The 57671-nt window shown below is 51.8% G+C and carries 53 protein-coding genes, 1 pseudogene and 1 riboswitch (2 of these 55 only partly in view); of the genes and pseudogenes, 34 read left to right on the forward strand and 20 right to left on the reverse strand.

The features are described 5' to 3' along the window. From BN3772_RS12890 to BN3772_RS12930, 9 genes and pseudogenes are all read left to right on the forward strand, one after another. Positions 1–608: pseudogene (locus tag BN3772_RS12890) on the forward strand (stalk domain-containing protein); the annotation flags it as partial. Positions 609–1023: 415 nt separating this feature from the next. Next, positions 1024–2265 carry a sugar ABC transporter substrate-binding protein gene (locus BN3772_RS12895; protein WP_042199871.1) on the forward strand — a complete coding sequence of 414 codons (1242 nt, stop codon included), beginning with the start codon at positions 1024–1026 and terminating at the stop codon, positions 2263–2265. 116 nt (positions 2266–2381) lie between these two features. Next, positions 2382–3281 carry a carbohydrate ABC transporter permease gene (locus BN3772_RS12900; RefSeq protein ID WP_042199873.1) on the forward strand — a complete coding sequence of 300 codons (900 nt, stop codon included), beginning with the start codon at positions 2382–2384 and terminating at the stop codon, positions 3279–3281. Between the two features lie 41 nt (positions 3282–3322). After that, positions 3323–4147 carry a carbohydrate ABC transporter permease gene (locus tag BN3772_RS12905; RefSeq protein ID WP_042199874.1) on the forward strand — a complete coding sequence of 275 codons (825 nt, stop codon included), beginning with the start codon at positions 3323–3325 and terminating at the stop codon, positions 4145–4147. Between the two features lie 42 nt (positions 4148–4189). Beyond that, a complete protein-coding gene (locus BN3772_RS12910) occupies positions 4190–5182 on the forward strand; it encodes a LacI family DNA-binding transcriptional regulator (protein WP_042199875.1) in 993 nt (330 codons plus the stop codon). A 208-nt stretch (positions 5183–5390) separates the two neighbouring features. Next, the gene (gene bglX / locus BN3772_RS12915; RefSeq protein WP_042199877.1) at positions 5391–7559 is read left to right on the forward strand and encodes a beta-glucosidase BglX; all 2169 of its coding nucleotides are present in this window, start codon (positions 5391–5393) and stop codon (positions 7557–7559) included. A 54-nt stretch (positions 7560–7613) separates the two neighbouring features. After that, positions 7614–11000, forward strand: coding sequence for a GH36-type glycosyl hydrolase domain-containing protein (locus BN3772_RS12920; RefSeq protein WP_042199878.1), 3387 nt, complete (start codon positions 7614–7616; stop codon positions 10998–11000). Positions 11001–11432: 432 nt separating this feature from the next. Next, positions 11433–11523: riboswitch (cyclic di-GMP riboswitch) on the forward strand. A gap of 180 nt (positions 11524–11703) precedes the next feature. After that, positions 11704–12063, forward strand: a complete 360-nt coding sequence (locus tag BN3772_RS12925) for a hypothetical protein (RefSeq protein WP_052380488.1) — start codon at positions 11704–11706, stop codon at positions 12061–12063. Positions 12064–12140: 77 nt separating this feature from the next. After that, the gene (locus BN3772_RS12930; protein WP_042199879.1) at positions 12141–13139 is read left to right on the forward strand and encodes a ketoacyl-ACP synthase III; all 999 of its coding nucleotides are present in this window, start codon (positions 12141–12143) and stop codon (positions 13137–13139) included. A gap of 213 nt (positions 13140–13352) precedes the next feature. On the opposite strand, the gene BN3772_RS12935 is transcribed toward BN3772_RS12930, so the two are convergent. From BN3772_RS12935 to BN3772_RS12955, 5 genes are all read right to left on the reverse strand, one after another. Further along, positions 13353–14066 carry a L,D-transpeptidase family protein gene (locus BN3772_RS12935; protein WP_244444732.1) on the reverse strand — a complete coding sequence of 238 codons (714 nt, stop codon included), beginning with the start codon at positions 14064–14066 and terminating at the stop codon, positions 13353–13355. Between the two features lie 116 nt (positions 14067–14182). Further along, positions 14183–15322 carry a toxic anion resistance protein gene (locus BN3772_RS12940; RefSeq protein ID WP_042199880.1) on the reverse strand — a complete coding sequence of 380 codons (1140 nt, stop codon included), beginning with the start codon at positions 15320–15322 and terminating at the stop codon, positions 14183–14185. 29 nt (positions 15323–15351) lie between these two features. Further along, positions 15352–17040: a VWA domain-containing protein gene (locus BN3772_RS12945; protein WP_042199882.1), complete on the reverse strand. Its 1689-nt coding sequence runs from the start codon at positions 17038–17040 to the stop codon at positions 15352–15354. 15 nt (positions 17041–17055) lie between these two features. Beyond that, positions 17056–17778, reverse strand: coding sequence for a hypothetical protein (locus tag BN3772_RS12950; RefSeq protein WP_244444733.1), 723 nt, complete (start codon positions 17776–17778; stop codon positions 17056–17058). 267 nt (positions 17779–18045) lie between these two features. Next, positions 18046–18432, reverse strand: coding sequence for an alpha/beta fold hydrolase (locus BN3772_RS12955; protein WP_157643591.1), 387 nt, complete (start codon positions 18430–18432; stop codon positions 18046–18048). Positions 18433–18564: 132 nt separating this feature from the next. Between BN3772_RS12955 and BN3772_RS12960 the strand changes: the two genes are divergently transcribed. Further along, positions 18565–19548: a diaminopimelate dehydrogenase gene (locus BN3772_RS12960; RefSeq protein WP_042199885.1), complete on the forward strand. Its 984-nt coding sequence runs from the start codon at positions 18565–18567 to the stop codon at positions 19546–19548. Positions 19549–19924: 376 nt separating this feature from the next. Here the strand turns inward: BN3772_RS12960 and gdhA are convergent, their stop codons facing one another. Beyond that, entirely contained in the window at positions 19925–21298 is a 1374-nt protein-coding gene (gene gdhA / locus BN3772_RS12965) for an NADP-specific glutamate dehydrogenase (RefSeq protein WP_042199886.1), read from the reverse strand. A gap of 362 nt (positions 21299–21660) precedes the next feature. Further along, positions 21661–22836 (reverse strand): L-threonylcarbamoyladenylate synthase, encoded by a 1176-nt coding sequence (locus BN3772_RS12970; protein ID WP_042199887.1) that lies wholly within the window; start codon positions 22834–22836, stop codon positions 21661–21663. Between the two features lie 413 nt (positions 22837–23249). Between BN3772_RS12970 and BN3772_RS12975 the strand changes: the two genes are divergently transcribed. Beyond that, on the forward strand, positions 23250–24194 hold the full coding sequence (locus BN3772_RS12975; RefSeq protein WP_042200002.1) for an EamA family transporter: 945 nt from the start codon (positions 23250–23252) through the stop codon (positions 24192–24194). Positions 24195–24298: 104 nt separating this feature from the next. Here the strand turns inward: BN3772_RS12975 and BN3772_RS12980 are convergent, their stop codons facing one another. From BN3772_RS12980 to BN3772_RS12990, 3 genes are read right to left on the reverse strand one after another with little or no spacing between them, the layout of a single operon-like run. Beyond that, on the reverse strand, positions 24299–25054 hold the full coding sequence (locus BN3772_RS12980) for a class I SAM-dependent methyltransferase (RefSeq protein WP_042199888.1): 756 nt from the start codon (positions 25052–25054) through the stop codon (positions 24299–24301). Further along, entirely contained in the window at positions 25032–25415 is a 384-nt protein-coding gene (locus tag BN3772_RS12985; RefSeq protein WP_042199889.1) for a cupin domain-containing protein, read from the reverse strand. The genes BN3772_RS12980 and BN3772_RS12985 overlap by 23 nt, the downstream gene beginning before the upstream one ends. A gap of 18 nt (positions 25416–25433) precedes the next feature. Beyond that, the gene (locus tag BN3772_RS12990) at positions 25434–25772 is read right to left on the reverse strand and encodes a cupin domain-containing protein (protein WP_042199890.1); all 339 of its coding nucleotides are present in this window, start codon (positions 25770–25772) and stop codon (positions 25434–25436) included. Positions 25773–25909: 137 nt separating this feature from the next. On the opposite strand from BN3772_RS12990, the gene BN3772_RS12995 reads away from it, so the two are divergent. Continuing rightward, the gene (locus BN3772_RS12995; RefSeq protein ID WP_042199891.1) at positions 25910–26596 is read left to right on the forward strand and encodes a Crp/Fnr family transcriptional regulator; all 687 of its coding nucleotides are present in this window, start codon (positions 25910–25912) and stop codon (positions 26594–26596) included. Positions 26597–26645: 49 nt separating this feature from the next. Here BN3772_RS12995 and BN3772_RS13000 read toward each other — a convergent pair whose 3' ends face one another. After that, a complete protein-coding gene (locus BN3772_RS13000) occupies positions 26646–27614 on the reverse strand; it encodes an ABC transporter substrate-binding protein (RefSeq protein WP_042199892.1) in 969 nt (322 codons plus the stop codon). Between the two features lie 150 nt (positions 27615–27764). Between BN3772_RS13000 and BN3772_RS13005 the strand changes: the two genes are divergently transcribed. From BN3772_RS13005 to BN3772_RS13040, 8 genes are all read left to right on the forward strand, one after another. Continuing rightward, the gene (locus BN3772_RS13005; protein ID WP_052380491.1) at positions 27765–29543 is read left to right on the forward strand and encodes an AraC family transcriptional regulator; all 1779 of its coding nucleotides are present in this window, start codon (positions 27765–27767) and stop codon (positions 29541–29543) included. 89 nt (positions 29544–29632) lie between these two features. Continuing rightward, positions 29633–30571: a hypothetical protein gene (locus tag BN3772_RS13010; RefSeq protein ID WP_052380492.1), complete on the forward strand. Its 939-nt coding sequence runs from the start codon at positions 29633–29635 to the stop codon at positions 30569–30571. A gap of 187 nt (positions 30572–30758) precedes the next feature. Further along, on the forward strand, positions 30759–31262 hold the full coding sequence (locus tag BN3772_RS31255) for a hypothetical protein (RefSeq protein WP_042199893.1): 504 nt from the start codon (positions 30759–30761) through the stop codon (positions 31260–31262). 232 nt (positions 31263–31494) lie between these two features. Next, positions 31495–32409 (forward strand): class I SAM-dependent methyltransferase, encoded by a 915-nt coding sequence (locus BN3772_RS13020; RefSeq protein ID WP_042199894.1) that lies wholly within the window; start codon positions 31495–31497, stop codon positions 32407–32409. A gap of 144 nt (positions 32410–32553) precedes the next feature. Further along, positions 32554–33513 carry an ABC transporter substrate-binding protein gene (locus BN3772_RS13025; RefSeq protein WP_042199895.1) on the forward strand — a complete coding sequence of 320 codons (960 nt, stop codon included), beginning with the start codon at positions 32554–32556 and terminating at the stop codon, positions 33511–33513. 313 nt (positions 33514–33826) lie between these two features. Next, positions 33827–34594, forward strand: coding sequence for an SDR family NAD(P)-dependent oxidoreductase (locus BN3772_RS13030; protein WP_042199897.1), 768 nt, complete (start codon positions 33827–33829; stop codon positions 34592–34594). Between the two features lie 134 nt (positions 34595–34728). Continuing rightward, positions 34729–35088, forward strand: a complete 360-nt coding sequence (locus tag BN3772_RS13035; RefSeq protein ID WP_052380493.1) for a hypothetical protein — start codon at positions 34729–34731, stop codon at positions 35086–35088. Between the two features lie 184 nt (positions 35089–35272). Next, positions 35273–37657 (forward strand): polyprenyl synthetase family protein, encoded by a 2385-nt coding sequence (locus BN3772_RS13040; protein ID WP_086074557.1) that lies wholly within the window; start codon positions 35273–35275, stop codon positions 37655–37657. Between the two features lie 74 nt (positions 37658–37731). On the opposite strand, the gene BN3772_RS13045 is transcribed toward BN3772_RS13040, so the two are convergent. From BN3772_RS13045 to nikA, 6 genes are all read right to left on the reverse strand, one after another. Next, entirely contained in the window at positions 37732–38589 is an 858-nt protein-coding gene (locus BN3772_RS13045; RefSeq protein ID WP_052380494.1) for an alpha/beta fold hydrolase, read from the reverse strand. A 77-nt stretch (positions 38590–38666) separates the two neighbouring features. Continuing rightward, positions 38667–39434: an ABC transporter ATP-binding protein gene (locus tag BN3772_RS13050; RefSeq protein ID WP_042199901.1), complete on the reverse strand. Its 768-nt coding sequence runs from the start codon at positions 39432–39434 to the stop codon at positions 38667–38669. Then, entirely contained in the window at positions 39431–40222 is a 792-nt protein-coding gene (locus BN3772_RS13055) for an ATP-binding cassette domain-containing protein (RefSeq protein ID WP_042199902.1), read from the reverse strand. The genes BN3772_RS13050 and BN3772_RS13055 overlap by 4 nt, the downstream gene beginning before the upstream one ends. Then, entirely contained in the window at positions 40222–41070 is an 849-nt protein-coding gene (gene nikC / locus BN3772_RS13060) for a nickel transporter permease (RefSeq protein WP_086074558.1), read from the reverse strand. Before nikC ends, BN3772_RS13055 begins: the two co-directional genes overlap by 1 nt. Further along, positions 41067–42014 (reverse strand): nickel ABC transporter permease, encoded by a 948-nt coding sequence (nikB, locus tag BN3772_RS13065; RefSeq protein ID WP_042199903.1) that lies wholly within the window; start codon positions 42012–42014, stop codon positions 41067–41069. Before nikB ends, nikC begins: the two co-directional genes overlap by 4 nt. Further along, on the reverse strand, positions 42014–43522 hold the full coding sequence (gene nikA, locus BN3772_RS13070) for a nickel ABC transporter substrate-binding protein (protein WP_042200014.1): 1509 nt from the start codon (positions 43520–43522) through the stop codon (positions 42014–42016). The genes nikB and nikA overlap by 1 nt, the downstream gene beginning before the upstream one ends. Positions 43523–43764: 242 nt before the next feature. Between nikA and BN3772_RS13075 the strand changes: the two genes are divergently transcribed. The 6 genes from BN3772_RS13075 to BN3772_RS13095 all read left to right on the forward strand — a co-directional run bounded on the left by BN3772_RS13075 (position 43765) and on the right by BN3772_RS13095 (position 48313). Beyond that, entirely contained in the window at positions 43765–44145 is a 381-nt protein-coding gene (locus BN3772_RS13075) for a GntR family transcriptional regulator (RefSeq protein ID WP_042199905.1), read from the forward strand. Continuing rightward, positions 44145–44555, forward strand: coding sequence for an ATP-binding cassette domain-containing protein (locus BN3772_RS31635; protein WP_341872571.1), 411 nt, complete (start codon positions 44145–44147; stop codon positions 44553–44555). Before BN3772_RS13075 ends, BN3772_RS31635 begins: the two co-directional genes overlap by 1 nt. Continuing rightward, the gene (locus tag BN3772_RS31640; protein WP_341872572.1) at positions 44540–45004 is read left to right on the forward strand and encodes an ATP-binding cassette domain-containing protein; all 465 of its coding nucleotides are present in this window, start codon (positions 44540–44542) and stop codon (positions 45002–45004) included. Before BN3772_RS31635 ends, BN3772_RS31640 begins: the two co-directional genes overlap by 16 nt. Beyond that, positions 45005–45646 carry an ABC-2 transporter permease gene (locus BN3772_RS13085; protein ID WP_042199907.1) on the forward strand — a complete coding sequence of 214 codons (642 nt, stop codon included), beginning with the start codon at positions 45005–45007 and terminating at the stop codon, positions 45644–45646. It begins immediately after the preceding gene. A gap of 145 nt (positions 45647–45791) precedes the next feature. Next, positions 45792–46154 (forward strand): BlaI/MecI/CopY family transcriptional regulator, encoded by a 363-nt coding sequence (locus BN3772_RS13090; protein WP_042199908.1) that lies wholly within the window; start codon positions 45792–45794, stop codon positions 46152–46154. A 2-nt stretch (positions 46155–46156) separates the two neighbouring features. Then, on the forward strand, positions 46157–48313 hold the full coding sequence (locus BN3772_RS13095; protein WP_052380495.1) for a M56 family metallopeptidase: 2157 nt from the start codon (positions 46157–46159) through the stop codon (positions 48311–48313). A 13-nt stretch (positions 48314–48326) separates the two neighbouring features. Here BN3772_RS13095 and BN3772_RS13100 read toward each other — a convergent pair whose 3' ends face one another. Both BN3772_RS13100 and BN3772_RS13105 read right to left on the reverse strand, forming a co-directional pair. Continuing rightward, complete coding sequence (locus BN3772_RS13100; protein WP_042199909.1) at positions 48327–48695, reverse strand: hypothetical protein; 369 nt, start codon at positions 48693–48695, stop codon at positions 48327–48329. A gap of 90 nt (positions 48696–48785) precedes the next feature. Continuing rightward, positions 48786–49610 (reverse strand): AraC family transcriptional regulator, encoded by an 825-nt coding sequence (locus BN3772_RS13105; RefSeq protein ID WP_042199911.1) that lies wholly within the window; start codon positions 49608–49610, stop codon positions 48786–48788. 182 nt (positions 49611–49792) lie between these two features. Between BN3772_RS13105 and BN3772_RS13110 the strand changes: the two genes are divergently transcribed. Next, positions 49793–50722 carry a dihydrodipicolinate synthase family protein gene (locus BN3772_RS13110; RefSeq protein WP_244444735.1) on the forward strand — a complete coding sequence of 310 codons (930 nt, stop codon included), beginning with the start codon at positions 49793–49795 and terminating at the stop codon, positions 50720–50722. A 72-nt stretch (positions 50723–50794) separates the two neighbouring features. On the opposite strand, the gene BN3772_RS13115 is transcribed toward BN3772_RS13110, so the two are convergent. Further along, a complete protein-coding gene (locus BN3772_RS13115; protein WP_042199912.1) occupies positions 50795–51349 on the reverse strand; it encodes a DUF1697 domain-containing protein in 555 nt (184 codons plus the stop codon). A 191-nt stretch (positions 51350–51540) separates the two neighbouring features. Between BN3772_RS13115 and BN3772_RS13120 the strand changes: the two genes are divergently transcribed. Continuing rightward, positions 51541–52149 carry an adenine nucleotide alpha hydrolase family protein gene (locus tag BN3772_RS13120; RefSeq protein WP_042199914.1) on the forward strand — a complete coding sequence of 203 codons (609 nt, stop codon included), beginning with the start codon at positions 51541–51543 and terminating at the stop codon, positions 52147–52149. Between the two features lie 67 nt (positions 52150–52216). Beyond that, a complete protein-coding gene (locus BN3772_RS13125) occupies positions 52217–55087 on the forward strand; it encodes a Na+/H+ antiporter subunit A (protein WP_042199915.1) in 2871 nt (956 codons plus the stop codon). Beyond that, the gene (locus tag BN3772_RS13130) at positions 55087–55422 is read left to right on the forward strand and encodes a Na(+)/H(+) antiporter subunit C (RefSeq protein ID WP_042176267.1); all 336 of its coding nucleotides are present in this window, start codon (positions 55087–55089) and stop codon (positions 55420–55422) included. The genes BN3772_RS13125 and BN3772_RS13130 overlap by 1 nt, the downstream gene beginning before the upstream one ends. Next, positions 55419–56963 (forward strand): Na+/H+ antiporter subunit D, encoded by a 1545-nt coding sequence (locus BN3772_RS13135; RefSeq protein ID WP_086074560.1) that lies wholly within the window; start codon positions 55419–55421, stop codon positions 56961–56963. Before BN3772_RS13130 ends, BN3772_RS13135 begins: the two co-directional genes overlap by 4 nt. Further along, the gene (locus BN3772_RS13140) at positions 56905–57384 is read left to right on the forward strand and encodes a Na+/H+ antiporter subunit E (RefSeq protein ID WP_042199917.1); all 480 of its coding nucleotides are present in this window, start codon (positions 56905–56907) and stop codon (positions 57382–57384) included. Before BN3772_RS13135 ends, BN3772_RS13140 begins: the two co-directional genes overlap by 59 nt. Further along, positions 57381–57671, forward strand: partial view of a Na(+)/H(+) antiporter subunit F1 gene (locus BN3772_RS13145; RefSeq protein ID WP_042176271.1) — the 5' portion only. 3 nt of this gene lie beyond the right edge of the window; 291 of the gene's 294 nt are visible here — the first part of the coding sequence; the start codon lies at positions 57381–57383; its stop codon lies off the right edge, out of view. Before BN3772_RS13140 ends, BN3772_RS13145 begins: the two co-directional genes overlap by 4 nt. Continuing rightward, positions 57649–57671, forward strand: the beginning of a protein-coding gene (gene mnhG / locus BN3772_RS13150) for a monovalent cation/H(+) antiporter subunit G (RefSeq protein ID WP_042176273.1). The gene runs 358 nt beyond the window's last position; 23 of the gene's 381 nt are visible here — the first part of the coding sequence; the start codon lies at positions 57649–57651; its stop codon lies off the right edge, out of view. Before BN3772_RS13145 ends, mnhG begins: the two co-directional genes overlap by 26 nt.

Below are 57671 nucleotides of genomic sequence, written 5' to 3' on the forward strand. Positions count from 1 at the left end.
CTATAGATGGCGTAACGGTGTTTCCGGCAGCGCTGCTAAAGTCGGCGTTCGGAGCCGGGCTTGATTGGAATTCTTCTGTTCAGAGCATGACGATAACCTTCGGCAAGGCCGAAATGCAGGTACAGACGAAGCAAACCGCCCTTATCTATAAGAAAAAAGCACAGGGAAACCTGGTGAAGCTGATCGGCAAAAGCTACTGGGTCAACTTTTTTGATGTCAATTACCGGTTTCAAAAACTAACCATCGTTGATGTGCTTCCTGATTATAATGGAAGTTTCGTTCTTGCCATGAAGCTTGCTTCAGGAAAAGTACTGAAAACGTATGAGATGACCGGAGCGGAGATAATAAGTACGCTGGCTGATAAAGAAGAGTTTCTGACAGCTGATCCTTACAAAACCTATAAGTGGTCAAGTAAAGTATGGGAAGATATTAAGGCAGGATACGTGAGCATCGGTATGACTAAGCAGCAGGTCGAGTTAAGCTGGGGTACACCGTCCAGCAAGTCTGCTGCCGTAGGAGGCGGCATCCGCGTCGAGACCTGGCAGTATGCCAGCTATAATTACGTGACCTTCACCAACGGGGTAGTCTCGTTTATTTATACCAGCTGATTTAAATAGAATAAGGCCGGGAGCTGTTTCAATGCGCAATCCGCAGTTGAAGCAGCTTCCGGCTTTTTTTGTGTACGCTGATACGAATGGAATCCCGGAAAAGTTTTTTGTGTCAGGTACTTGAAATCGCTAACACATAGACTTATAATATGGTTATCGAAACGATTCGAGTAGATAAAGTAGAAATAACTTCTGTCTGGAAGCCTATAACGGAAAAATGTTGATGAAAGCGTTATTAATCTTGTTTCAACCGCCGGATTACAGGTTAATACTATCCTTGGCAGGTTATTGGGGTGGTGAACAAGATGCAGAAACTCGAATTTTTTTTCGAAATAAATCGAAACGTTTCGATGTAAGGGCTTTATTTCATAGCAAAAACAAGTTTGGCACACACTACAACAGGGGTGAAAGAACAATGACAAAGAAAAAAGGGTTAACAGCAGCAGCACTTTTACTGAGCTTCTCCATGGTTGCGGCAGGCTGCGGCAATTCAAACAATGCAGCTTCCGGAGATAACAAGACGCTGAAGGTCTGGTTCATGGGAACAGCGGATACGGTAGAGCCGATCGCAGATATGTATGAGGCTGCCAATCCCGGCATTACAGTAGATGTCCAAGCCATTCCCTGGGATACTGCACATGATAAGCTGCTGACTGCCGTAGCCTCCAAGAGCGGCCCGGACGTTGTACAGATGGGTACAACCTGGATTCCTGAATTTGCCGCTGCCGGAGCTCTAAAAGACTTGTCCCCGTATATTGAGCAGTATCCGAGCATGGCACCGGAGAATTTCTTCGACGGTGCTGTTGAAACCACTAAATATGAAGATACAACAGTAGGGATTCCATTCTATGTTGAGACCCGCGCAATGTTCTACCGGACGGATCTGCTAGGCGAGGTAGGCTACCCTGAAGGTCCCAAGACATGGGATGAGCTGAAGGATGCCAGCCGCAAGCTGGTTGAGAAAGGCGGCGCCGGCCATTACGCCCTGCCGATTGAAGGTAAAGACTCGATCTATCCTGTTATCTTTGCCTGGCAGAACGGCAGTGACATCATTGACGCAGACCGTCAGCCGCAGTTCAATCAGCCCGCCTATGTCGAAACGGTTGACTTCCTGAAAAGCTTCTACGATGAAGGGCTGTCGCCAAAAGGTACCGATCTTGATACGGTAGCAGCATTTAAAGAAGGCACAATGGCGATGTTCATCAGCGGGCCTTGGATGATCCAGACTGTAAAAGACAAAGCGCCGGAGATTGACGGTAAGTGGGCGGTAACTACCCTGCCGGCCAAAGTAACGAACACCTCCTCAATCGGCGGTGCGGATCTGTCGATTTTTAATTACAGCAAGAACCCTGATGAAGCGGCCAAGTTCATCGCTTTTATGGCGGAGCAGGAAGCACAGCTGAAATACTATGAAACTTCGAATTCCATGCCTGCAGTGAAGGCAGTCTGGTCCAATGAGGCGCTGAGCGATCCGATGATTGCCGCTTTCGGTAAGCAGCTGGAGAATTCCCGTCCTGCGCCGACTGTCAGAGAATATGAAGAGATTGCCAAGGCCGCTATGGCAGCCTTCGAACAGATCACAATCGGCGGAGCTGATACGCAGACTGAGCTGGACAAGCTGAACGATAAAGCGAATCAGCTGCTTGGCAATAAATAAATAAGACTTCACCTTCAGGCGGGCTGCCGGGATCTCTCTAGAGGCTGAGTTTCCGGCAGTCAGCTTGTTTCTCTTCCGCACGGAAGAGGGGGAAGAAAGGAAAGGGTGTGTGGCAAGTGAGCTCATTTGTAAAGCAGCTGAACAAGCATAAGGTGCCATATCTGTTTATCGCTCCGGCAGTCATTCTGCTGACGCTGTTTTCGATCATTCCGATCATTATTGCACTGGTAATCAGCTTTACGGATATGGACCTGGTCGGCCTTGCGGATTATTCGAACATCAGCGGGGTCGGCATCAGTAACTATATCGATATTTTTAAAGATCCTATTTTCCTAAAAGCGATGTATAATACCCTGATTTACGTAGTGGTCGGTGTTCCGATGGTCGTGCTTGCCTCCATGGGAGTGGCACTTCTGCTAAACTACGGTACCGGCTGGCTGTTCAAAAGCTTCCGGGTCATCTACTATATGCCTTCCATTACCAACATTGTGGCGGTAGCGGTCGTATGGGGGGATTTATATAACGGGTCTTACGGGTTACTCAACTATGTCCTTTCCTGGTTCGGTTTACCGGCGCAGCAGTGGCTTCAGGACCCGGTCCTGGCGAAGTTCTCACTGATCCTGCTGGCCTTCTGGAAATCGCTTGGTTTGAATATGATTATTTTCCTGGCGGCATTGCAGGGCATTCCCCGTTCTTATTATGAAGCTGCTGAAATAGACGGGGCAACAGGCTGGAAAAAGCTGCGCTATATCACAGTGCCGCTGCTTGGATTCGCTACTTTCTTTGTGACCATTACGACCTTGATCGGCTGGATTCAATTCTTCGAGGAGCCGCTGGTAATGACCAAGGGCGGACCGCTGAATGCGACGATGTCGATGGCGCTCTTTATATACAATAACGGGTTCCAGCTCAGCAAATTCGGTTATGCGGCCTCCGGCTCATTCGTGCTGTTCATCATCATTATCATAGCGACTCTGATTCAATTCGCGGTCAAAAAGAAAGAAGTGGAATATTAAGCACCGGCTGAAACCGCATGCTTATGAAGGAGGATACGGGCATGGCTCTCAGAATGAAGAGATTGGAAAAAACAATTATGATTACGCTGCTCGTCGTCGGGGGACTGCTGATGATGGTGCCGTTTATCTGGATGATCGGTTCATCCTTTAAACCGGAGAATGAGTTCACGGTGATTCCGCCGTCGCTGTTTCCGAGCAACCCTACATTTAATAACTACCGGGATCTGTTTGTAAAAATGGACTTTCTCATCTATTTGAAAAATACGCTGATTATCGTTCTATGCTCCTTTGCCGGACTGTTCCTTAACGCGATGGCCGGATATGCGTTCGCCAAATTCGAATTTCCGGGCAGGAATAAATTTTTCTATATTATACTGGCAACGATGATGATTCCCGGACAGGTTACCATGATTCCGACTTATCTGATTATCAATCAGATGGGGCTGGTCAACACAATGGCGGGTATCGTCCTGCCGGGTCTGGTCGGAGCCTTCGCAATCTTCCTGTTCCGCCAGTTCATGACGACCATTCCGATGGATCTGCTGGAAGCGGCAAGACTGGACGGGGCGGGTGAGCTGAGAATCTTTTTCCAGCTGATTGTGCCAATTGTTAAGCCTGTGTTTGCCGTTCAGGGGATTCTGACCTTCATCGGGGCGTGGAACAGCTTCCTCTGGCCGCTGATTATTGCCAATGATGAACGCCTTTATACGCTTTCTGTGGGATTATCGCTGCTCAAGGGGCAGTACGGAACGGAGTTTGGTCTGCAGATGGCGGGCGCTGCCTTCATGGTCATTCCGATTATTATCATATTTGTCTTCTTCCAGAAACATATCATAGAAGGATATACGATATCCGGCATGAAATAGTATAATTAACCAATTGCAGCGCTCAGGAAGGATTGAACAAAGATGGCAACAATCAAGGACGTGGCTAAGCTGGCAGGGGTTGCACTCTCTACAGCCTCCTATGCCATGAGCGGTGACAGCAGGGTCAGCGCCAAAACAAGAGAAAAGGTGCTGGAAGCAGCACGGCAGCTCAATTATCAGAAAAACGGCTTTGCCATGGATTTGAAGCGGAGCCGGACCAATACGATTGCCCTTATTCTACGGGATTTATCCGGACCTTATTATTCGGAGCTGATCCGCAGTATTCAGGACGTGGCCTTATCGAATTCCTATGATCTGATTGCCTGCAGCTCCATGGGCGGGAAAGGCTCGACAGCTGTACGTTATATGATGGAAAAGCGGGTGGACGGCGCCATTGTGCTGGCCCATAACATTTCAGATGAGATCCTGCATGCCGCTGCCGGACCGCGGTTTCCGATCATCGTCATGGACAGGCTGATTGCCGGCGAAGGGCTGATTAATGTTGTTGTTGACGGCGAGCAGGGGGGCTACAGCGCTACCCGGCACCTGATAGAGAACGGCCATAGCTCGATTGCCTATATCAGCGGGCCGGCGGATTCCTATGATAATGCGCTGCGGTATCAAGGGTATCTGCGGGCAATGAATGAAGCCGGATTGACGGAAAAAGCCAAATGGAAGCTCAGCGGCAACTTTATCCGTGAGGGCGGTTATAAAGCGACCAAAATGATGTTAATGCAGGGGGAGCTGCCGACGGCAGTTTTTTATGCAAACGATGAAATGGCAGTCGGGGGAATGAAGGCCTTTGAAGAAGCGAAGGTAACGGTGCCCGGGGATATATCAGTCATCGGATTCGACGATATCCAGCTGGCTGAATACATTCAGCCTCCGCTGACGACGATCCGCCAGCCGATGTATGAATCAGGCTCTCTGGCAGGCCATTTACTGTTCCAGATGCTGAACGGGGATGCGGTGAACGATTTCTATAAGCTTAAGATCGAGCTGATGGAGCGCAGATCGGTACAAATACAGGGATAACCGGAATGTCTGCATAAGCGGGAGTTACGCTTCCGCTTCATGCTCTACATCTGCCGGGCGGACATGAATGCAAGTATTGGAGCTGTATCGAAATAAATAGAAACGTTTATGAAATTGTTAATACGAAATTTAATTTATACCTATAAATAAAGGGTTTAGGAGAAAGAAACGATTTGAGTTAAGTCGTTTTGATGGAGGGATTACAGCAATGTCTGAGCATTTATACAACAAATACGTGAAGCAAATGACCCTTGACGAAAAAATAGCCCAGCTGCTGCAGCTGGCGGCCCCGTTCTATGATGAGCCGGGTGACGAATCAGAGATTACGGGTCCGATGGAAGAGCTGGGTATCAGCAGTGAGGCTGTCCGTAATGCCGGTTCTGTTCTGGGCATAGCGGGTGCGGATAAAATGATGGCGGTGCAGAAGGCCCATCTGGAGCATAACAGGCTGGGTATTCCGCTGTTGTTCATGGCCGACATCGTCCATGGCTTTAAGACCATCTTCCCGATTCCGCTGGCCATCGGCAGCTCCTGGAATCCGGAGCTGGCTGAGAAGAGCGCCGAGATTGCAGCAAGGGAAGCCGCTGTCTCCGGCCTGCACGTAACCTTTGCACCGATGGTCGATCTGACCCGTGATCCGCGCTGGGGCCGGGTGATGGAATCGACCGGCGAAGACCCGTACCTGAATAGTGTGTTCGCGGAGGCGTTTGTTAAGGGCTACCAGGGTGAAGACCTTTCAGGTGATTACTCCCGTGTGGCCGCATGCGTTAAGCACTTTGCCGCTTACGGCGCTGCCGAAGGCGGAAGGGATTATAACACCGTTGACCTGTCCGAACGGCAGCTGCGTGAATATTATCTCCCTGCGTATAAAGCGGCTGTAGATGCCGGAGCCGAGATGGTGATGACCTCGTTCAACATCGTGGACGGCATTCCGGCAACAGGCAACAGCAGGCTGCTTCGTGACCTGCTGCGCACAGAATGGGGCTTTGACGGGGTTATTATTTCCGACTGGGCATCCATTAAGGAGATGGTCGCGCACGGCGCGGCTGAAGATGATCAAGAAGCGGCATTTAAGGCAATCCGGGCCGGCGTGGATATCGACATGATGACAACCAGTTATCTGCATCATCTGCCTAAGCTGGTGGATGAAGGGATTGTTGATGAAGCCCTGATTGATGAAGCGGTGCTGCGCATCCTGCAGCTCAAGGAAAAGCTCGGTTTGTTCGACAACCCGATGCGCGGGGCAGATCCTGTGCTGGAGAAGGAGATCGTATTCTCCGCCGGACACCGTCAGGCGGCCCGGCAGCTGGCAGAGAAATCAAGTGTACTGCTCAAGAATAGCGGTGTATTACCGCTCCGGCCGGAGCAGCGGGTGGCCTTAATCGGACCTTTTGCGGACAGTGGCGATATTCTGGGCTGGTGGTCTTGGACCGGCTCTACGGAACATGCGGTGAAGCTCAGTGATGCCATGCGGTCAGTAATTGGCAATCCTGATCGTATAACAATAGCAGAAGGCTCTGGCATAGAGAGCATTACTGCAGAGCAGAAGGCGGCAGCTCTGAGTGCGGCTGAGGCGGCCGATGTGATTGTGCTGGCTGTCGGCGAATCGTCCGATATGAGCGGCGAAGGCGGCAGCCGCACCAATATCAGGCTGCCGGAGGCGCAGCTGGAATTGATCTCGCTGATGAAGGAGCTCGGTAAGCCCGTGGTCGCTGTGCTGTTCAACGGCCGTCCGCTTGATCTGTACGGTGTATACGACCAGGCCGATGCAGTGCTGGAAGCCTGGTTCCCGGGAAGTGAAGGCGGAGCCGCCCTGGCAGACCTGCTGTACGGCAGGGTGAATCCCTCCGGCCGGCTGACAATGTCGTTCCCTGCTTCAGCAGGCCAGATCCCGGTCTATTATAACCATTTCAATACGGGCCGGCCTAAGCCGGAGGTTGAGGACGGCAACCGGTATATCTCCAAATATATTGATGCCCCTAACGAACCTCTGCTGCCGTTCGGATATGGACTTAGCTACACTACCTTTAGTTATGATGGGCTTACGCTCTCTGCAGATACGCTGGCAGCAGATCAGCCGCTTGAGGTGAAGGTGACCCTGACCAATACCGGCAATGTATCAGGAACCGAAACGGTTCAGCTGTATATACGCGACATCTCCGGTGAGGTAGTCCGTCCGGTCAAGGAGCTGAAGGCATTCCGTCAGGTCGGGCTGGCTCCCGGCGAAAGTACGGAAGTAGTCTTTATTATCGGAGAGGAACAGCTGCGGTATCATCACAGCGATCTCAGTGTCGCCAGCGACAGCGGCAGGTTTCATGTATATGTAGGCGCGAACAGCCGTGATGTGCTGTCTGCCGGATTCACTTTACTGAAGTAACCTAACAGACATAATAGCGGTGTAGAGCCGTATCAGATAAGGAAGTGAAGAGAAATGACAACTGCAACCGGTACTAAGCAGAACCTGCAAAAAGGCGGTCTTACCTTTACGTTTCTGGAGAGCGGAGACCTGTATCAGGCATCAGGCGGCCAGATGATGATTAACCAGCTGCTGGCCAACGGTATAGACGGGGCTGCTGGCAATCTGTATATCCGCCTGTATCAGCCGGACGGCATCCGGGCTTATCCATTGCTTGGCGTAAAGTCAGGCAGTACCTTCAGCCGGGATGGGGAGCGGCTGATATGGCAGGGAGAAGTTCCTGCGGACACCGGAGCCCATGGCAGCGCAGAGAAGCTTGCCTATCAGGTGACCTTTACCCTGGCAGAAGCGGATATATGGTTCTGGGATATCCGGATTGAGGGCAAGGCGGCCATGCTGGATGTTATTTATGCCCAGGATGTCGGTATTGCCGCGCCGGGGGCAGTGACCAGCAATGAAGCTTATTTGTCCCAATATATCGATCATGCCGTTTTCATAGATCAGACAGGTGGATATGTCGTCTGTTCAAGGCAGAACCAGCCGCAGGGCGGGAAATTCCCTTATCTGCAGCAGGGACTGATCGGCGGAGCCGCCGGTTATTCCACGGACGGCTTCCAGTTCTTCGGCTTGTCCTATAAGGAAACCGACAGACCGGAAGCACTGTATCAGGATAATCTCGATAATAAGGTGTATCAATATGAATTTGCTTATACAGCACTGCAGTCGCCAAAGACTGAGCTGGACGGTGAAGCTGCATTTACCTTCTACGGCTTGTTCCGCGAGGATCATCCTGCGGCAGTGACCGGGCTGGAATATGCCGGTGAGCTGCAGACTGCCTGGAGCAGTGTGCAAAAGCTGGCGCCGGTGAAGCCGGAAGGCAACAATAACCAGGTCCCGGAACCAGCCGCTGCCCGGATAGGAACTCCGCTACAGACGCTGGCGTTGTCCATTGCCGAGCTGGACACCCTGTTCCCGCAGCGGTTCCAGGAGGAACGGCAGGATGGTGAGCTGTTAGCTTTCTTTACCGGCACCTATGAGCATATTGTCCTGAAGAGCAAGGAGCTGCTTGTGGAACGCCCGCACGGGCATATTCTGATGAGCGGAGACAATGCCCGGCTGGATGCAGAGGTGATGACTACTACCTCTTACATGTACGGAATCTTTAATTCCCAGGTCGTGGTCGGCAATACCAATTTCAATAAAATGCTGTCCAATGCCCGCAATGCGCTGAATGTTAATAAAACATCAGGCCAGCGGATCTATGTTGAGCTGGATGGGCAGTTCCGTCTGCTGACGATGCCGTCGCTGTTCGAGATCGGCTTCAACTATGCCCGGTGGCATTATAAATCGGCCGGAGACACCTTTATAATTACGAACTACACTGCGGCCAAAGCGCCTGAAATCCGTCTGCATGTCGCTTCGGCAAGCGGGAAAGCATACCGCTTCCTCGTCAGCAACCAGATTACCATGAATGTGGCTGAATATGAGCTTCCTTATCAGATGGAACCGTCTGCTGACGGCGGGCTGGTCTTCCGGGCCGATGACGAGGGATTTAGTACAGCTGTTTATCCTGAGCTGGCCTACAAAATCACTGTAGAGGGTGCTGCCTTCAGAACCGGTGATGAATCCCTGCTGGCAGCAGGAGCAGAGCCTGGCAGCGCTTCCCTGACCGTGCTTGAGCTTGATGCAAGCAGTGAATGGACGCTTACATTCCAAGGAATGCTTGACGGAGAGTCCCGTCCGGCGGCCGCTGCCGGATTTGAAGCGGAGACGAAGAATTACCGTGAATTCCTGGCAGGTGTCATGAACGGCTTCCAATTGAAGAAGGAAAGCGGAGAACAGGCAGAGCTCTTTAAGGTAAATGCCCTGGCCTGGTGGTATACCCATAATATGCTGGTCCACTATTCTGTTCCTCACGGACTGGAGCAGTATGGCGGCGCAGCCTGGGGGACGAGGGATGTGTGCCAGGGACCTGTTGAATATTTCCTGGCCACCCACAAATACGAACAGGTACGTGAGATCCTGCTGACCGTCTTTGCCCACCAGTATGAGGATGACGGCAATTGGCCGCAATGGTTCATGTTCGACAGGTATACTTCGGTCCAGCAGGAAGAGAGCCATGGTGATATTATTGTGTGGCCGCTCAAGGTATTAGGCGATTATCTGCGTGCAACCCGCGATTATGCAGTGCTGGACGAGCAGATTCCGTATACCCGCAAGCACAGCTTTGACTTCACAGAGACTGCCTTCACCTTGAGGGAACATGCACTTAAGGAGCTGGAATATATCAAAGCCCACTTCCTGCATGACACCTGCCTGTCTTCATACGGGGATGGAGACTGGGATGATACGCTGCAGCCGGCAAATGCCCAGCTGAAGCAGTATATGGTCAGCAGCTGGACAGTGGCCTTGACTTACCAGACCGTTCTGGGCCTCTCCAATGTTCTCAGGGATACAGATGCCGGCTGGTCGGAGGAGCTGAAGCAAATGGCTGAAGGCATCAAAGCCGACTTCAACCGTTATATGCTGGGCACTGAGGTAATTCCGGGCTTCCTGTACTTCGAAGATCCTGATCAGGCTAAGCTGATGCTGCATCCGGAGGACAAGGAGACCGGTATTCAGTACCGCCTGCTGCCGATGACCCGCAGCATGATCGGCGAGCTGCTTACTCCCGAGCAGATGGAGGCGCACTACACGCTGATTCAGGACCAGTTCCTGTGCCCGGACGGCGTACGGCTGATGAACCATCCGGCACAGTATGCCGGCGGTGTCAGCACGCATTTCAAACGTGCGGAGCAGGCGGCTAATTTCGGACGGGAAATCGGACTACAGTATGTGCACGCCCATATCCGTTTTGTAGAAGCAATGGCGAAGACCGGCAAGACCGATCAGGTCTGGAAGGGCCTCGCGACCATTAATCCGGTTGGAATCCGCGATGCTGTGCCGAATGCCGAGCTGCGCCAGAGCAATGCCTACTTCAGCAGCTCCGACGGCAAATTCGACAACCGGTATGAAGCACAGGAGCGTTTCCAGGAGCTGCGTGACGGCTCCGTTCCGGTCAAAGGCGGCTGGAGAATCTATTCCAGCGGTCCGGGAATTTACATGAATCAGCTCATCTCTAATGTACTGGGCATCCGCGAAGAGGGCGGAGACCTGATTCTTGACCCGGTACTGCCTGCTGAGCTGGATGGTACACGCTTTGAGTTTGAGTACGGAGGCTCACCCGTGACCTTTATATATCACTGCAAAGAGGGCGGACTGCGCTCGGCAGCTGTTAACGGCCAGGAGGTACAGGCTGTGCGGCTCGCTAATCCTTACCGTCTTGGCGGCCTCCGGATTGCGCGTGAAGAGATCCAGCGCCTTGCAGATCCTGAGAGAACAGTCATTGATATTTATATGTAACATTAGAATAAGCGGCGCAGGTCGGCTTGTATCCGGATTACGGTACAAGCGGCATGCGCCGCTTTTTTATAGAGCTGCCAGATTGCCGGGCCTGTTAAGCTGTGGAACTGAAGCGTTTATAAGCGGCCGGAAGGCTCAGTTTCTTGTGAACACAATATGATCCATTCTGCTGTTCACGAGCGCCATTAATTGTCCGGCTATGAATCCGCAGAATACTTGAAACAGCTCTCCGCCCAATAATCAATGACACCTACAGTTGCTGACAGTAAACGCTCTTTATAAAAGAAGAGATGCTATTTACAAAAGTGCCCCTTAGCGGGCACTTTTGTTATGCCGCCGCCGGCAAAAGAAGGAATGTGCTGCTTTATGTCGAATTATAAATAGTGCTAGACACTAAATACCAAATATGTTTGTAATTCTGAGGCGCCAGCTGATGAACAAAGGCAACTCCGCCGAAAGGCGGAAGACGCAAAGCCACCGGTCTAACCCGCATATACAGCGGTATGACAGCGGGGACGCTCATGTAGTTTGGTTTTTTTGCTGTCTAAATAGGCCAAAGGAGAGTTGCAGACATGCTCTAATACACAAAACAAGCCATTTTGCCTGGAGAATTTGCCGTGTGAAATGAAAACCAATGATTGTATTCTAAAATTTCTGATTGCTCGTCAACAAAACTATTAAACAGAACTGGAGTTGTACTAACATGATCGCAGAAACTACAATGCACCCTGAATCGAATACCATCTTTATCAGCCTCCACGGCTTTGCCGACCTGGATGAGACGATCAAAGAGGTTGATACGTTCGAAGCCCAAATGCCGCATTTGCCGCTTAAAGAGATGTCGCTGATTATTGACTGCTCGGATATGGCGCCCTTTAAGCCGGAAATTCTGCCGGTGCTGGAACGCTGCTATGTGCTATATAACAGCTTTAAGCATGCCGTATTGGTTAACCCGGGCAAGATTGTGGCAAAGGGACAATTACAGCGTGTAGCTCCGAAAGCCGGATTCGAAGGACAGTTCGTAGATACGGTTGATGAAGCGTGGGCTATTGTAAAAGGGTAGCCAAAGTGCGCAGAGTGCGGACGATGTGACCTGAAACGCTGAGAAAAAGACAAATACACTAACAAAGGCGGGCCGTTATGGTTAACGTTAGAATTGCAGGAACTGAAGTGTACCATCCGCCATTCAAAGTTAGCAATGAAGAATTGGCTGAACAGGCTGGCGAAGCTGCAGACAAGCTTATCGGTATTTGGGAGTATTTTGGCCGTAAGGATCGTTACTATGCAACAACCTATGAAGAAAATACGCTTTACATGGCGATTGAAGCCTCCAAAGCATTGCTGCAGAGCAGCGGGCTAAGACCCGAAGACCTTGACATGATCGTTGTCTCCTCCGGGACACATGAGTATAGTGCTCCGACAGACGCTGCGCTCTTGCATCAGGCGATTGGCGGCAAGCACTCATGTATCGTCTATGACAGCAATGCGAATTGTGTGGGGATGGTGGTAGCTGCCGATCAGGCGGCACGTGCGATGATGACCAATCCGCGGGTGAGATATGCGCTGGTTGTAGGATCGGAGCAGATTGCCCGCTTTTATAAAGAAGGAGATTTGGCTTCAAAAGGCTTATGCGGAGATGCAGCCTGCGCAGTTCTGCTGGAGCGGGTGGAGGATGGAGGTTCCGGCCTGATTGATTCCTTGTACTATACCAACACGCATAAGGCGGAAGATATGCTATTCCCGTCAGGCGGATTAACCCGGATGTTCGATGACCAGCAGACGCTTGAGGAGAAGAAGATCTATCTGCATCCGGAGTATAACGTCAACGTTGCGTTTCCAACTGCGGTTACTGGAATTGAGAGGCTGCTGGAAGAGCAGGGCTATGCCAAAAGCGAGGTTAAGCATTACATTCTGAGCCAGCTGAACCTTACCGTGATCAGAGAAATCGCCGGAATCCTGGAGGAGGATACCGCCAAATTTCCATACATCGGGGATAGGTACGGCTACACCGGAACCAGCAGCCCGTTCATCACTCTCCATCATGCGGTGAAGAACGGGACGCTTGAGCCGGGTGACCTGTTCTTCTTATGGTCGGTAGGCGCCGGAATTACCAGTTGTGCGACATTGTGGAGGCTGTAGAGGAGCCGCTATTAAATCGCCTTAATAATTGAACAGAATAAAGGGGTTGACTCAAAAGCTTGGAAAAAGCTGCCGGGTCAGCCCCTTTTTGAAAAAATAAGAATGTATATGTTATACGCTATCCATAATCCTTATCTTTCTCGCAGGAACGGTTACCGCCTTCTCCGAAGGGCGGCATAGCCGTTTCTGCTTGTATTCAGGAATGTATGCTGCCTAATCTGCAGTTCCGATCGCGATAGCAGGCGACAAGGAAGCGTCAAGCAGCTTCATCAGCTTCAGCAGATTGCTCTCCGACATGGCGATGCAGCCGGCAGTCGGCTGGCCTGCACCCTTCCACACATGCAGAAATATGGCACTGCCTTTGCCGGGAATGATGGGATCTTCGTTATATTTCAGGACAATTGCATACTTGTACAGCGGATGAAGGAGACGTTCATAAGAGCTCCAGCGCTTGTCGGGGTCACCTGTATAGGTTACCCGCTGGTTATATTCGGCTGAGGCGGAATCATCAATCCAATAATCATTGCTGCCGGTTGTGGTATAAGGTATATTCAGGCCGTCCGGGCTTGCCGCAGAACCGAATGCTTCGCCAAGCGGATATACGCCCGAGGGGGTTCGCTTGTCGCCTTCTTTGGTTTTGCCGATGCCGCCTGAACCGAGGGTTACCGGGATGCCGGACAGGACGGTAATCCATTTCCCGTCACGCTTCTCCCTCAGGGACAATACGCCTTTCTGTGAACGGGCGGAGGCTGTCGTAACAACAACCATCTGACTGGACTCCAGCCGGTCAGCTTTGTAGGGCCATGAAGCCATGAACCCGGCAGCCGATGCCCGTGGGGGATTATGGGAGAACACGGCTACCGGAAGCAGCATAAGGATCAGGAAAGCGTGCAGGATGTGTTTACGGGTACTCCGAGATAGGTGCATATGTATAACCTCCCTTAGCTCTTATTACCTCAGGGAGGGCGGAGGGAATCGGCAAAATCTGTGCTAAAGGCAGAAAAAAAGAGTCCATGCGTTATGAACGCAGGACTCCTTTAATTTTACAGGCCGAGAGAGGAGCCTTTTTCGAGCCGCTTGATCTGCTGCTCACCCTGATCGGCAAGCTCGCGGAACTGGGTGATGGTGTCGCGCATTTTGGGCAGGGCTTCCTGCTTGTAGCTGCTGATCGAGTCCAGCGCCGATAACACATCGGAGAATGCCTGCTTCAGCGTATCAGCAGAAATACTGGTTTCCAGTGACTGCTTGTGTATGGCAGCACCCTGCTCCTTAAGCATTCTTGATGTACCGCTGATCAGGTTATCGGTCGTCTGGTTCAGCAGCTCAATTTTTTTCAGGACAATCTTCTGGTTGTAAAGAGCACTCGCGACCGTGACCGAGATTTTAAGCGCGGAGACAGTCACATTTCTGGCTCTGTCCACGCCCCGGATCAGCTCTTTGTTATTGCGGATAACAACCTCAATCGCCATGATACCCTGCTGGTTCACGACCAGCATCTGCTGCAGATCCATTACCCGCTGACGGAGCGGGAAGAGCACCTCTTCGGTAATGAACCGGACTTTGTCTTCATCTTCCCCGCGTCCCTTGGCTGCTTCGATCTGTGTCTCGATCTCCTGGTCCATGAGCAGCCCGAGCTGGATTTCCTTTTGCAGCCGTTTTGTCAGCTCACGCAGGGTCTGCTGCTCAATTTCAAGTGTTGTATTATCGTTCCGAAGAACCGTCTTGCCTTTATCCAATGACACGATGATATCGGAGATAACGGCATCAGCCTTCTGATATTTGGCGAAATACTGGCGCAGCGGATTAAAGAATTTGCCGAGAAGTCCGCTTTTGGCAAAATCAACGGCACTCGGATCAAGATCCTTCAGCTGCATATGCAGCTCCGTCAAGCCTTTGGCGACCTGGCCGCCTTCATCCCCGGTTTTGGATAGATTGCCCACGGAGACCTGCAGCAGGGCGTTTTTGTCGGAAGAGGAGCGCATCGTGCCCATACCGAAGCTGTCAATGGATTGCAGAACTGCCTTGCGTTTCTCAAGCGATTCCAGGTCAAGCTCCAGAATACTGGAGACATTGCTCCTGGCCAGCTCTTTGAGCTTAGTAACCTCTTCAGGCTCCGGCTTTACCTCCTCGGCAATGACAGATCGCAGCTTCTCGGCGCTCGGAATTTCCATTGTAAATGACATGACAGACCTCCTTGTTTAAGTTGACTTCCTTACATCTGTACGTTCAGCAGATTGCTAATTTTGTAGACCACATCGTCTGTATCTGCATTTATGCTCGCTGCCTCATTAATGCCGGAAATACTCTCCAGCGCTTTGATGTTGGCGTTGTAGCCGATGGTATAGACCGGAATTTTATAAGTTTCGATTAAGCTCCGGATATCATCAAGAGAATGACCCTCATTGGTCTCCCCGTCGCTGAGCAGGAAGATTACAGGCTTTGCTCCGGGATTGGCAGCCAGCTCTTCCTGCAGCATTTTCATCGCAACCACCATCCCGTCAAACGTAGCCGTCCCTCCGGCAGCCTGCAGGCTGTTAACCGCCCCGACAAACATAGACTGCTGATTCGTGTCGTATTTGCCGATCGGCAGGTTGATCGTAACGTCACTGGAGTAGGAGACAAAGCCGATGCTGTTGTCCTTCCCGAGATTCTTCTGTCCCTTCAAAAGTGACTCCTTAAGCCGGTTAAGCGGCTCTCCGGCCATACTGCCCGAGACGTCAGCCACAAATACCGCTGCGAGCGGTGTGCTGCCGTTTTTCTTTTCCTTCCACAGTTTCTGGGCAGAGGTAAGCAGGGGACCGTCAACCGGAGCCAGCTCGGAAACATATTCATTCAAGCCGTTGAAGCCCTTCTCGGATGCCAGCTTCTGATAGCTGTCCTGTGCAGCGAATGCTGCGAACTTCTCAAGAATCTCCCGCTTCTGCTCCGGCAGATCCCCGAGTGCATATAACGGACTGTCATGCCTTACGCCGAACGGGGTGAACACATAGCCGCTTTTTAGGTCGGCAGCATTAACAAAGGTCTGATATTCCAGTACAAAGGCATCCAGCATGCCGGTCTTGGCCGCATCCCGCATTTGCAGGGTAGTTGAAGCGGTAAACGGCACATTGGCCTGAAATTTCTCAAAGCCCTGTACAGCCTGATCGCCCAGCAGATCTGAGCTGTCGAACGTCCCGAGCGCAGTAATCAGAAAGTTCAGGCCGGTCGAGCTGGCAAAAGGATCTGTATAGCCCATCGCCAGTTCATTTGCAGAGATAGCGTCCGTAATCGTTTTGATATTCAATGAACCGTACTTTTCTATAAGCTCATCATATTTCTTTTTAACTGTCACTACGCCTGCAACATTCCCGGTAATCCGGTCCGAGATAAGCTCAGTCTGAACTCCGCCTGCTTTTACCATTTCGCCCCACAGTTCATTAGACGGGGTGTAGGCATCCGGGATGTACTTGCCGGATCTTATGTAGTCGGCAGCGGTACCGGAGGCGATATTGCGGATTTTTACCGATGCAGGGGCTCCTTCCACCAGAATATCAGCTTCATTAAAAGCAGAAGCTACTTCATTAAGCCAGCCGTCATTGCCTGTGCCGGATTTTTCAGTGGAGGAGAAGATTTCAACATAATTGCTGGTTGTGTTCTCAACAGAAACCGCGAATTTGGAGATATCAGGCAACGCCTCTCCGACATCTGCAGGGTCAAGGTCAATCTGTCCCTTTAATGGCTCCGCCTGGTTGACTCTAATATCCTTGTAAAGCTTACCCAGCTTCTTATCTGCGTCCTCCGCCGTAATTTCGCCGGTGGACTTACCCAGATTGGTGGTCAGGGTAATGCCAAAATACACTAAAGCAAACACAGCAGCGGCGATAACCGCCAGTATCATAAACGTTCTGCCTTTCCTGGCCATGTGCAGCTTCCTCCTTTATTGGTAGAGCTTGGTCTGCGCGATCAGAGCACTCAGCTCCTGCATGCAGGGGATATCTTCAATGCTCTGGACGTTAGTGCTGTCGAGCTCAGATATTTCGAGCAGCAGCTGATCAAGCTTCAGCAGAATCTCTTCATTAGCGCCAAGGTAGCCCTTTACCGAAGCAAAAAAGTCATTGTAGTGCGCAGTTTTCTTTTGAATAAGCTTCTCGGAGAACTGGGATGGCTTGCGGGAACCTGTAAACAGGGAAAATTCCTCCGAATCGAATAAACTCAGCTTATTAAGAAGTCCCCTGATATTAAGGAACAGAAGCTTCTCCACTTCGGTTATTACATTGCTGAATTTCCTGTAGCTTAGCTCCTCCGGATCGAATCTTTGGCCAAGCACACGGGAGAGGACGGCTTTTTTCTTCTCCATCCGCTCCAGCTGGTCAAGGGCGAGTGCAGAGTCGCTTTTTAGTAATTTCACCTTCTGGTACTGCTCCAGCCGGGCTGCATAATCGTCAGGAGCAGCTAAGGGACGGGCAGTCCGGGCGGAAGGAGGCTTAAGCAGTAAAGTATAACTGGCATAAAGAACAATAAGCAGACTGATGAACAGCAGAGTGATGCCTGCGGCTGTCTGCAAAGCGCTATCCCCGCCGATCTCAACTGCGAGCAGTCCCGGGGACAGGACAGCAATGTTAAGAATGACAACGCCTGCTATAACGCCTAGGAGCTTCAATGGCCTGATTGGGTTCAGTAGTTACACCTCCCTCGTATGAGTATATTTAGCTATCGCACCTTTTGATTCATTTTATCAGAGAACAATCCGGAAGGCTCCATAATATTACCAAAACCGCCAAATGCGTACGGTAAAACATAGAAACTTTAGTTTTCATTACGTTGGCAGTGGAGCAGATGTTTCGTAATATTTACTCCTGCTCCGGCAAGCATATAAAAAAGGAGCTTAACAGGCTGCGTTCTGCAGCCGGAAATGCTCCTGAAGCGGTCATATCAAAAACGGGTCGAAGCAGGCATAGAACTCCACAGGATTTGACAGATGAACATTATGGTGGGGGTGTGACATCTCATAGGCAGAGCGTTCGCTCAGCAGCTCCTGCATCTTAAGGAAAGCTTCATCAGGGACAGCTTCGCTGTTGTGTGCCCTGATAATTAAGGTCTTGCACTTAATGTCCGGAAGCAGATGGTACCAGCTCACGTTATAGGCAATATTAGCACCCATGGCCTGCGGACAGAACAACATCTGATACCCTTGCGCTGTCTCGGCCAGACTGTTCATAAAGTACTGGTAGCTCAGATCCGAATCAGTAGCCTGTCGGATGCAGGCTGAGGCCTCCTTAAGGCTGGAAAAGGGCTGAGGCCAGTCTCTGGTCACCGGATCATGCAGCTCCAGCTGTTCAAGCGCGGACTTTTTTATTGAAAAATGTTTACATTTCATGTGATGTATATATACTTATAATTTAAGACACCACAATTAACCGGAAGCTTCCGGCCAGGGAGGAACAACATGAACAGACTTATTAGAGTAGGGATTGCAGGTTACGGAAACTTGGGGAAGGGTGTAGTTCAGGCGGTCAGACAGAATCCGGATATGGAGCTGGTTGCGGTGTTTACCCGCAGAGATCCGGAGGGTCTTGCCAAGGAGACAGGCCTTAAGGTGGAGCGTCTGGCTGATGCGAAGGAATACATAGATAAGATCGATGTAATGATTCTGTGCGGCGGCTCAGCGACGGATCTGCCGGAGCAGACTCCGCAGCTGGTCAAACTGTTCAATACCGTAGACAGCTTTGATACCCATGCCAAGATTCCGGAGTTTTATGAAAAAGTAAATGCAGCTGCTCTGGAGGGAGGAAAGGTCGGCGTTATCTCAACCGGCTGGGACCCCGGCTTGTTCTCTATGAACCGCCTGCTGATGCAGTCCGTACTTGCGGAAGGACATGACTACACCTTCTGGGGTAAAGGCGTCAGCCAGGGCCACTCCGATGCAATCCGCCGGGTACCGGGAGTCAAAGCAGGAGTCCAGTACACCGTTCCGGTTGAGGAAGTTATTGAGCGTATCCGTTCGGGTGAAACCCCTGAGCTGGCAACCCGGGACAAGCACAACCGTAATTGCTTTGTTGTAGCAGAAGCCGGAGCTGATCAGGCTGCCATCCGCGAGACCATTGTTACTATGCCGGATTATTTTGCTGATTACAATACTACGGTGACATTTATTACCGAAGAAGAGCTTGCCAGTGAGCATTCCGGAATGCCGCATGGCGGCTTCGTGATCCGCAGCGGAGTGACCGGTAATGGTAACAGGCAGATCGCGGAGTTCGGACTGAAGCTGGACAGCAATCCTGAATTTACCGCCAGCGTGCTAATCGCCTATACGAGAGCGGCTGCCCGTCTGAGTGCGGAAGGGGCTTCCGGAGCCAAAACGGTATTCGATATTCCACTCGGCTATCTCTCGCCGAAATCGCCGGAAGAGCTGCGCCGTGAGCTGCTGTAGACGCTGCTGAGTTATACTGATATACAATATAAAAAAACGCGCCGCAGATTTCTTAACGGCGCGTTTTTTATATTGGGGCTCAGCTGGAGGGGGCAGAGGCGCGACCGGAGCACGACCGGAGCATATAGATGGATTTTGTCCATCTAATTCCGGGAAATTCCAAATAATCAGATGATTAGTTGGATAATCGCCACCTGTTTTGGACATTTAGCCCCTTATGGGCGGAAAACGGCGGAATTAGGTTGCCTTTTTCCAACTGATTGCTATACCGGGTGATTAACATTAACAATAGCTGGAGAATTTCCACTTCATTTATCCTGCGGTGACAGTGCAGCTCCCTAACCAGTGACTGCACTGGTCAGGGAAGCTGGTTCACCTAGACCACACCCTGAGCCAGCATGGAATCCGCAACCTTCAGGAAGCCGGCGATATTCGCGCCTGCCACCAGGTTGCCCGGCAGGGCATACTCCTCGGCAGCCCGCACACTGCTGCGGTAGATATTCTTCATAATCTGCCGCAGCCGTTCATCCACTTCTTCAAAGGACCAGGAGAGCCGCATGCCGTTCTGGCTCATCTCAAGACCGGAGACAGCGACGCCGCCCGCATTAGCAGCCTTGGCCGGTGCAAAGAGAGTGCCCTGCTGCAGGAAGTAATTGATCGCCGGCAGAGTGGAGGGCATGTTAGCACCTTCGCCGACAGCCATTACGCCATTGGCTACAAGCTTGCGCGCCGCATCCTCATCGAGCTCATTTTGCGTAGCACACGGAAGGGCAATCTGGCAGGGAATTGTCCAGATACCCGTGCTGCCTTCCGAATATTGGGCATGCGGATGCTCGTTAACGTATTCGCTGATCCGGGCACGCTCCTGCTCCTTCAGCCGCTTAACCGTATCCAGATTGATACCCTGCGGATCATAGATGTATCCGCCGGAATCGCTGCAGGCTACGACAACTGCTCCAAGCTGCTGAAGCTTCTCAATGGCGTAGATGGAAACATTACCTGAGCCGGAGACGACCACTGTCTGCCCCTCGAAATCATGCCCCTCAGCCGCCAGCATCTCCTGAACGAAATAGACAAGGCCGTAGCCGGTAGCTTCCTTACGGGCCAGGCTTCCGCCGTAGAGCAGGCCTTTTCCGGTCAGCACGCCGCCCTCATGGCCGCCGCGGATACGCTTGTATTGACCGAACATATAGCCGATCTCGCGGGCACCTACGCCGATATCGCCGGCAGGGATATCCGTGTCGGGGCCGATGTGCCGATACAGCTCGGTCATGAAGCTCTGGGTGAACGCCATCACTTCACGGTCCGTTTTTCCCTTGGGATCAAAATCAGAGCCGCCCTTGCCGCCGCCGATTGGCAGGCCGGTCAGGGAGTTTTTGAATATCTGTTCAAAGCCCAGAAATTTAATAATGCCCGAATATACGGAAGGGTGGAAGCGTATGCCGCCTTTATATGGGCCGATAGCGCTGTTGAACTGTACCCGGTAACCGCGGTTAACCTGTACCTTGCCGGATTCGTCTATCCAAGGGACCCGGAAGGAGATGGTACGTTCCGGTTCAACAAGCCGCTCCAGAACAGCATTTGCCTCATATTGCGGATGGCGTGACAGCACAGGCACCAGACATTCCAGAATTTCTTTTACGGCCTGATGGAATTCCTGCTCCAGCGGATCACGGCGGACAACCTCACTGTAAACTCTCTGTACATAATCCTCGGCTGAAGCCGATACTGTTGTTGATATAGTGGACACTTGAACGAACACTCCCTGTCTATGTATGTTGTAAAGCTAGGTTGCTGCGGGTGAACCGATATTATTAAGAATTTAAAAGAATTTTACTAAAACCTGACATGGAATTACCAATCAATTCTTTTTTGATGGGCAATCAATAAATTCTATAAAACTTACAGATGGTGTTATATTTATGCATGGTTTATAGCATGAAACATACTGATTATGCCGAAATATACTCATAATTACGCTTGTTAGAAGAATAAAAAATAGAATCTCTAGAGCTTGGTCTGCATATCGAATCCCATGGCCTGATAATAAAAAATATCCCATGACACCCGCTCAGGCGCATGGGATATTGTCTTAAATCCGGTATCAGCTTATCACTTTTCAGCGCTGATGACTGTACCGCCGGCCGCCTTGCGCAGCCGGTTCATGATTGCTGAGCCCAGGCCGGATTCCGGACAGGCTTCGGCGATAATGTAGCCGGCCTTGACCTCATCGAAGTAGCGCAGCGCACTGTAAAGTGCGCGTGCAGCTTCTTCCAGCGCGTGCAGCGAGCCAAGTGAAACAATATGGTCAGCTGCAGCTTCCGGGTAGAAGGCGCGGTGTTCCTCGAACAGCAGCAGGCCGGTCTGTTCGCTGCGCCCGCGCGCTTCCAGCAGCAGCGCGGAAGCCTTGTCCGCCACGCACTGAGGCGACATGCCGCTCACGATCGAGAGCGAGCCCTGCGGCGCATAATGCGTGTACTTCATGCCCGGCGAGCGCGGCGCCGGGTTGCCGCCGCCGGCGGCATGTCCGGCTCCGCCAGCCTCCGGCGGCGGCGGAGCCGCGGCTGTGCCGGTTACTGCCGACAGCTGCTCGGCAGTAATCCCGCCCGGACGGAGCACGGCGACCGTCCCGTCCGGCAGTACCTGGACAACCGTCGACTCTACGCCGACTCCGGTTGGCCCGCCATCGAGGACCCCGCCGATGTATCCGGCGAGGTCCTCGATCACATGGGCGGCCGTCGTCGGACTCGGCCGCCCGGAGCGGTTCGCGCTCGGTGCTGCCACCGGGCAGCCGGCGCGCTCCAGCAGAGCCAGCGCCGCCGGATGATCCGGCATGCGCACGGCAACGGTGTCCAGTCCCGCGGTTACACGCGGAGACAGTACACCGGGGCGCACCGGCAGCACGATGGACAGCGGGCCGGGCCAAAAGGCCTTCATCAGCAGGCCGGCGGTTTCACTTACGCCGGCGGCAAATTCCTCAAGCTGACCCGGTGCGGCAATATGCACGATCAGCGGGTTGTCGGATGGCCGTCCCTTGGCGGCGAATACAGCCTCTACAGCGGCTGTGTTCCGTGCATCCGCGCCGAGGCCGTAGACCGTCTCGGTTGGAAAGGCGACTGTGCCGCCGCCCGCCAGAATAGCGGCAGCTTCGTCAATTGAGCGCTGATCTTCAGGGGAGTAACGCTGCCCCGGGAAGCTTCCGGCTGCTGAATCCAGCTGCCAGCAGCGGGTCTCGCTGTATGGTTGTGTCCTTTTCTGGACAGCAAAAGAGTGGGGATCGGGCTTCATTGGTGACATCACGAACTTTCTGTTGGGTTTTATCCTGTAAATAGTAACATATCTGATTTTGATATTACAGGGATATTCGGATCAGAGCCGCAGGGGAGGTCTGGAGCTGGAACAAGGCTTCAGCTGAAGCCGGACTAAATAATTAAAAATTTGAACAAAAAAGGGTTGACACCACCTGACTTGCCGTGTAACATATGAAAAGCCGTCATGCTAATAACACTAATATTTGCTCGTATAACCCCGCAGCCGTTAAGGCATGGATAGGGCGGGGGTTTCTACAGGAAGCCTATTCTTCCTAACTACGATGATAAAGACCCGCCTAAGCGGTCCTTATCCCGGAGTTAGGATTTTTTGCGTGTTCCGGCGTTCCATCAGACCTAAAGGATTCAGGAGGCATATTCAACATGAAAGACATGAAATACTTATTATCTGTTCTTATCGGAGCGATGAGCTACGGCATTTTATCAACGATAGTGGTGCTGGCTTACGGCCAGGGCTACAAGCTGGGGGAGGTTGTGGGCACTCAGCTGCTGACCGGCTGTATCCTTGCCTGGCTGCTGGCCGCGTTCACTAAGGCTAGAGCCGGCCGTAAGCTGCGCAGCGGCAGCACACCTGCTGACGGAGGGAAACCAGCCTTCCAGGCCATAACCTGGAAGCACCGGGGCCTGCTGATGATGGCCGGAGCGCCGACTGTAGTTACAGGACTGCTGTATTATCAGTCTTTGCGCTACATTCCGGCATCGCTGGCGATTATTCTGCTGTTCCAGTTTACCTGGATTAGTGTGCTGATTCAGGCTGTCAGCAAGCGGCAGCGTCCGGATAAAATCACTGTACTGACCCTGCTGATGCTGTTCGGCGGCACGCTGCTGGCTGCGGGTGTCCTGGGCCAGAGCAGCCCGCAATTTAACCTGCTGGGCATTGCACTGGGTCTGCTGTCAGCTGTCAGCTACTCCATGTTCATTATTTTCAGCGGCAAAGCTGTTCCGGCAGCGCACCCGGCCTACCGCAGCGCATGGATGGTAACCGGCGGCATGGTGCTGCTGTTCATCATGTTCCCGCCGCATTTTCTCTTTAACGGTCTGCTGTGGGGACCGCTGCTGCTGTTCGGATTTCTGCTTGGGCTGTTCGGCGCGTTCATCCCGCCGGTTATGTTCGCAATCGGTGTACCGCATATCGGCGGAGGCATGGCCGGTATTCTGGGGGCTGCAGAGCTTCCGGTAGCTGTCCTGATGTCCTCGTTTGTACTGAATGAGCATGTGAGCGGCCTGCAGTGGATCGGGGTTGTGCTTGTCCTGCTCGGCGTAGTGCTGCCCGAGCTGTATAAGCTGCGCTGGAGAAGCGCGGAGGCTGTAGCTTAATAGCTTAATCTTAATAACCAACTTAAAAAGGGTGTCTCAGCGGCCGTAAAAACGGCAGCTGAAGACACCTTTTTTTGTATCCGGACCCCGCCCGGATATAGCGATTATTGCTTGCTGCTGCACACAGCGATATAGTTCAGATCTTTACCTGTGGTATTAAAGAAGCTGTACATCTTCTTGAACTGTTCACGGTTTTCCTTTTTCATGGCATTCCTGAAGATGCGCAGGGTACCTGCCAGGCCCTCATCGCGGAGCATGCCCTTAATGCTCATCAGAGACATCTGGCCGCTTGAATGATCAACCTTATGGAAGCCGGCAGCATTGAACAGGCCTTCCCAGCTGGAGACAGGCAGCGGCTCTACGTTGACATTAATCGTTCTGCGCAGCTCAGCGAGCTCATCCGCCATGTTGTCTTTGGCAAACGTGATATCATGTGTCAGCAGTACACCGCCGGGCTTAAGCACGCGGAAGTACTCGGCTACCGCCTTTTCCTTCGCATTCTGGTTAAGCATAGTCAGCATTGCTTCATTAATGACGACGTCAAAGCTGTTGTCTTCAAAAGGCAGCTTCATCGCGTTTCCCTGCTTCACCTGAATGTACCCCTCAAGCCCGGCTGCCTGGATATTGCTTCTGGCTTTGTCCAGGGCCCGGTTATCCATATCGATTCCGGTGATCTGGCAATGATACTGCTGCGCCAGCTGAATGGAGGTTGTGCACATATTGCAGGCAACCTCAAGCACCTTGCTGTTACTGCTCAGCCCGGAATGTCCGATCAGCCAGTTGGTTGCAGCCACGCCGCCGGGGCGCAGCCTTTTTTTGCCCAGCTTGGCCAGAAAATTATGCCCGACTTCCTTTTTCACTGAGACGGACCTCCTTCTTCTCCGGCTTAACAACTGTGAGCAGCATCTGGAAGGCTTCCTCTGCATACAGGGCATGCGGAATATTGGCCGGAAGAATAATAGTCTCACCGGCTTTTACGTTATACTCTTTGTCAGCTATAGTGATGCGGGCCAGTCCTGACAGGATATTGACCATGGCATCGCCCGGTGAGGAATGTCCTCCGATAGAAGAGCCTTTGTCCAGTGACAGAAGCGTCATAGCCAGGCTGGGGCGCTGCACCAGTGTCAGGCTGGATACCTGCTGCTCTTCAACAGTGATGATTTCGCGCAGATCAATAACCTCTGCCTGCGGCAGTTTTTTGATAAGAAATTCTTGTTCCATGTATGATAAGCCCCCTGTTTAAAGTCTGATTTGCAGAAATTTGGCGCCTGCCGGAGCGGCGAACTCATGCCAGGTATCTGCCTGCACCCATAAAGAGCTTCCTTCTGTCAGGGAGCAGGCATTGCCGTCCACCAGCATGTGAAGCTCACCTTCAAGCACATATATGAGCTTGGGGAAGGGGGTGGTCTCAGAGCTGATGGTCTCATCCTGAGCCATGGCATAGAGAACCCACCCTGGAGCTGCTGCATCACCGCCGGGTAAGCCCTCAAAGCTGAGCGGCCTGCTGGCAATCCGGTATGGCCTGATGTCGATCATATCTTTTAACGAGATTACGGTACCCGCACTGATTCCGCTCATGTCGGCCTCCTGTATTGGTTGATAGTTTTGCTGCTTTTGATATAATGGAGCTTAATATGAGAATCGTTCTCATTTATTGAATTGTAGCAGAGTTTTCTCTTTAACTCTGTTGCCATGGCAACAGGAGGAAGATAAATATGCAGGAATATATGGATAAAATCCGCAGCACCGTATTGTTCAAAGGATTTCTGGAGCATGAGGTGCTGGCAGCGCTGCATTGTCTGCAGGGTACGGTTAAGGACTTCGCCAGGAAGGATGTTATATTTGAGCAGGAAGCGCTCCTGGATTCTGCCGGAATCCTCCTGTACGGCAATGTACTGCTGTGCAAGGAGAATATATCAGGCACACGGCTTATTTTCTCAGAGCTGGAGAGCGGGGACATCTTGGGTGAGACGGCGCTGCGGCTTGCGCAGGAGCCCAGCGGCTATGAAGCTGTAGCAGGCTCGGACTGCAGAATCCTGTTCATCCAGATCAGCAAAATCATCCGGCCGGGACGCCAGACCTGCCAGCTCCGGGCGCGGATTATTGAGAACATGATGGCGCTGCTGCTGGAGAACAACCGTGCGGTCTACCAGAAGCTGGATCTGGTCTCCCACAAATCCCTGCGGGAAAGAGTGCTGCATTATTTAAGCCTGCAGGCACAGAAGAACAATTCACTCAGCTTCGAGATCCCGTTCAGCCGCAGCGACCTGGCCGACTATCTGACGGTTGACCGCAGCGCTTTATCCAGAGAGCTTCAGCGAATGGCCCAGGACGGGCTGATTACGATCTCGCGCAACCGGTTTGAGCTGCTGGCTGAAGATGTGCTTATGCGTACGAACTAGACAAGCCCTTCCCCGGAACATGACCGGGGGAGGGCTTGTCTGTAAACTGTTATTGCAGCCTGGTCTGTCCGCTGGCCAGGCGCCCGGCAATATCCTCTGCCTGCAGAATCGAGGTGTACGGGTCTGAGCTGAGGTACTGGTGAATATCCAGCTCATACAGCCGGCTGTTCTTCACCGCGTCAAGCCCGTTCCATACTTCCGGAATGGTTTCGTTAGCAGCTCCTTCCGTTTTCATAATCAGCAGATAATCACCGGCGTACTGGTCAAATACCTCTGAACTGACATCGGCACTTTCTTCGCCTTTGGCTATGAGATCTTCCTGAACCTTGGGTGCAGGAGTCAGGCCAAGCAGCTCATAGACGGCTTTGCCGCCGCGGTTTGAGCTGTTTCCTACAATACCTACATTGGTTAGCCAGTTGAAGTCCGCTATAGTAAAGGTTGCACCCGGGGGGACGGCAGCAAGCGCCTTACTGCTGGCTGCGGCGGCCCGCTGGCCAAAGGATTCATTCCACTGCTCCGCTTCTTTTTCACGGTTCAGGATAGTGCCCATTGCCCTTACTTCTTCCTGCATGCTTGAGTAGTCTGCGGTATTGAAGACAACCGTCGGAGCGATTTTGGAATAAGCCTCATAAGCATCCTGATTCCAGGTGATGATCAGATCCGGATTCAATCCGATGATTTTTTCAAGTGAAACTTCATTGTGATTGCCGATATCCTCCACACCCTGCAGCGGCTCACGCAGAAATTCACCGTACTCCAGCAGACTTCCCGGAACGCCGATCGGTGTAACACCAACCGCCAGTACATGGCCGATGTTCCAGTCCACGATAACCCGGTCAGGAGTCAGAGGGACTTCAATTTCACCTTTAACTGTAGAAATCATCCGGGTTAGCGGTGTTGCTTCAGCCGCTGCAGCCTGTTCGTTGCCTGTATTCTGCTTCGTGCAGCCTGCTAGTAATACAGCTGTGATCATCATGATCAAGACAGCCAGTTGAACCGTTTTTTTACTGGTAAACATATTCGACCTTCTTTCTTAATGAGAACTATTATCACTATAGGTTCCGGGAGCGGGTTGTACCATATCCATTCAGGAACCGGAAGCATATCCGTTTCGGAACTGCCAGCCTCATCAGCATGATCAAAATGAATAAGCAAACGGAGAACCGTCATGAACATAGAGCGTTATATTGAACTTTGGGATAACCGCCCTGCGCGGCTGCTGGACATCAGATGTTGCCGACTGCCAGAGGGCTCAGCATACAAGGAACAACCGGTTCCTTCAAATACATTCCTGCTGGTGCGGGGCTGCGGCCGGCTCTGGCTGAACGAAAAGCTCCATACAGCCGGAGGCTGGTACGTGCTGCATTCAGCCAAAGGGGCAAACTTGCGTGCAGAAGCAGATTCAGCAATGGAGCTGTACCGGATTGCTTACCTGCTGCCAGAGCCTTTGCTGGAGAATGGGCCGGACCGGAAGACGGATACAGATAGGTCTGAGCTGCAATGCAATTATGGACTGAAGCCGGCTTACCCGCTTGCGCTGCTGGAACTGATGGAGGAACTGATGGAGACTTGGCAGGAGACAGCAAGGCTTGAGCGGCTGCGTGTCACCTCTGTCTTTTATCAATGGCTATATGAGCTGTTCAAACAGATGCTACATCAGCAGGCAGATTTCTCCGGTGCGGACCGGTTAAATAAAGCATTGCGCTATATGCTGGAGAATTGCAATGAGCCTCTTACTATAGAGCATGTAGCTGCTGTTGCGGATTGCAGCACACGGTTTCTGAATACTTTATTTAAAAAGCGGTTTTCAGCAAGTCCGGGACAGATCCTTGCCCGGCTGCGGCTGGAACGTGCCGGCGGGCTGCTTCTCCAGACAGAGGCTACACTGCAGGAGATTGGTGAGCAGGTAGGCTATGCCAATGCTTTTACATTCAGCCGTTTTTTTAAGAAGCATAGCGGGATAGCACCGGAGCTGTACAGAAAAGAGGCGCAGGCCGGCGGGCATACTCCGGATTACCGCATAAGAAGCCTGCTTGAGGAAGCGGCTGCTGAGACAGCAGTTCATAAAGAAAGGGTGCAGGAGCGTGGCCGGAATGGACAAGAACCACTAGGCAGCAGAAAAATAAATACCCCGCTGGGCGAAATAATCGTTCCATTCAAGCCGCAGCGGGTTGTAGTAGACTGGAGTATCGGTGAAGTTCTGGCGCTGGGACTGACCCCGCTGGGGGCGCCTCATACCCTGCTCGACAGTAACCGTCTGCTCGGGCAGTATATTAGCGCAGGTATAGAGGATATAGGTAACCACAATCTTATCTCTCACGAAAAAATTCTTGAACTTGAGCCTGACCTGATCATTACTTGGAATAGAGCGGCGTATGCTTCTTATTCACGGATTGCTCCTACTATTGTATATGAGGCTGATGAGTTCCGGAATGTGAGGGACGGCATAGCGGAGATGGGACGAATTCTTAATCGGAGTGAGCAGGCTGAACGGTGGCTTGCAGAGTACAGGCGGCGTGTAAGCCGGCTGCGTGCTGTTATGCTCCGTCAGCGCAGAGACCGGCACACCTTCACAGTAATGGACCCGAACTGGAGCGAGGACATACAGGTAGTAGGCAATACTGCCACGCGCGGCGGGAGGGCGGCTTACGGGCTGCTGGGCCTGCAGCCGGCGCGCAGAGTATGGAACGAGCTGTTCGTACAGCGGCGCGACTCTATCTGGATCAGCCGGGAGGATGTTAACAAGTATGCAGGGGATTATACGCTGGTTCTGAAGAGTGAACAGGATATGCTGAACACAAGAAAGCTGAATCCGTCAACGATTGATCATACAGGCCGGCGTAAGTGGATTGAATTGCCGTGGGAGCATTATTTTTTATCTGATCCGGTGTCAGCGCTCCTGCAGGCAGAAGAAATGATGCGGCTGATTGCCGAGGCGGATGTATAGGCGGAAGGCAACCGTTCAAAAGTTTCATTTATTCCAGAAGTGTCCAATAGTCAGGATAGGCTAAACAGTACACAACAGGAGGCTTAGACATGATACGATTCCAGAAAGCTATGGCGAAAACAGGCAGAGCAATCCTCCTGGGCACAGCGCTTACACTTGCGGGTGGTGCAGCAGCTGTTGGGACCTTTGTACAGCCTGTCTCTGCGGCATCGGCAGCTGAAGCCCAGGCCGTGTATAATCAGTTCCATAAATATCTGAAAAATCCGTCAGGCCTGGCTCAGGCACGCAAATATCTGATCAATCACATCGGCAATGCCGGCTCCTGGTATGCAACCGTGATGACGCTGCAGCTGGAAAATGCCCAGAAGGCCGAACTGTCACGCTTCTCGGAGAAAATCTACCCGGAGCATGTGCAGCAGGTGCTGATGGATGCACAGGCTACCAATGATCTCACCTATACGGAGCTGTTGAAGAGGGTCAAGGACTCAGGTGTACGCAAGCTTATTGAAGAGACCTGGGATAAGGGCTACAAGCTGGAAACGAGCGAGGGAATGTATTATCCGGTAATGCATTATGAGGGCTTCAAGGTATTTAAGCCGCATATCGGCAAGGATATTGCCTACTATATCGATATCATGGCTACGGAGAGCAACAAGCCGGCTGATTTTGATGCTGCAATTATCATTACATGGGATGAGCTGATCGGCAGAGCGGCCATCATGAGTGATTTTGTAGACCAATATCCGAAATCAAACCGTGCAGCAGCTGTGCGTGAGGAGCTTTCCTATATCGTTCCCAAAATCCTGATCGGGGCAGACAACACACCTGCTTACGATTATGATACCAATGAGCTCGACCCTGAGCTCCGCAGAGCCTATGATGATGTTCTGCTGGAGGGGCCGGGAGACAATACAGTGTTAAATATGCTGGCTAAGCTGATTCCGCTGCTGGACGCTTCCGGAAATAAGCATACAGAAGAGGTTTCAGCTTATCTGGAGCAAGTGATAGACGGCTTCACTGAACACTGACGCTTTAAAACGGCTAGAAAAGGGCAGCCCGTTAACGGGTTGCCCTTTTGAATGGAACATGCGGAAGCTGGGTTCCGCTTCTTGCCTACTTGTATGCGGAATTGTTTCAGCCAGCCGTGACGAGGGTATAAGATTACTTATTGTCTGTCAGAAGATTTAGAATAACAGCAACAGGAGGTATTGGTCTGTGTCAGTACATAATTCTTTACGTAAAGCAGGACAACCGTTTCTCGCCGGAATTCTGATTTTAACACTTACTGCCTGCGGTTCTGCCGCTAATGAACCGGGGCAGTCCAGTTTAGATACCCTGCAGAACCGCACGGATGTCCTGGAACAGGAGCTTGCCATGCAAAAGCAGCAGATTGCGGAACTGGAGCAGCGGATTGCTGCGCTGCAGTCAGAGGGTAGCACAGCCCCGCAGCCTTCTTCTGCAAACAGTCCAACCGCCGGAAATGGGCCGGCAGGTCAAGGTGATGGGGTAAGGATTACTTTTGCGCAATATCAGCAGCTCACTATAGGAATGACCTATGATGAGGTGCATGCGATTATCGGCGGAGACGGTCAGGCGCTGAGTGAATCAGAAGGAATGATTGTATACACTTATACGGGTGCAACGGATACGGGAGGCAATGCCGTGCTCACCTTTTCTGACGGCAAGCTGTTGAATAAGGCGCAGAGCGGCCTGAAATAAACAGAAGGGTAGCGATATTGTTTATTAGAATGAAATCACAGGAAAAAGGACTGAACCACATGCCCTGGTGAGCATGCGGTTCAGTCCTTTTCTATATGAAAAATATCTTAATATATGACGAAAATGTGAAATTAACAAATTTTATAACTCTATTATACCATATTATGTAATAAAAATCAAGTATTGTTTGTTCGGCTGGCCGGATGGTACAACTGAACTGAGGTGAATATTAATGAAAAATAAAAGTTTAACAGCACTTGTCAGCGCGTTTGCAAGAGCCTATCACGCAGAGCATAACCGGCAGCCCGTTTTTGATGACAGCCTGGCACGCGCGATGCTGAGCGATGAGGAATACTTCAGCATCGGTCAGCATATGTCGCAGGGAGCCGGGTTCTTTCTGCCGGATTTCAGCGGCACACAGGACGAGGCCCTGCGCGCTGTCGTTGATTACCAGCTGTCCCCGACTCCGCTTGGCCGGGCAGCCTTCACCGAGCAGGCGCTGTACGTGGCTGTGATGCAGGGAGCCGGCCAATATCTTATCCTGGCAGCCGGCTATGACAGCTTTGCCTGCCGCCAGCCCCGGTGGGCCCGGCAGCTGCAGATCTATGAGGTTGATCATCCGGCAACAGCGGCTGACAAGCAGCGGCGGATTGCCGCAATGCTCCCGGTCAAGCCGGACAATGTACATTATATTCCGGCTGATCTGGCTGAACCCGCCTGGCTGCAGCTTCTTCAGGCGGCTCCGGGGTTTAACCGGGAAGTCATCAGCTTCATCAGTCTGCTTGGCATCAGCTATTATCTGCCTAAGGCTGTCTTCAGGCAATTGCTGTCTGACCTTGCAGCCCTGCTTCCGGCCGGAAGCAGCTTTGTCTTTGATTATCCTGATGAGCATACCTTTACCCCCTCGGCGGGTGAACGGGCGCAGAAGCAGGTGGTACTGGCTGCGCAGTCAGGCGAGCCGATGCAGGCAAGCTATGCTTATGACGAGCTGGAGCAGCTGCTGGAAGCATGCGGACTCTTAATCTACCGCCATCTCACCCCGTCAGAGATAAACAGCGAGTTTTTCAAAGCTTATAATGACAGTCATCCTGGACATCATATAAGCGCGTTTGACAACGTGAATTATTGCCTGGCTGTTAAAAGATAATACCGCCCAAAGAAACTTTGGCAGTTCGTCCATGTTATTTGCCCGAATAGTCCATGTTCAAAGGCTGCAGATTTCTCTATCATAACTACTATGATAATGATTCTCATTATTAACAAAATACAGTTTGGAGAGTGGTAGTAGGCTATGAAAAAGAGAATGATGGGTTTGGTGCTTGCCGGAGTTATGGCGCTGAGTATCGGTTCGGCAGCAAGTGTGAATGCGGCTCCAGTCAACGTTGCAAAAGCCACAACGGCCACGCAAAAGATTACTTATAAAGGCAAGGTGTATACTGTTCCGGCCAAGACTGACAATATTGTTATCGCCGGTGCGCTGGAAGCAATGGAAGATGCACTGGTGCTGAATTTTAAACCTAAGGGTATGATTACAGTCGGGGGAAAATTCCCGGCATTGTTCTCTAAAATTTCAACCGGAGTGAAGGGGATCGGCGAAAAAACGGAGCCTGACTTTGAAGCCATTCTGAAGCTCAAGCCTGATGTTATTCTGGGCACCACCAAATTCCCGGCTGAAACGACCGAGAAGCTGTCGAAGATTGCTACTACTATTCCTGTATCCCATATCGCTACAGACTGGATGGACAACCTGAAGCTGCTTGCGAAGCTGACCGGTAAAGAAAAGGAATCAACCGCAGCGATCGTGAAATACCAGAGTGAATTGAAGGTGGCCAAGGCTAAGCTCGCACCTAAATTCAAAGACAAGACAGTAGTTGCAGTTCGCATCCGCAGCGGTAACCTGTTCCTGTATCCTAAGGATGTGTTTTTCAACCGTTCCATCTATGCTGATCTTGGTGCAGCTGTACCAAAAGAAATCCAGTCCGTGAAAGCCCAGCAGAACATTTCTCTGGAAGCCTTCGCCGCAATCAATCCGGATTATCTGTTTGTCCAATTCTCGGCAGATGAGAATAAGGACAACCCTAAGGCACTGGAAGACCTGCAGAAGAATGCGATCTGGAAGAGCCTGAAGGCTGTAAAGAGCGGCAACGTGTATGTGAACCTGGTAGATCCGCTGGCTCAGGGCGGAACAGCCTTCAGTAAATTTTCGTTCCTAGAAGCTTTAATGAAGACCAAGCTGTACACAGCCAAATAAAGAGAATTCATATATAATTTTCATAAAAATGCAGGGAGCCGTAATTCGGCTCTCTATTTTTTGCGCTTTTCAATAAATAAATCGGATAACAATGTGTTTTTTACAAAAAAGGAGTATTCGATAAAGGTTTTCTATGGTACAATTTAACTAATTTGTCGAAAAAGCTCGCATAAGGGCGTATTGTAACAGAGCGGGGATGCTGCCGCTTCATTACCGGATTCCAGGAGGAGGCTTGCCGGATCATTTTCCGGCCTGCGGATTCCTGGATTCAAACGGCAAAGACAGCAAATTACAACTAGAAAGCGGTGTTTAGATGAGTAGCAGATTTAATGGGAAAGTAGCAATCGTAACCGGAGCAGGAAGCGGGATCGGACGGGCTACAGCACTCAAGCTTGCCAGTGAAGGGGCATCAGTTGTCTGCGTGACCATTTCCGAATCGGGAAAAGCTACGGTCCGTGAAATCACTGAACAAGGCGGCGAGGCGCTCTTCATCCAGGGCGACGTTTCTAAAGAGCCTGTTGTACAGGGCATAATCAAAGAAACCATTGAACGCTACGGTAAAATTGACTGCCTGTATAACAACGCAGCCATCACCGGTGACAACACGCTTGTAGTAGATTACCCAGTGGAAACATTCAGCCGGGTTATCGAAACGAACCTAAACAGCCAGTTTATGATGATGAAATACGCGCTTCCGCATATGACGTCAGGTTCATCCATTCTGAACTGCGCCTCCCTGCACGGCACAATCGGTATGGCAGGCGATGCAGCTTACTCCGCAAGCAAACATGCAATTATCGGTTTGACCAAGTCGGTTGCGGCTGAGGTGGGTCCGCTTAACATCCGTGCTAACGTACTGGCCCCGGGTCCGGTTCCGACAGTAATGATGGGCCGTTACGAGCGTCTGCTGTCTGATGACGTGGAAGGCCTGCAGGCTGCAATTGCTTCCGGTACTGCACTTAAACGGTATGGAACTCCGGAAGAGGTCGCGAATTTCGTCTGCTTCCTGCTGAGTGATGAGGCCGCATTCATTACAGGTACTGTTCATCTGATTGATGGTGGCTATTCAGCTACCAAATAATAGCGTTTCCTGACAGGGAACTGTATATTATTAAATACATTAATTATATTCCTATTTCTCTCAACAAACCGTAAATCAAAACCGATATAAATCATATGTACATATGATTTAATACTATACTTGGAGGAATCAACATGCCGTTCACAATGGAAGTTAACTCTCAGAAAAATCAAGTGGTTGTAAAAGCAATGGGCCTGACTGAAGCAGATGTGCCTTCTTACATCGCTGAGTTCGAAAAAGCTATGAAGCAGCTGAAGCCGGGCTTCACCGGGATTACAGATGTAACCGGCTCCCCGACGATCCTGTCTCCTGAGGTTGCTGCAATGCTTGCGCCTACAGGCGAAATGGCAGTTGCCAACGGCCTTGGCGGCTGGGCATATGTAGCTAACTCTCCAATCTGGAAAATGCAGATGAAGAGACTCTTCGGAAGCTTTGCTGTTCACTACCCGACCTACGAGGAAGCAGATGCTTACCTGCAGGGCTTGAAGAAATAATTCGGTTTTCACAGGGAAGGTCCTACGGGGCCTTCTTTTTTTGTCGCCGGAATGTATCCGTCCGTACCGGATGCGTAACCAACCTGCTCAAAGCCCGTATAAGGATAAAAAGCCGTACCGAATTCCTTCAATGGAAGAAATGCAGCTGATTTATCACAAATAAGAGCCGAGGGTTGTGCATCGTATGAATGAGAATTTCAAAACAATGGCGGAAGCGGAGTATCAGCATGCAGAACAGAAGGCTGTCCGGTACTTTACTGCACTCTATAACCAGGTTATAGACAAATCGTATACATCACATCTGACCCATGACATTCAGTTGTGGAAAAAAAACCATTTAAAGCGCTGGAACGGGCTGTCCCTATTCTCACGCGGCAGCCGGAAGCAGGAAGACAAGGATTTCTACCGGTATATCCAGTGGCTCAACGTTACAGGCAAGCTGGAGGGGTATCTGGACCGCAGCATTTCGTACATTTACATGCGGGATCTGGGAAAGGATCTGCAGGCAGATGAAACACAAAAGCGGATCAGGAAAACAGCAGAGGATGTCAGCCGACTTCTGCTTAAGCCGCCAAGCCGTAACCAGGCGGTCCAACCGGAATTTATGAATCTGGCAGGAGCCTACCGGTGGGCGCAAAAGGAAGGCATAGAAGCGGCAATCATCTGGCTGTTCGAAAAATTGCGGGCTGTAGCCGGCCATATTCCTGAAGGAATGAGTGCCGAGCACGCACAGCGCAAGCTGATTAAGATTATCGTTGGAGTTGTCATGCATGTTACAGAGGAGTTGGGAGAGGATGCTGCGCCTGAGGAGCGGTCCCGCAGGCTGGATGCTGCCGTCCGGCTTGGTTATTCCTACGGGCTTACCTATCCGTTCGTAGATGATCTGCTGGATTCACAAATTCTGACCTCAGCTGAAAAGGAGCAGTATTCCGCATTGATCCGTACTGCGCTGCTAAGCGGGGAGGTTCCTGAGCTGGGTGTATGGTCCGGGGAGAACACGGAGCTTATCCGGTATATCCATGCTGAACTGTCAGAGGCCTTCCTCTATATCAGCGGGTACCGGGAGACGGACATCAGGCAGCGTTTTTTTGCGCAGTCGTATGTTTTTTTTCAGGCACAGGATATTGACCGGGTGAAGGCGCTTGATTACGGCGGATATACGAATGAAGAGCTGTATGTGCCTGTTATTCTGAAATCCTCCTCATCCCGGCTGATTGCCAGATCGGTGATCGGTGCGCCTGAGGATGAGGGGTTTGAAGCACGTACCTTTTATTTCGGCATTTACAATCAGCTGGCTGATGATTTTGCCGATATGGAGCAGGATCTTAAGGACGGTGCAGTAACACCCTATACTTATTATTTACAATATCACCGGCAAAGGCCTGATCTGATTAATCCCTTTGAGGTCTACTGGGCGGTGATATCGAATTTAATCCACACTGTATATCATTCCGACCCCAGAGCGCGCGAGGTTATATTGGACCGGGCAATTAACGGGCTTAAGCGTTACAGGGAACGTGCCGGGGCAGTCAAATATAATGAGACGATGAAGATTTTTGCCGGCGGGATCCCGGAGTTTAACCGTGTATTGCAGAGAATGGTGCGGAAGGCAGATGATGTAGACTTTTTTGATAAGCTGCTGCGCGACGGAATGATTGAACAGCTAAGGAAGGATGCGGCAGATCAGGAGGCATTCTCGCACAGCTTCAACCATGTGCGCACGCTGATCAACAATGAACTTCTGTTCTCCGCAGAGGCTGGGATTCCGGCCGTACAGGACCGGCTGATCCATGCGGCCAATTACAGCCTGGAGGGGGACGGAAAAAGGGTCAGGCCGGTCCTGACCTGGGTCATGGGTGTAAATGAATACGGTCTGGACGGACAGGCGATCTTGCCGCTGCTGCGGTCGCTGGAGTATATGCATACGGCTTCACTGATCTTTGATGATCTGCCTTCGCAGGATAATGCCGCGACCCGGAGAGGGAGGGAGACGCTGCACCAGGTACACAGCAGCGCGGTTGCTGAGCTGACCGGTCTGTACATGATCCAGCAGGCTACCTTCCAGCAGGCCTCTCTGAACCTGTTCAAGCCGGAAACCGTGCTTGCATTGATCCGCTACTCGGCCGAAAAGGCGGCGGATATGTGTATGGGCCAGATGATGGATCTGGACGCCAAGGGTCAGGCGCTCACGCTGGAGCAGCTGGACCGGATCAGCTTTTACAAAACAGGGATTGCCTTTGAGGCTTGTCTGGTGATGCCTGCGATGCTGGCTGAGGTGGAGGAACAGGAGATTGCTGCGCTCAAACGATATGCCTATCACATGGGGATCGCTTTTCAAATCAGGGATGATCTGCTTGATGTGGAAGGGGATACTGAGGTGCTCGGGAAGCCTGCCGGTAATGATGCCGCCAATAACCAGTCCAATTTTGTCTCGATTCTGGGCGTGGAGGGTGCCGGTAAGGAGATGTGGAAGCATTATTGTCAGGCAAGTGATGCGTTACAGGTGATCCCCCGTGACATACCTTTTCTGAAGCATCTGCTCCATTATGTGGTACACCGGGAACGTTAACAGCTAAAGCTATTGTAAAAGCGAAAGCCCGCACCGGATGCGGGCTTTTGCATGCGCTTTTGGATCAGTGCCCGCTACAGAAGCATCCGCTTAATCTCATCCACAATCAGCTGCGGCTCGGTGTACATAATCATGTGACCGGACAGCGGAGCCTCAACAAGGCGGCTGCCCGGATGAGCCTCTGCCGTCTTCCGGTGTGCAGCATGCAGCACGGGTCTGGTCTTCTTCTCCATCCGTGAGATATGGGTGCCGGAGATAAGGGTCAAAGGTAGGTTGCCAAGCTGAACCGGCCGGTCATGCAGTGTCTTCAGGTCCTGCAGGAAATCTCTACCCTCGGCAAGCATTGTCTTAGCCGCCTGCATCGTAAAGTCCTCACGCTTATGATCGGCATAGACATCAGCAGGCTGAACCTTACCCGGTCTGCTCCCGATCAGCTTGTAGAGGCCGGTTCTCATCATGAACGGAATGATATAATCCATTCTGCCGTAATGCTTCGCCGTCGCCTCCTCAAAATACAGATTACAGTTCTCGTCGGTCGGATCGACCAGAAGGATTCCGAGGATCTGTGAAGAGCCCAGCAGGGCTGCGACAGTCCGGACGATGGGCCCTCCCCAGCTGTGGCCGACAAGGATGAACGGTCCGCTGCCAAGCTGCCGGAGCAGGAAGACTAGGTCCCCGGCGATCCGGGACAGCGTCCGGGGAGCAGAATCCGGCTCACTCCTGCCGCTGCCGGCCCGGTCGTAGACGACGGAGCGGGTATGCTCTGCGACCGGCGGCTGCACCAGTCCCCAGCAGGAGCGCGACATGCCCATGCCGGATTCAAACACTACGGTCACCGGACCGTCTCCCTTCACCATGTAATGAAGCTTGCGGCCGTCAGGAGTCTGTATGTAGTGGCTGTTTCCGAAAGTATGTGAATGGGTAGCGGGCATGTTTATCTCTCCAGTCAATTAAGAATAATTATCAATTGATTCAATTGTAAGCGAGAGTAAGGAATTGGACAAGCAGATTAAAAAATGGAAATTAGCTCCTTTGTATATGGATGCCTGTCCTCAGCAAACATCATTTGCCTGCTGAAGCTGTCGACAAATGTTCCTTCGCGCATAACAAGCATTCTGCTGCACATCCGGCTGACTGCTGCCAGGTCATGGGATATAAACAGATACGCCAGCTTCAGATTGCGCTGCAGGTGCTCCAGCAGGGTCAGGATTGCGCCCTGGGACAGAACATCCAGGCTCGCCGTCGGCTCATCCAGTACGATCAGAGCCGGCTCGATGCTGACCGCCCTGGCAATCGTTACCCGCTGCTTCTGTCCCCCGCTCAGCTCATGGGGATAGCAGCCGGAGAGCGAAGGAGACAGCTCTACCGCTTCCAGAAGCTCGGTTACAAAGGCGGAGCGGGAAGTGCAGCTGAAATAGGAATGCTGCATTTGGCTGCTGTATTGTTTGTAAGGGTCCAGAAGAGAATCTCTGATGCGCAGCCGAGGGTTCAGTGCTGCTGCTGGATTCTGAAAAACCATCTGCATATCCCGGCGGTACGGGTTCAGCTGCTTCTCGGTAAGCTGCTGAACCGGCTGGCCTTTGAAGATGATGGTACCGCTGCTTACCGGCTCAAGGCGCAGCAGACAGCGTGCCAGCGTGCTTTTTCCGCAGCCGCTCTCCCCGACCAGACCCAGGCTCTCCCCCCGCCCTAATTGAAAGCTAACCTCGTCTATGGCAAGTTTGCCGCTGGCATAACGCTTGGACAGCTGTTCTACGCACAGTAAAGGATTACTCATGGCTGCGCCTCCTGCAGACCGGAAGGAAGACGTGAGAGCACCGGAGCGGCGGCGATTAGCCGTCTTGTGTACTCATGCCTCGGGTGGTCAAGGACTCGGTGTGTGCCGCCGGATTCGACAATCCGGCCGTCCTTCATGACCGCTATCCGGTCAGTATAACGTCTGACATGCCGCCAGTCATGGGTGATAAACAGAATAGAACAGCCGGTTTCAAGCCGCAGCCGGTTCAATAGGCTCAGCACACGATGGCCGCTGACACTGTCCAATGCGGTCGTTACTTCATCTGCAATCAGCACATCCGGCGAGAACAGCAGGGCGAGGGCGATGGAGGCCCTCTGCAGCTGGCCCCCGCTTAGCTGAAACGGATAGCGTGATGCGAGACTGCCTTCAAGGCCCACGGATTCCAGCGCAGCTGAAGTTCGGTCCGGAGCTTCACGCAGGCGCTGCTTGTCATGGGTTGCAATCGCCTCCCTGAAATGCTGCCCGATGGTGCGGAAGGGAGCGAAAGCAGCCTGATAATCCTGGAAAATGTAAGACATCCGGCGGCCTAGCAGACTTCGGAGGTTGCTGCGTTTCAGCCCGAGCAGATCAGTACCTTCAAGCAGGATGCTGCCTTCGGCAGACAGGCCGGGCGGAAGCAGCTGGCCGGCGCTGCGGGAGAGCAGGCTTTTTCCGCTGCCGCTCTGTCCGACCAGGGCATGCCATTCACCGGGCTGGACGTTCAGGGATACCTTGTCAACCAGTGTCCGGGAAGAGGTGCGTATGGTAATTTCATCGAAATGCAGCATTAGACGCGCACCTCCTTCTTAACATCAAAATAATCTCTGAGATAATCGCCGAGCATATTCACGGACAGCACCAGCAGCACAATCGCCAGGCCCGGATAGAGCATCAGCTGCGGTGCAAGCTGGAAGTAGGGGCGTGAGTCATTGAGCATGGCTCCCCATTCCGGGGTCGGGGGCTGTACCCCAAGCCCGATGTAGGATAGTGAGGAGATCAGCAGAATAACCTTGCCCAGGTCAAGGCTTGCCAGGACCAGCACCTGTCCGGCAACATGCGGCAGGAGATGCCTGCTGAGCATGTTGGCCGGGGACAAGCCGTTAATCCGGGCCGCCAGCATGTAATCCTGCCGGGACTCGGTAATTACTGTGGTACGCACTACCCGGGCATAGCTGACCCATTTGACCATAACAATGGCGGTAATCATGCTGTGAAGACCGGGACCCAGCAATCCGCTGAGCACGATAACAACGATCATGTCGGGAAAAGCCAGGAAGCCGTCGGCAATGCGCATAAAGATGCGGTCCAGCCAGCCGCCCTTGAAGCCGGCAATCATACCGGACGCTGTGCCGATAAGCAGAGCGGCGGCCAGGGCGAGCAGACTATAGCCGACGGTCTGCCTTCCGCCGAGCATCAGCCTGGTCAGCACGTCACGGCCCAGATGATCTGTCCCCAGCGGATGCATAAGACTTGATCCCTGCAGGCGGATACTGAGGTTAGTCAGGGTGGAGTCATGACGGAGAACAAAAGCTGTATAAATGTAAAGGAACAGAAGGAGAGCAGCGGTAAGAACCGCCGTGCCAAGCTGAAGTTTGTAGCGCATGGCGGTCTGCGGCTGCTTGAATAAGCGTATCATATCCCGGTCTCCTTCCCTTTTAATCTGATTTCAGGCTTCAAATAACGGTTAAGCAAATCCACTCCGGTGTTGACGGCAAATACAGTAAGCGCCATGACGAGTATGTAGCCCTGAATAACAGGATAATCACGCTGGCGGATGGAATCCACAATCAGTTTGCCGATGCCGGGATAAGCGAACAGCACCTCAATGACCACGACTCCGCCGATTAGGCTTCCAAGGCTTACCCCGAACACTGTAATAACCGGCGGCAGGCTGTGACGGAAGGCATAGGACCAGAAGATCCGCCGCTCCGGAATGCCGCGGGCCCTCCCGGAGACGATAAATTCCTCGCTCAGCGAATCCAGCAGACTGGAGCGGAGCAGACGGAGATATACGCTGGAGATGGCCAGCCCCAGTGTAAGCGAAGGCAGAACCATTGAAGGGATGCCGCCCCGTCCCATCGTTGGCAGCCAGCCCAGCTGAACGGCGAACAGATCCATTAATATCAGCCCCAGCCAGAAGCTGGGTACGGCAGCACCAATCACAGACAGGGCACGGCTGAGCTTATCCAGCCAGCTGTCCCGGTAAAGTGCAGACAAGGAAGCTAACGGCAGTGTAACAATCAGCATGACAGCAAGTGAGCCTAGTGTCAGCTCCAGTGTAGCCGGCAGGCTGGAAGCAATCAGCTTGAAAGCTGGTTCACCGGTGGCATAGGAATTTCCGAAATCCAGCCGCACAAACTTGGCCAGCCACTGTCCATACTGGACAGCAAGCGGATCATTGAAGCCCATTTCCTCACGCAGCGCCTCAATCTGCTCCTGGCTGACGGAGAGCTCGTCAACATTCAGGATGGTCAGCGCGGGATCACCGGGAGCCAGGCGGATGAACAGAAAGCTGATAAAGGTAATAAACAGCACAAACAGGACGACCTCAAGAAACTTGCGGGTGATAAGCCGCAGCATTATTCCAGAGTATCCAGTTCATTTGTAATCATGTAGTACTCACTCCGGGCAGTCACCCAGTTCTTAACCTTATCCTTGTTGTAAGCGACAATGGTGGATGGATGAAGAATAAAGGAATTGATCATCTGCTCATGTACATAGCCGGCAGCCTGTTCCGCTAAGACAGCACGTTCATCGGCGCCTACTGTCCGGTTAAGCTTGTCAATAATGGCAGTAAGCTCCGGCTGCTCAGCACCGCTAAAGTTCAGTGCACCGTCCGGATGATAGGTGGCATTCAGATAGTACCCTGCATCCCCGCGCGGTGCGGTCAGGTTGCTGTAGGTAGCCAGATCCCAATCCCGGTTAGAGGCCATGTAATCCTCCGGCGTATCAATCTGGCGGATTTCCACCTGTATTCCGATCCGCTTTGCATCGGACTGGAACACCTGGGCGATCAGCGGCAGATCAGCGCGGGAGCTGTATGTAAGCAGGACAAGCTGAAGCGGTTCACCGTTTTTTTGCATAACTCCATCCTGCAGCGTATAGCCCGCTTCATTCAGGTATTGAACGGCTGCGGCTTCACCGCCTGGAGCTGTTTCAAACGAAGGAGCGAACGGCAGGGAGGGCAGGAACGGGCCTATGGCAGCTTCTCCGTAGCCGAGCAGAATGGTATCGACAATCTCCTGCCGGTTAATCAGCGCGTCTACCGCCCGGCGGACCCGGACATCCTGCATGCTGGCACGCTGCATATTCATCGTCATCTGATGTACACGGAAGGTCGAGGTTGCTTGCACTTCTATTCCTTTCTGGGCACGCAGCACTTCCAGGCTCTCTACCTCCGGACGATAGACAATATCCACCTGATCCGACTGCAGGGCGAGTGTCCGGGCGTTGGCATCCTCATTGAAGGAGAAGGTGACAGAATCAAGCCTGGAAGCGCCGTCCCAGTATGCATCATAACGCTCAAGCTCCAGCTTGCTGCCAGGAGCGAAGGAGATAAGCCTGAACGGTCCGGTTCCGGTCAGCTTCGAGTTGAAATCACCTTCTGTTACATCAATGATGGATACGTTCGGATTGACCAGCTCGCTGATGAACTCCGGAAAAGGCCGGGTTGTCGTGATCTGCAGCTGCTGTCCCTCTGCTGTAATTTCTCCAATATTGAGAGCATTTCGGATGGCGACATTTTCGGTCATTGCCCGCTCCAGGGATGCTTTTACAGCCGGACCATCCATTGCTTTGCCATTGTGGAAGGTGATGCCTTCACGCAGGTTAAGGGTCCAGTGGACACCGTCCTCGCCTGCCCATGACTCAGCAAGCCAAGGAACCACCTTTAACTGCTCCTCATCCAGCTTGACCAGTGTTTCAGTAATACCGGCACGCAGCGGGACATAGCTGGAATCGACATGCGGATCGAGTGAACGGGTTGAGAAATTATACAGGAAGTGAATATGCTTGTTATCTCCACTCCCGTTAGATGCACGCTGTGAAGTCTCTGAACAGGCGCTTAATAGAGCCAATACAATAAGCATCGGCAGAGCCAGGCAGAGCCGCAGGGCTGTACGGGGGGAGAAAAAACGCAGGGATGAGGGTTGAGTACTCTTTTTCATAATGCACCTTCTTAATTAGTAATAGTTACGATTAAAGATATTATCGTAAAGATTACGAATAATCAAGGATTTATTTTAAAATTGCAAGTATTTACAAATTTCAATAAATCAGATATATTGTACTGGTACAATAAGTACACTAGGCCGCAAGGAGGGGGAGCCGTTTGGAAATTATTATTAGCAATAACCGCAGTAAGCCCATTTATGAACAGATTACCTCACAGATCAAAGCAATGATTATGAGCGGTGAGCTGCAGGCGGGAGCCAGTATTCCTTCAATGCGGGCGTTAGCCAAGTCTATCCAGGTCAGTGTCATTACAGTACAGAAGGCTTATGAGGATCTGCAGCGTGAGGGCTTCATTGAGACGACAATCGGACGAGGAAGCTTCGTATCGGCATTGAATAAAACTCTTGTCCAGGAGGAGCAGCAGAAGAAGATCGAAGAGCATCTGATCACGGCCGTTGATATTGCCAGAAGCAGCGGGATAGGGCGGGAGAAGCTGGTGGATTTGCTTAATCTTTTTTACGGGGAGGGGACTTCATAATGCACAGTTTAGAGATAGACGGCCTGACCAAAACATATCCCGGTTCCGGATTCAGCCTGGATAAGGTGACCTTCTCGATTCCAAGCGGAACGATCATGGGCTTTGTTGGAGAGAACGGCGCAGGTAAGACGACCACCATCAAGTCCATTTTGAACACGGTGAAAATTGACAGCGGTACAATAAAGCTGCTCGGCACAATCATGACAGATAAGGATACTGCAATCCGTGAAGATATTGGAGTGGTACTGGATGCGGCGAATTTCTCAGGTGTGCTTACGCCGGCCAGACTGTCAAAAGTGATGAACGGGATTTACAGGCAATGGGATCAGCAGGAATACATAAGGCTTACGGAAAAGTTTGGCCTGCCGATGCACCGGAAGTTGAAGGATTTTTCATGGGGATGTCGATGAAGCTGGCAATTGCCGCGGCGCTGTCCCACCGTCCCAAGCTGCTGATTCTGGATGAAGCCACTTCCGGCCTTGACCCGGTTACCCGGGAGGAGATCCTGGAGGTGTTTCAGGAATTTGTGGAGGATGAGAGCCGCTCCATTCTGATGTCCTCGCATATTACTAGTGATCTGGAAAAAATCGCTGATTTCATCACCTTCATCCACCAGGGTAAAATTATCCTCACTGCGCAGAAGGACGAGCTGATCTATGACTATGGTATTGCCCGCTGCAGACAGGAGCAGTTTGCCCGGATTGAGGCATCGGACCGGCTGGCATACAGGAAGAAGGATTTTCAGACCGATGTGCTGGTGAAGGACAGGCAGGCTTTTGCGCAAAAATATGACGGAATCATTATTGACAACGTATCAATAGATGAGATTCTGCTGTTTCTGGTGAAGGGGGAGAAATAAATGAAGGGTCTGCTCTTGAACAATTTCTATTCTATGCAAAGCAATTTAAAGGTTTCTCTGGGTATATCGTTATGTCTGCTGCTTGTATCTCTTTTCTCCAGTGATATTACAGCTCTTAATGCGGTGATAGCGGGTCAGATAATGGTGTTTTCGGTCAGCATCGGTGCTTCGCAGCAGGTTGATGAGGCGGCTAACTGGAACAGAATGGAGATTACCCTTCCGGTAAAACGCAGTACGGTAATCCATGCCAAATATCTTTCTTTTATTATGCTGATGGTTATGGGGCTTGCAGTCAGCCTCTGTACTCCCTTGCTTAACATGTTTAAAGCGGCAGAGCCGGCCGGATATATGCAGCTGTGGAGCGGGTATACCTTCGGTCTGTCCCTCTCTATCTCTACCATTTCGCTTTGTTTTCCGGCTATCCTGAAATTCGGCGTAGAAAAAAATGAAATGATGCTGTTTCTGTCGGCGGGGATGTCGGTAGGCCTGCGGATCGGGGTGTGGGCGCTTATGAATCTTTCCGGGGAAAGTGTTAATTTTAACGGCAGCGAGGTCGGCGCGGGCTTCCTGATGCTCTCACTGGTAATGTTTGCAGCATCCTATCTTGTGTCGGTACGGATTCAGCGCAATAAAGAGTTTTGATCTACCCGGGTCAAAAGTATGGAATATTACAGCAGCGGATAATTCCGCTGTTTTTTTGTGCTTGCTTATCGACAAACTGGTCTACAAGTTGTAAACTGGTAAAAAATGCGGTCTACAGATTGTAAACCCTGAGGAGCTGAATAGATTGAAAGCAGTAAAGCTGACAGAAACAGAGGCCAGGCTGGCAGAGCTGATCTGGAGTGGTGAGCCGCTTCCCTCCGGGGAGCTTGTAAAGCTGTGCGAAGCTGCGCTGGGCTGGAAGAAATCGACGACCTATACCATGCTGAAGCGGCTCGAGGCTAAAGGTCTGTTTCACAACGGAGACGGCACGGTAGTGTCACTCATCAGTAAGGAGGACTTTCACGCCGAGCAGAGCAAACAGTTCGTGGAAGAGACATTCGGGGGATCGCTGCCGCGCTTCCTGGCAGCGTTCACGCGCAGCCGTAAGCTGGAGGACAAGGAGATTAACGAGCTGCTGAAGCTGATTAATGAGAAGGAGGAGGAATAGGCATGTCAGCCTTTTTTCAAACCGTTCTGCAAATGAGCCTTACAGGCAGTTATGTCATTATCGTTGTACTGCTTGCCCGGCTGCTGCTCAGACAAGCGCCTAAGCTGCTGTCTTACCTATTATGGTTCGCGGTGCTGATCCGGCTGCTGCTCCCGCTGAACTTTGAAAGTCCCTATAGTGTGATTCCGGCGCTGATGCCGGGTGGAGGAGATTTGCAGTCGGGCGGGCAGCTGCAGACAGCGGATAACGGAGGGCTTGAGGGAAGGGAGACCCAAGTATATCCCGAATCAAATCCGGCTGCTCCGTCAGACAATAACACTGTTAACATTACAGATACAGATCTTGCAGGCGGAGGGATGGCGGGAACGGAGCCAGGTTATCCGGTTAAAGATAAGGAGGCATCAGCAGCTCCTGCATCACCGGCAGAACAGCTAATAAGTAAGGCTGCATACCTCTGGCTTGCGGGAACGGCCGTTATGCTGGGCTGGGGAATGATCTCAGCACTGCGGCTGAACCGGCGTTTAGGCAAGGCGCGGCATGAAGGCGCAGGCATCTATGAATGGAGCGGGGCGCAGACACCGTTTGTATACGGTCTGCTGAGACCGCGTATCATTCTGCCGGCCGGGCTTGGCATGCATGAACGGGGATACATCATCCGGCATGAACAGATTCATATCAGGCGGCTTGACCCTATTGTGAAGCTGGTGTCCTATGCCGCGCTTTGCCTGCACTGGTTCAACCCGTTAGTCTGGCTTGCCGTTTACCTGATGGATGAGGATATGGAGAAATCCTGTGATGAGGCAGTGATCAGGGAGCTGGGCAGCGGCATCAAGAAGGAGTACTCCACCTCGCTGCTCTCACTGTCCACCGGCAGGACGTTCACTGGGCGGACTCCGCTTGCTTTTGGAGAGAGCAGCACAAAGGGACGGATTAAGAACATTCTGAAGTACAAAAAGCCGTCTTTCCGGGCGGTCACCTCTGCCATATTATTAGTGATTATAGCCGTTGCTGCTGCCGGGCTTACCGGAAACCTCCGTTCACACAAGATAACTGAAGAAGACTACGCCATGCAATATATGGCGGAGCAGATAGCCAGGATTGAAGGCGGGGCAAGCGGTGTGATTATTGTAGACAGTGACCTCACTGTTTTTGAGCAGGCAGGCAGGGTTGAAGGACTGCTGCCTGAGCCGGTGGAGCTGTGGCGGCTTGAATACCGGCTGGAGCCGGATGACTTCAGCAAGCTGCCGCTTGCGGGCGGGATGAACGCAGTTGACGGTAAAATTACTGAAGACAACAGTATGGGGAAGCCGGTGCTGGTGTTTGCTTATGAAGGAGATACGCCCCGTTACGAAGGGGTGATCTGGAGCGCGGAATATGACCTTGGTACAGCGGCTGGGCGGGAGACGGCCTTGCAGGTGTTTTTTGAGGGCAAGGGATTGCTGGAACCTGAGACATACCGCGGTAATCATGCCATTGCGAAATTTGTGATGTCGGACGGAATGACGGCCCATCTGCTGCTGTTCCAGCCGGCTGTGCAGGGCAGTTCAGGCATCTGGGTTGTCGAGCGCTGGAAAGATGGCAACGGATATGAATATTACGAAACGCCGGATACATCCTCTCCTTCCACAGCGTATTTTGCCGGGCTGCAGGCGGAGGCAGACCAGGGCCAGCAGGCAGCAGAGCTGCTGGACCCTCTGCAGGCAGCAGCTGCATTCGTAAGAGGGGAGCTTGGCTGGAATCTTACCAAAGAGCAGATTGACCTGCAGATACCTGCAGCCGCAGCGGACTTTGATATTTCTCCCGTAAGTGAGCTCTTGGGCTACGTTAGCGGTGTGACTCTGGAGGAAGCCGGATTAAAGTTTGATAATGCGGAGTGGCTGACGTCTGACGAAGATCCGGCCCGGCTGCGGAGACTTGGCATAGTACCCGAGCGTGATATGCCCGGAGGCTTCTACGTCCTGAATAAGCTTGCAATCAAGGATCCGCTTGAGCTTGCGGATGCAGCGGAATATGGCATTATTGACGGTGCTGCATTAAAGGAAGTCAGCAAGGCGGAGTATGTGCAGCGGCTGGATATCATGGGTGAAGCCGGGATGCTCAGCACGGTTACAATGCAGGACGGCAAGGTGATCCGCATCCAGGAGAGGTATCTTCCGTAGACCCTTTGCTGCTTCACACCAGCCGGTAGCCTGCCGGCAAGCTTCCGGTACGCTGAATGGCGCGGACCTGTGCCAGTGTCAGCCGCTGATCGGTTGCGATCAGCGATTCTACATCCCCGCGCCGCAGAATATCATCAAGCTCCCGGATACTGCGGTTACCGCGCAGAATGACGAAGTTGTCGCGGAACGCAGAGCGGTCAAACAGCACCAGCGTTGCACCAGGATTAGTGGAGAAGAAGCGCAGGCTTTCAATTCCGGTAATAACAGTGTCTACATCGGCAAAGCCGAGGTTTCCGCGGTAGATGCGGCGCAGCCCGCGGAAGTTCTCCTCACTGTACACCGTTAACCGGGGATACACTGCCATTATTTTCTTTTGCTGCATAACGTCCTCCTGTCTGAATGATGAATATAAACGGGAATATCCATCTATCATATGCAGCGGAGCAGTATCCCGGCAGGGAGGAAAGTCTACTCACCAGGAATTACGATAGTCGCGGGGGGCTTCACCCATCACTTTTTTGAACATGCGTGAGAACTGGAACGGGTCATTGTAGCCGACGCTGCAGGCGATTTCACTCATGGTAAGCGCAGACTTGCGGATTAACTCGCCGGCCCGGTTCATCCGGTACAATATGATATATTGCTGAGGCGTAATGCCTGTGGCGTCCTTGAATATTTTGGACAGATATTTACGGTTAATCTTCAGACGTTCAGCCAGCTGCCCGACTGTCAGATCCGTTGCATATTCCTGCTCGATGAAGGCAATCGTCTGCTCTACATATTGGCCCTTGGCTCCGGTAGAGCCAGCCGGTACAGACGCAGGGTCCAGTATGACGGAGAGGAAGGAATAGAGAGCGCCTAGCAGCCGCAGCTCATCCGTCAGCGTATGCTGTGTTGCTTTGAACATCTCGAGAAAGCAGGCTTGAATATATTCGTCCCGGCCCGAACTGAAGACCGGCTGTTCATCCGATAAAAGCGACCGCTTGAGATAGTATTCCACCTGCATACCGTTGAAAGCCACCCAGGAGTAAGTCCAGGGATCATCCCCGTCAGCCCGGTAATAGGACAGCTTCTCCGGAGTGATCAGAAATCCTTGACCCTTTCCCAGCCTGTACGATTTGCCTCCGGTCCGGAACTCTCCTTTTCCGCTATGAATGTAATGGATTTTGTAATAATTACGAACCATCGGACCTACCTCATGGCCGGCCTGGCATTGCTCGGTTCCGCAATAATATAGTTTCAGATCGACATTATGAATGCTGGAAAAATTAGAGAACTGGTATTGTACAATATCCACTTAAGCTGCACCTTCACTCTCTCCGGGACGACATGCATGGTGACATGATGTCATGAATTGGCGTTATTATGTCATTCAGATGTAGCGCTTACAAGCCTATAATGAAGATAGACTCTTAGCTATTATACCAGGAAGCTGCCTTCCCTGAGAATGGGAACGGCCAGCTGTGAGGAGGCATTGTGTTGGACAACTGCTTATTGCCGGGCGGTGTGTGGCCGGTTATGCTAACACCGTTCACGAAGGATAATGAGATAGACTATACGGCTTTGGAAGAGCTGATTGAATGGTATCTGGACAAGGGTGTCCATGGTTTATTCGCAGTCTGTCTTTCGAGTGAGATGCTCTATCTGTCACTTGAAGAGCGAACAGAACTGGCCCGCTTTGTTGCTGAAAAAACCGCCGGCAGAGTTCCGGTTGTTGCTTCCGGACACAATTCGGATGATCTGGAGGAGCAGATCACTGAATTGTCGGCAATGGCCAAGACCGGAGTGGATGCTGTTGTACTGGTAACCAGCCGGATCGCCGGACCTGAGGATGATGATGAAGTGTGGAAGCGCAATCTGAGCACGATCATGGAACAGATTCCTGATGTAAAGCTGGGATTGTATGAATGTCCGGTTCCTTACCACAGGCTGCTATCCCCGGAGCTTCTGCAATGGTGCGCTCAGACCGGGCGCTTCTTCTTTCTCAAGGAGACGAGCTGTGATCTGGAACAGATCAGGCTGAAGGCCGCTGCTGTTCAAGGAACGGCGCTCAAAATCTATAATGCGAACGGCACCTCCTACCTGGGCTCATTGCAGGCCGGAGCGCATGGCTACAGCGGGATATTGACCAACTTTCATCTAGATTTATATGTATGGATTGCCCGCAACTGGCAGCAGGACCCTGTGCGTGCAGAGCAGCTGCAGACCTTGCTCGGTCCGCTTCATTTATTTGAGGGTCGCCATTATCCGGTCAATGCCAAATATCTGCTGCAGCAGGAAGGCCTCAAGCTGACCCTTCATTCAAGGGCTAGAAGCAGTGAGGAGCTCAAGCCGGTTCACCGGCTGGAGATTGAGCAGTTCCTGAAGCTTAGCAGCCTGTTCCGGCAAACCTTCCTTGCTGACGGATAGGCAGCAGAGGGTGAGAGGTTGAGCTATACCGTCAACAACCAGAGCCGGCTCTAACTGCAGGCTCTGGTTGTTTTATGAAAGCTGCGCTTCTGCCGCCAGCATAAGCTGGTAGATCTTGCGGGTAGTATTCACATTACGTACGGTCATGAGCTTATACACACTGCTGCCGATCAGCTTGGCCATTCCGCTTCTGGTGACATTCTCACGCTCCACAGAATACAGCACTGCACCGGGAATATACAGAAGCGTGCCGACACCGGGCTTAAGCGGAAGCTTGTCCAGGACGGATTCCATATCCGTCTCCTGCCACAGGAACATGACATCACTTCTCAGCCGGTCGTCATTGGTCCATGTATCCGGCAATGCATCGTTAACAGTTCGGATATCCTCCATGCTGCGGATCAGAACCTTTATGCTCAGGCTGAAATCTTTTAATATGGCCTGTTCGAGCCGTTCAGACAAATTCTCCTGCAACTGATCCGCTGCGGAGAAGATAATATTTCCGGAATTAATATAGGTGGTTACAGCGGTCATTCCGGCATGCTCAAATGTCTGTTTAAGCAGCTTCATACTGATAATATTATTCCCGCCTACATTGATTCCCCGCAGTAATGCAACATAGATCATATAAATTCCTGCTTTCTTTGTTTGTCTTTTTCGTGTCCGTAAACTTTACAAACAGTACTTGAATAGATATACTTTAAATATAACATTTAAGGGTTTAGAACAACAGAAAGGGGCCTTACGCCAGTAGGCTCCTTTTGTATTTCTTACCCATTTCACACAGGAGGGCGAAGGTCATTCATAAGGAAAAGATTATGGTATGTGTTCATTACGGTCCGCACGGAGAGCGGTTAATCCGGCGCGGTGTCCAGCTGTCTGAGCTTATCGGGGCACCACTATTTGTGCTTAACGTCGATAGTTCGGACAGTGATGAATATAATCAGAGCAAGGAAATGTTTATGGCTGTCTGGAAACGTCTGGCTGAAGAGGCCGGAGCAGAGTTTATGGTCCGCAAGCGGCGGGGCCGTAAGACTACAGATGTTATCGTTGAAGCAGCAGAAGAAAAAGAAGTAACCCAGATCATTATCGGCCAGTCTGCGCAGACGCTCTGGCAGGAGCTCACCAAACGTAATTTTGTTAATGAGCTGATCAGCAAGATGAAAATGATGGATTTGCATGTGGTTGCTGTCCAGCGGATGCGTGCAGGTCTGGAAGAGACACATGAGGAAGGCGTCATCTCTTATCTGGTGAAGAATGGCGGCGTGTATCAGCTCAGTGATGAGCCGGAAGGAACGGACTTCATCAAGGGTAAATATTTTCATGAGCTGCATACCGAATTTGAGAATGGCTTGTTCAGAATTGAGCAAGATGGTAAAGCAAGGTATTTGCATATCTGTGAAGGAACTTTGACTGATCCGCTGTAGCCTGCTTTTTCTTCTGGGAGTAAGTACCAATGTTCACAACCTAAATAAATAAGGTGGAAAAGGAGGCTTGCCTTTGCTGCATATAACCGTTCTTGTTCCGTTTCTGCTGGCCCTAATGATAGCGCTTCTACGCGGGAAGCTGCCCGGACTCCATAGAGGATGGCTCGTGTTTGCCGGACCGCTGGCGTTGTTCGTTTATTTTTTGACCCGCATACCGGTCATCAAGGGAGGGGATTCCGGATATGATATCATCTCATGGATTCCATCCCTTGGCATTGATCTGGTGTTCCACCTGGACGGTTTAAGTCTGCTGTTCACATTGTTAATTACAGGAATGGGTACGCTTGTCGTCCTCTATTCCATTTACTATCTGGACAAACGCAAGGAAGAGCTTACCCCATTTTATGTATATCTGCTGTTGTTCATGGGGGCCATGCTGGGAGTAGTGCTGTCCGATAACCTGATGGTACTGTACGGTTTCTGGGAGCTTACCAGTGTATCGTCATTCCTCCTGATTGCCTTCTGGCACCGCAGACAAAAGTCGCGGTACGGCGCGCTGAAGTCGATGCTGATTACGGTGTTTGGCGGCTTGGCAATGTTTGCCGGCTTCCTGATGCTGTATGTCATGACAGGCACGTTCAGTATCCGTGAAATCTGGAGCCAGGCCGAATCAATCAGCGGCCAGGCGCTGTTTATTCCTGCCATGCTGCTGATTCTGCTGGGCGCCTTCACCAAATCGGCCCAGTTTCCGTTTCATATCTGGCTGCCTGATGCGATGGAAGCACCGACTCCGGTCAGTGCCTACCTGCACTCGGCAACCATGGTCAAAGCCGGCCTGTATCTGGTCGCACGCTTCAGCCCGGTGTTTGCGGGGCAATATGAGTGGTTTTGGATTGTGTCGGGTGTCGGCCTGATCACCTTGATCTATGGATCGATCCAGGCGATGAAGCAGACGGACCTGAAGGCTCTGTTAGCCTATTCTACAATCAGTCAGCTTGGACTGATTATGGGATTACTCGGTATGGGATCAGCAGCTTCATTCTATACGGGTGAAGAGGCTGTGTTCTTTACCGCCGCAACAACGGCTGCGTTGTTCCATTTGTTCAATCACGCTATATTCAAAGGCTCCCTGTTTATGGTTGTCGGAATTGTCGACCATGAGACGAACACCCGTGACCTGCGCAAGCTGGGCGGTCTGGTCTCACTGATGCCGGTGACCTTTACAGTCGCGCTGATCGGCAGCTTCTCGATGGCAGGCCTGCCGCCGTTCGCCGGCTTCCTGAGCAAGGAGATGTTCTTTACTGCCGTTCTGAATATCCGGGAGCTGGATTTTCTGAGTATGCAATCCCTGTTTACGATTGTTCCGGTTGTAGCCTGGATAGCCAGTATATTTACCTTTGCATACAGCATGATTATGGTCTTCCATACCTTTTTCGGCAAATATCAGCCCGAGAAGCTGGATAAGAAACCGCATGAGGCACCGTTCGGGCTGCTGCTGTCACCCATTGTGCTGGCGCTGCTTGCCGTTGTCACCGGATTCTTCCCCAATATACTGTCGAAGACGCTCATTGTGCCGGGGATGAATGCAATTCATCCGCAAATTGCGGCGAGCTCCCCTTTTTACGTCAATATCTATTTCTGGCACGGGTTTAACACTGAGGTGTGGATGACGCTTGGTGTAATTATTCTGGGTGTTGTTGTGTACCGGGTTTACGGCCGGTTCAGTCTCGTTGACAGAGAATGGGGCAGGGGCAGAGGCATTACGCTGAACCAGGTCTATGACGGCAGTATCCGGCTGGTTGAACGGTCATCCCGTTCATTAACCGGGCTGTATATGACGGGCTCCATGCGGCATTATCTGATGTATATCTTTACTTTAATCATTATAATTGTTGGCGGCACTCTGCTGTACACAGACGGCATTACGCTCGGGCAAGGCGAGTATGCGCCGATTTCCTTCTTTGAAGTTGTTGCCGTGCTGGTCATGCTGACCGGCGCGCTGGCTATTCCGTTCGCCAAATCGAGAGTATCGGCGATTCTGCTGACGGGTATGGTTGGGTACATGGTGACGCTGCTGTTTGTCCTGTTCCGGGCACCTGATCTGGCGCTTACCCAGATGATTGTTGAAGTGGTGTCGGTTACCCTGTTCCTGCTCTGCTTCCGCCATCTTCCGCGGCTGGGGCGCGAGAAGGTCAAATTCCGGCTGAAGCTTCCGAAGCTGATCATTTCCATCGGATTCGGCGCTACTATGACAATGGTGGCACTGGCAGCTCTTGATAGCAGCCCGTTTGAATCGATCTCAAGCTTCTATACCGAGAACAGCTACAAGCTGGGCGGCGGCAAAAATATCGTCAACGTGCTGCTCGTAGATTTCCGCGGGTTCGATACCATGTTTGAAATTACGGTGCTGGGTCTTGCCTCGCTGGCAATCTACTCCATGATCAAGCTGAAGATTGAGCCGGACAACAAGCCCGCTGCCGTAAAAAGCATGTTCGACGATGTTAAGCCCCGCTATTCCCGCAGCAACGACGTGCTGCTGCAGTCCGTAGCCAAGGTGGCCTTCGTCATTATTATTACCTTTTCCCTGTATCTGTTCTTTGCGGGCCATAACAATCCGGGCGGGGGCTTTATCGGAGCCTTAATGGCTGCAGCGGCGCTTGTGCTGCTGGCCATTGCATTCGGGATGGACTTCGTAGAGAAGGTGCTGCCTGTCAATTACCGCATATTAATTGCGGTGGGCATTCTGATGGCGTTCCTCACCGGGATAGGCTCCTTTATCTTTGATGTGCCTTTCCTAAGCCAGGCGTTTGCTTACTTCGAGCTGCCGGTGATGGGTAAGACCGAGCTGACTACGGCGATGCTGTTCGATCTGGGCGTATATCTGTCCGTCATCGGTGTCACCATGAATATTATCTTTACGATCGGGAGGGATGACTGATGGAACTCCTTATTGCCCTGGCGATCGGTGTCCTGTTTACTGTTGGTGTGTACCTTGTCCTGTCTAAAAGCCTGCTCCGCATCCTGCTGGGCACAACATTGATTACGCACGGCGTCCATCTGCTGCTGCTGACTATGGCCGGACTGAAGACAGGTGCGTCCCCGCTGCTTGGCGAGAATGCCGATTCCTATGTCGATCCTTTGCCTCAGGCGCTTATCTTAACCTCGATTGTCATCAGCTTCGGGGTATCCGCGTTCTTCATCGTGCTGGCTTACCGGGCTTACCGCTCAGCCGGCATGGATGATGTAGAAGGAAGCAGGGGGGAGAGAGAATGAATAATCTGCTTGTAATGCCTCTGCTGATCCCTGCCTTAACGGCGGTAATCCTTATTTTTCTGAAGGATAGAATCGGCCTGCAGCGCGTAATCAGTGCTGTAAGCGGGTTTATAAATATTGCAGTAGCTGCCTTAATCGTCTACCAGGTGCATACAGATGGCATTCAGACGCTGTATATGGGCGGCTGGATGCCGCCATACGGGATCGTCTTTGTCGCTGACATGTTTGCAGCGCTGCTGGTTCTGACAACTTCAATAGTCGGAGCAGCCTGCCTGTTCTTTTCCTTTGCCAGCATCGGTGAAGAGCGGGAGCGTTATTACTACTATGTGTTCTTTCATTTTCTGCTGACCGGCGTATCCGGGTCTTTCCTTACCGGTGACCTGTTTAACCTGTTTGTATGCTTCGAGGTGCTGCTGGTCGCCTCCTATTCCATGATTGTGCTGGGGGGCACCAGGGTTCAGCTGCGTGAGACGTTAAAATACATTCTGGTTAATGTTCTGTCGTCCAGCCTGTTTGTAGCCGCCATTGCCTATCTGTATGCGGCGACCGGCACGCTTAATATGGCTCATCTGGCTGTGCGGGTGGCGGAAGCAGGTCAGGGCGGCATAATGAACGTTATCGCCGTGCTGCTGCTGCTGGTATTCTCACTCAAAGCCGGGCTGCTGCTGTTCTTCTGGCTTCCGGATTCCTACAGTGCCCCTCCGCTGGCAGTAAGGGCATTGTTCGGAGCTTTGCTTACCAAAGTAGGGCTATACGCCATTACACGCACGTTCACGCTTATCTTTATCCATGATACGGGGCTTACCCATTCCCTGATGGGCTGGATGGCCGGAGCGACGATGATTCTCGGGGCGGTTGGAGCGCTGGCATACAGCGATCTAAGCCGGATTTTCAACTATAACATTATTATCAGTGTAGGCTTTCTTGCTTTTGGCATATCTGTGCTGACCCAGGATTCGCTTAACGGGGTTGTGTTCTATCTGATGCATGACATGATTGCTAAGGCACTGCTGTTCTTCCTTGGAGGCATGATCCTTGCAGCCTCGGGAACCGAGCAGCTTAAGCTGATGGGCGGTCTGATCCGCAGGTATCCGTGGACCGGGTGGATGTTCTTTATTCTGACGCTTGCACTGGTCGGCGTACCGCCGCTTAGCGGCTTTGCCGGCAAGGTTATGATGATCCGCAGCGGTTTCGGCGGGATGCATGTAGCTCTTGCCCTTATCGCACTTGCATCAAGCTTTGTGGTCCTGTATTCGCTGATTAAAGTGTTCCAGGGAGTGTTCTGGGGCGGTGAACGTAGCGAAGAAGAGATTCGACCGCTGCATTATAAGGCTATGATGGCGCCGGCTGCCGTGTTGTTTGTACTCATAATTCTGATGGGAATCGGTGCCGAGACGGTGAACGGATTTGTAATGCAGGCTGGAGCCGTGCTTGCTGATCCGGCACAATACATTAACGCTGTCATGAAAGGAGTAGATCCAGATGGCCTTTCAAATATTATTGAACTTCATGATAGCGTTTCTGTGGATGTTCCTCAATAATGACTGGACAGCTTCCGGCTTCATCGTCGGTTATGTACTCGGCATTCTTGTTCTGTTCGGACTGCGGCGCTTCTTCGAAGGACGGCTGTATCTCGGCAAAGGCTGGGCTATCATTAAGCTGGCAGCCCTGCTTCTGCGGGAGCTGGTCGTATCCAGTTATATCGTGGTTAAGGCGGTACTGAGGCCGAATCTGGATATCCGCCCGGCCATTCTGATGTATACTACAGAGCTGAAGTCCGACTGGGAGGTCGCTGTACTCATCACACTGCTCTGTCTGACTCCCGGCTCGGTTGTGCTGGAGGTTTCCAAGGACAACCGTACCCTGTACATTCATGCAATGGACATTAAGGATGCAGAGCAGTTCAGAGACAATATCCGCAACACGTTCGAACGCGCGATTCTGGAGGTGTCCCGCTCATGATTCATTCTATACTCATGCTGTCTGTTTCGATTATGGTTATCTCCATCGGCATTTGTGCCTGGAGGCTGGTCAAGGGGCCGTCACTGCCTGACCGGGTTGCCGCACTGGACACCATCGGCATCAATCTGCTGGCTATGGTTGCCGTTCTGTCGGTGCTGTTCAGAACACAGTCCTTTATAGAATATATTCTGCTGATCGGGATTCTCTCTTTTATCGGAACCATGGCTTTTGCCAGATATATCGAAAGGAGAGTGGTGTTCGAGCATGGAGACAATCAAGACCGTGAT

This window comes from Paenibacillus camerounensis (genome assembly GCF_000723885.1).
Classification (GTDB): domain Bacteria; phylum Bacillota; class Bacilli; order Paenibacillales; family Paenibacillaceae; genus Paenibacillus_AQ; species Paenibacillus_AQ camerounensis.

Coding starts and splice junctions, on each gene's coding strand:
- BN3772_RS12895 (WP_042199871.1), top strand. CDS start 1,024: ATGACAAAGAAAAAAGGGTTAACAGCAGCAGCACTTTTACTGAGCTTC.
- BN3772_RS12905 (WP_042199874.1), top strand. CDS start 3,323: ATGGCTCTCAGAATGAAGAGATTGGAAAAAACAATTATGATTACGCTG.
- BN3772_RS12910 (WP_042199875.1), top strand. CDS start 4,190: ATGGCAACAATCAAGGACGTGGCTAAGCTGGCAGGGGTTGCACTCTCT.
- bglX (WP_042199877.1), top strand. CDS start 5,391: ATGTCTGAGCATTTATACAACAAATACGTGAAGCAAATGACCCTTGAC.
- BN3772_RS12920 (WP_042199878.1), top strand. CDS start 7,614: ATGACAACTGCAACCGGTACTAAGCAGAACCTGCAAAAAGGCGGTCTT.
- BN3772_RS12925 (WP_052380488.1), top strand. CDS start 11,704: ATGATCGCAGAAACTACAATGCACCCTGAATCGAATACCATCTTTATC.
- BN3772_RS12930 (WP_042199879.1), top strand. CDS start 12,141: ATGGTTAACGTTAGAATTGCAGGAACTGAAGTGTACCATCCGCCATTC.
- BN3772_RS12935 (WP_244444732.1), bottom strand. CDS start 14,066: ATGCACCTATCTCGGAGTACCCGTAAACACATCCTGCACGCTTTCCTG.
- BN3772_RS12940 (WP_042199880.1), bottom strand. CDS start 15,322: ATGTCATTTACAATGGAAATTCCGAGCGCCGAGAAGCTGCGATCTGTC.
- BN3772_RS12945 (WP_042199882.1), bottom strand. CDS start 17,040: ATGGCCAGGAAAGGCAGAACGTTTATGATACTGGCGGTTATCGCCGCT.
- BN3772_RS12960 (WP_042199885.1), top strand. CDS start 18,565: ATGAACAGACTTATTAGAGTAGGGATTGCAGGTTACGGAAACTTGGGG.
- BN3772_RS12970 (WP_042199887.1), bottom strand. CDS start 22,836: ATGAAGCCCGATCCCCACTCTTTTGCTGTCCAGAAAAGGACACAACCA.
- BN3772_RS12975 (WP_042200002.1), top strand. CDS start 23,250: ATGAAATACTTATTATCTGTTCTTATCGGAGCGATGAGCTACGGCATT.
- BN3772_RS12985 (WP_042199889.1), bottom strand. CDS start 25,415: ATGGAACAAGAATTTCTTATCAAAAAACTGCCGCAGGCAGAGGTTATT.
- BN3772_RS12990 (WP_042199890.1), bottom strand. CDS start 25,772: ATGAGCGGAATCAGTGCGGGTACCGTAATCTCGTTAAAAGATATGATC.
- BN3772_RS12995 (WP_042199891.1), top strand. CDS start 25,910: ATGCAGGAATATATGGATAAAATCCGCAGCACCGTATTGTTCAAAGGA.
- BN3772_RS13000 (WP_042199892.1), bottom strand. CDS start 27,614: ATGTTTACCAGTAAAAAAACGGTTCAACTGGCTGTCTTGATCATGATG.
- BN3772_RS13005 (WP_052380491.1), top strand. CDS start 27,765: ATGAACATAGAGCGTTATATTGAACTTTGGGATAACCGCCCTGCGCGG.
- BN3772_RS13010 (WP_052380492.1), top strand. CDS start 29,633: ATGATACGATTCCAGAAAGCTATGGCGAAAACAGGCAGAGCAATCCTC.
- BN3772_RS13020 (WP_042199894.1), top strand. CDS start 31,495: ATGAAAAATAAAAGTTTAACAGCACTTGTCAGCGCGTTTGCAAGAGCC.
- BN3772_RS13025 (WP_042199895.1), top strand. CDS start 32,554: ATGAAAAAGAGAATGATGGGTTTGGTGCTTGCCGGAGTTATGGCGCTG.
- BN3772_RS13030 (WP_042199897.1), top strand. CDS start 33,827: ATGAGTAGCAGATTTAATGGGAAAGTAGCAATCGTAACCGGAGCAGGA.
- BN3772_RS13035 (WP_052380493.1), top strand. CDS start 34,729: ATGCCGTTCACAATGGAAGTTAACTCTCAGAAAAATCAAGTGGTTGTA.
- BN3772_RS13040 (WP_086074557.1), top strand. CDS start 35,273: ATGAATGAGAATTTCAAAACAATGGCGGAAGCGGAGTATCAGCATGCA.
- BN3772_RS13045 (WP_052380494.1), bottom strand. CDS start 38,589: ATGCCCGCTACCCATTCACATACTTTCGGAAACAGCCACTACATACAG.
- BN3772_RS13050 (WP_042199901.1), bottom strand. CDS start 39,434: ATGAGTAATCCTTTACTGTGCGTAGAACAGCTGTCCAAGCGTTATGCC.
- BN3772_RS13055 (WP_042199902.1), bottom strand. CDS start 40,222: ATGCTGCATTTCGATGAAATTACCATACGCACCTCTTCCCGGACACTG.
- nikC (WP_086074558.1), bottom strand. CDS start 41,070: ATGATACGCTTATTCAAGCAGCCGCAGACCGCCATGCGCTACAAACTT.
- nikB (WP_042199903.1), bottom strand. CDS start 42,014: ATGCTGCGGCTTATCACCCGCAAGTTTCTTGAGGTCGTCCTGTTTGTG.
- nikA (WP_042200014.1), bottom strand. CDS start 43,522: ATGCTTATTGTATTGGCTCTATTAAGCGCCTGTTCAGAGACTTCACAG.
- BN3772_RS31635 (WP_341872571.1), top strand. CDS start 44,145: ATGCACAGTTTAGAGATAGACGGCCTGACCAAAACATATCCCGGTTCC.
- BN3772_RS31640 (WP_341872572.1), top strand. CDS start 44,540: ATGGGGATGTCGATGAAGCTGGCAATTGCCGCGGCGCTGTCCCACCGT.
- BN3772_RS13085 (WP_042199907.1), top strand. CDS start 45,005: ATGAAGGGTCTGCTCTTGAACAATTTCTATTCTATGCAAAGCAATTTA.
- BN3772_RS13095 (WP_052380495.1), top strand. CDS start 46,157: ATGTCAGCCTTTTTTCAAACCGTTCTGCAAATGAGCCTTACAGGCAGT.
- BN3772_RS13100 (WP_042199909.1), bottom strand. CDS start 48,695: ATGCAGCAAAAGAAAATAATGGCAGTGTATCCCCGGTTAACGGTGTAC.
- BN3772_RS13115 (WP_042199912.1), bottom strand. CDS start 51,349: ATGATCTATGTTGCATTACTGCGGGGAATCAATGTAGGCGGGAATAAT.
- BN3772_RS13120 (WP_042199914.1), top strand. CDS start 51,541: ATGGTATGTGTTCATTACGGTCCGCACGGAGAGCGGTTAATCCGGCGC.
- BN3772_RS13130 (WP_042176267.1), top strand. CDS start 55,087: ATGGAACTCCTTATTGCCCTGGCGATCGGTGTCCTGTTTACTGTTGGT.
- BN3772_RS13135 (WP_086074560.1), top strand. CDS start 55,419: ATGAATAATCTGCTTGTAATGCCTCTGCTGATCCCTGCCTTAACGGCG.
- BN3772_RS13140 (WP_042199917.1), top strand. CDS start 56,905: ATGGCCTTTCAAATATTATTGAACTTCATGATAGCGTTTCTGTGGATG.